Raw genomic sequence first — 49,295 nt, forward strand, 5'->3', positions numbered from 1 at the left:
ACGACCTGAACTATATCGCGCTGGACGGCGAAATCGGCTGCATGGTGAACGGTGCGGGTCTGGCGATGGCCACCATGGACATCATCAAGCTTTACGGCGCCGAGCCTGCCAACTTCCTGGACGTGGGCGGCGGTGCGACCAAGGAAAAGGTGACCGAAGCGTTCAAGATCATCACATCCGACCCGCAGGTCAAAGGCATCCTGGTGAACATCTTCGGCGGCATCATGCGCTGCGATGTGATCGCCGAGGGCGTTGTGGCCGCGGTGAAAGAAGTGGGCCTGAAAGTGCCACTGGTGGTCCGCCTGGAAGGCACGAACGTGCAACAGGGCAAGGACATCATCAACAACTCGGGCCTTGATGTGATCGCTGCCGAAAACCTGAAGGACGGCGCCCAGAAGATCGTAAAAGCGGTCAAGGGTTAAGTGACTGGCGTCCGGGGCGGGACCGTACCGCCCCGGACGCCACACAGGCCCCTGCAACGGAGGTTCGATGACATGCGCAAGCTTTTCGTCAATCCGGCTTGTCCCGGGCCCTCCCCTGTTCCCATGCGCCCTCTGGAGCCTTGATCTGATGCGCCGTCTTTGCCCTGCCACCTTTGCCTTGCCGCTGTCCTTCGGGTCGGCTTGCATGGCTATGGCTGACGGGCCGGTCACACGCGGTGATGTGGGAACACCATTGGACACGTCGTTGGCTGCACCGGTTGTGGGAGACATCTGATGATCGTTTCCGAAAGCCTGAACTGCGTGTTTATTCACATTCCCAAAACCGGCGGCACCAGCATGCACACCATGCTTGCCCCGGCTTTGGACCTGTCGCGAGATCTGGACATCCGTTCGCGCAAGTCCGTTATGGGCAATCGGTCGGCTTGCGGCATGGACCCCACCCTGCCGATGATCAAACACAGCCGTCTGGACCGTTTGGGCAAACTGCTGGGGTCTGCACGCCTGGCGTCCATGTTCAGCTTTGCCGTTGTGCGCAATCCGTTTGCCCGTGCCTGGTCGGCGCTGGCCTTTGTGAAACGGCGGGCGGTTTCGCATCCCGACCCTGACGTGCGGGCAAACTGCGCACCCTATCTGGATATGTCGTTTGACGATATTGCCTCCGACCTGCCCGCACAGGCGCGCCAGATGCGCAGCCTGTTGCCGCAGGTCAAATGGGTGCCATCGCCCCGGTCCGTCAGCCATCTGGCGCGGCTGGAAACGCTGGCTGCGGATTGGGCGGTGATCGTGGACAGGCTTGGCATCGCCGATCGTGTCGCCCCTGCCCCCCAGCGCGAGAACGTCAGCGCAGGGCATGAGGCGTGGCACAGCATGTCGCCCACCGCCGCGGCCCATGTCGCAGACTATTACGCCGACGATTTCGCGGCTTTCGGCTACGACGCCTCGACACGCTTTGCCACGCAAGGGGTGTGCTGATGGTCATGATCTCGCACAGCCACCGGTTCATCTATCTCAAGACCTTCAAAACCGCGAGCACCTCGACCGAGGCGGCGCTGGAACGGTTCTGTGCGCCCACCGAAGCTTTGGCCAAGGGCGTGTCCCGTGCGGCTTACGATGGCCCCGAAGGGATCATCGGCAGCCGTGGCCCGGCGCAGGATGCAGCGCAAGACACATGGCACGGCCATATGCCCGCCGCTGCGGTGCGCGACGCCCTGCCCCGCGCGGTCTGGGACGGCTATTTCAAATTCACCACGCTGCGCAATCCCTTCGAGCGGCTGGTGTCGCATTTCGCCATGCGCAACCGCGCCCACTTTGCAGGCCGGGTGTCGCAGGACGACCGCCGCGCGGCCTTTGTCGACTGGCTGCACAGCAGCCCGCAGGCCACGCAGGATCTGGAGATATACGGCATCGACGGCACTGCGGTGATCGACGGTGCGGTGCGCATCGAACATCTGCCCCAGGACCGCGCCGACCTGTGCGCGCGGCTGGGATTGGGCACGGTCGACTGGCCGCACCTGCGCAACAATCCCGACCGCCGGGCCAAGGTGGGCGACTGGCGCGCGCTTTACACGCCATCGGCACTGGCCCGCGTGGCTGACCTGTATCACTGGGAGCTGGCCGAATACGGCTATCACGCCCCCGCCCTCGAAACATCGCAAACAACAGACTGATCGTAAGCAAGGAAACCAAACATGGCCGTTCTTATCGACGAAAACACCAAAGTCATCTGCCAGGGCCTGACCGGCTCGCAGGGGACATTCCACACCGAACAGGCCATCGCCTACGGGACCAAGATGGTCGGCGGCGTGACACCGGGCAAAGGTGGTCAGAAACATCTGGACCTGCCGGTCTTCAACTCCGTGCACGAGGCGATGCACGTCACCGAAGCCAACGCATCGGTGATATACGTGCCGCCCCCCTTCGCGGCGGATTCGATCCTGGAAGCCATCGACGCGGAAATGCCGCTGATCGTGTGCATCACCGAAGGCATTCCGGTTCTGGACATGATGCGCGTCAAACGCGCGCTGGAAGGGTCCAAGTCGCGCCTGATCGGCCCCAACTGCCCCGGCGTGATCACGCCCGACGCCTGCAAGATCGGCATCATGCCCGGCCACATCCACAAACGCGGCTCGGTGGGTGTTGTTTCGCGCTCGGGCACGCTTACCTATGAGGCTGTGAAACAGACAACTGACATGGGCCTGGGCCAGTCTTCGGCCGTGGGCATCGGCGGCGACCCCATCAAGGGCACCGAACACATCGACGTGCTGGAAATGTTCCTGGCCGACCCTGAAACACAGTCGATCATCATGATCGGTGAAATCGGCGGCTCTGCCGAAGAAGAAGCGGCGCAGTTCCTGGCGGACGAGCGTAAAAAAGGCCGCTGGAAGCCCACAGCCGGTTTCATCGCGGGCCGCACAGCCCCTCCGGGCCGCCGCATGGGCCACGCAGGCGCCATCGTCGCCGGTGGCAAGGGCGACGCCGAAAGCAAGATCAACGCGATGCGCGAAGCCGGGATCGTGGTGGCAGACAGCCCCGCGACACTGGGCGAAGCGGTCAAAGAAGCGATCGACAAAGGCTAAAGATGTTCCATCACCGGACATATGCACGAAGGGCATCCCCCGTCCGCGGGTGGGGGAGTATCCCCCGCCCATGGGGGCGGTCGGGGGATGCCCGGCCTATCGTCCGGGCGGCTTGGGCATTTGCAGTCTTCTTGGGCGCCTCCACAGCCTACGCGGCACCATTCGACGATCTAGAAAAGGCGTGCCTGTCCGAGCACAAAACAGTGACGGATATCGCAGGCAGTCTGACCTCTGACGGTTGGCAACATGTTACGCTCGAAACCCTGCCCGCGTTCAACCAGATGTGGGGAGACTTTGCCGTTATCAACGGTGTGTTTCTGGAGGGCCCTGCACAGATAATCGATCAGGAACAGCGGCATAAATTCTACAATCAGGCAAGATACGACATCATGCAACGCGACTCACAGGCTCTTCTTGCGTTGAGACTCATCGAGCCATCGCAGAGCGAGAAATTCTCGGAATTTCATCTTTACGAGCCGGAGAGCCAGAGCTGGGCCATTGTTTCGAAACCTAGGAAGAACGTTGAATGTGAACTGCTGACCCGGTCCGCTGAAAAGCCACCGCAAAGCTGGGGACTGGACGTCGAAGATCATCCTTTCGGGGATTACGCAAAACTTTCTTCATCCCCTGAAAAGCGCATCGGGCTTTTAACAATCGTCCCAGAGGGCTTCGCATATTTAACCGGAAAGTCTCCGATATTGGCACAGGTCGCACGCATTGAACGGCTGGACGAGGATTGAGAAGCTTCACCATGACCCACCAGACATTCAACGATCGGTCCCACGCCTGATGCAACTGCTATCCTCTCTTCTTTGCGGTCCCAACCTACACGAGGTATCCTCATGACCGACCACCCCGCCAACGACCAGTTCCACGCCTCGTCCTTCATGCAGGGGCATAACGCGGAATACCTTGAACAGATGTATGCCCGCTATGCCAACGACCCCGGCGCGGTGGACGAAGCCTGGCAGGCCTTTTTCAAGGCGATGGGCGACGAAGGCAGCAACGTCACAGCCGAGGCCGCAGGGCCAAGCTGGGCGCGCGCCGACTGGCCGCCGATGCCCGGCGATGACCTGACGCAGGCGCTGACCGGCGAATGGGCGGCCCCGGCCGAGGTCAAGGGCGCGGGCGACAAGATCAAGGCAAAAGCCGAAGCCAAGGGCGTCGAGCTGAGCGACGAGATGGTCAAACGCGCCGTGCTGGACAGCATCCGCGCGCTGATGATCATCCGCGCCTACCGCATCCGTGGCCATCTGGTCGCCGATCTGGACCCGCTGGGTATGCGCGACAATTCCAGGCACCCTGAACTGGACCCGAAATCCTACGGTTTCACCGACGCCGACATGGACCGCCCGATCTTTATCGACAACGTGCTGGGGCTGGAAATCGCCTCGATGCGGCAGATCATGGAAATCGTCACGCGGACCTATTGCGGCACCTTCGCGCTGCAATACATGCACATTTCCGACCCCGAGGAATCCGCCTGGCTGAAAGAGCGGATCGAAGGGCTGGGCAAGGAAATCGCGTTCACCCGCGAAGGCCGCAAGGCGATCCTGAACAAGATGGTCGAGGCCGAAGGCTTCGAGAAGTTCCTGCACGTCAAATACATGGGCACCAAACGCTTTGGTCTGGACGGCGGCGAAAGCCTGATCCCCGCGATGGAGCAGGTCATCAAGCGTGGCGGCGCCCTGGGCGTCAAGGAAATAGTGATCGGGATGCCGCACCGTGGCCGCCTGTCGGTTCTGGCCAACGTGATGCAGAAACCGTACCGCGCGATTTTCAACGAATTTCAGGGCGGCAGCTTCAAACCCGAGGACGTCGACGGCTCGGGCGATGTGAAATACCACCTTGGCGCGTCTTCGGACCGTCAGTTTGACGACAACACCGTGCACCTGTCGCTGACCGCCAACCCCTCGCACCTCGAGGCGGTGAACCCCGTGGTTCTGGGCAAGGCCCGCGCCAAACAGGACCAGTGGGGCAGTGCCGACCGCACCAGCGTCATGCCGATCCTTCTGCACGGCGACGCGGCCTTCGCGGGTCAGGGTGTTGTGGCAGAATGTTTCGCCCTGTCCGGCCTGCGCGGTCACCGCACCGGCGGCACCATGCACATCGTCGTAAACAACCAGATCGGCTTTACCACGGCGCCGCATTTCTCGCGCTCATCGCCCTATCCCACCGACAACGCACTGGTGGTCGAAGCGCCGATTTTCCACGTCAACGGCGACGACCCCGAGGCCGTGGTCCACGCCGCCAAAGTGGCCACCGAATTCCGCCAGAAGTTCCACAAGGACGTGGTGATCGACATCTTCTGCTACCGCCGCTTTGGTCACAACGAGGGCGACGAGCCCATGTTCACCAACCCGGTGATGTACAAGCGCATCAAGAAGCAGAAAACCACGCTGACGCTGTACACGGACCGTCTGGTCAAGGACGGCCTGATCCCCGAGGGCGAGATCGAGGACATGAAGGCGGCGTTTCAGGCCAAGATGAACGAAGAGTTCGAGGCCGGCAAAGAATACCGCCCGAACAAGGCCGACTGGCTGGACGGCAAGTGGTCGCATCTGGATAAGATGAAGCAAAAGAAATACCAGCGCGGCAAAACGGCGATCAAACCCGAGACGCTGGCCGATGTCGGCAAGGGTCTGACAACCGCGCCCGAAGGTGTTCCACTGCACAAAACCGTCGAACGTCTGCTGGACGCCAAGAAAGCGATGTTCGAAAGCGGCACCGGTTTCGACTGGGCCACAGCCGAGGCCATCGCGTTCGGATCGTTGTTGACCGAAGGGTTCCCCGTCCGTCTGTCCGGTCAGGACAGCGCGCGCGGCACCTTCAGCCAGCGCCATTCGGCGCTGATCAATCAGGACACCGAAGAACGGTATTATCCCCTCAACCATATCCGCGAGGGTCAGGCACAATACGAAGTCATCGACTCGATGCTGTCGGAATATGCGGTGTTGGGCTTCGAGTACGGCTATTCGATGGCCGAACCCAACGCCCTGACCCTGTGGGAGGCGCAGTTCGGCGACTTTGCCAACGGCGCGCAGATCATGTTCGACCAGTTCATCAGCTCGGGCGAAAGCAAATGGCTGCGGATGTCGGGGCTGACGGTCCTTCTGCCACATGGTTACGAGGGCCAGGGGCCGGAACACAGCAGCGCCCGTCTGGAACGGTTCCTGCAAATGTGTGGTCAGGACAACTGGATCGTGGCCAACTGCACCACACCGGCGAACTACTTCCACATTCTGCGCCGCCAGATCCACCGCGACTTCCGCAAGCCGCTGATCCTGATGACGCCGAAATCGCTGCTGCGCCACAAGCTGGCCGTCAGCAAGGCCGAGGAATTCACCACCGGTTCGTCCTTCCACCGCGTGCTGTGGGACGATGCGCAGCATGGCAATTCCGAAACCACGCTGGCCGCCGATGACAAGATCAAGCGCGTCGTGATGTGTTCGGGCAAGGTCTATTACGACCTGCTGGAAGAACGCGACGCCCGGGGCATCGACGACATCTATTTGCTGCGCTTTGAACAGTTCTATCCCTTCCCCGCGCAATCCGCGGTGAAAGAGCTTGAGCGTTTCAAGGATGCGGAAATGATCTGGTGTCAGGAAGAGCCGAAAAACCAGGGCGCCTGGACCTTTATCGAACCCAACATCGAATGGGTTCTGGGCCGGATCAAGGCCAAGCACCTGCGCCCCGAATACGTGGGCCGCGCCACTTCGGCGTCGCCTGCCACAGGTCTGGCCAGCCAGCACAAAGCACAACAAGCCGCCCTCGTTGACGAGGCGCTGACCATCAAAGGATCGAAATAATGACTGATGTCCGTGTGCCCACCCTGGGCGAATCCGTGACCGAAGCCACCGTTGCCACATGGTTCAAGAAACCCGGCGACGCCGTGGCCGTTGACGAAATGCTGTGCGAGCTGGAAACCGACAAGGTCACCGTCGAAGTGCCCAGCCCCGTCGCGGGCACCATGGGCGAGATCGTGGCCGCCGAAGGCGAAACCGTCGGTGTGGACGCCCTGTTGGCGACGATCTCGGAAGGTGGCGAAGCTGCGGCAGAGGCCCCCAAGGCCGCCGAAGAGCCGGCCAAGGCCATCGACGCCGGCGCCGAAGACACCAAGCCGCGCGATGCGTCGGCCAACGTGGACGTGATGGTGCCCACACTGGGCGAAAGCGTGACCGAAGCGACCGTCAGCACCTGGTTCAAGAAGGTCGGTGACGAGGTCGCACAGGACGAAATGCTGTGCGAGCTGGAAACCGACAAGGTCAGCGTCGAGGTCCCCAGCCCCGCCGCCGGTGTCCTGACCGAAATCCTGGCCGAAGAAGGCAGCACCGTGGAAGCAAGCGCCAAACTGGCGGTGATTTCCTCGGGTGACGGCGCCAAGGCTGCGGCCCCCGCGTCGGAAGAGGCGCCCAAGCCTGCGGCGCAGCCGTCGAGCGGCGGCAAGGACGTCGAAGACGCGCCATCCGCCAAGAAAGCCATGGCCGAGGCCGGCATCAGCCGCGATCAGGTCACAGGCACGGGCCGTGACGGCCGCATCATGAAGGACGACGTGGCCAAGGCCGTGGCCGCCGCCGGCTCCGCCCCTGCCCCGCAAGCCTCTGCCGCACCGCGCGCGCCGGTCTCGGCCGACGATGAATCACGCGAAGAACGGGTGAAAATGACCCGCCTGCGCCAGACCATCGCGCGCCGCCTGAAAGACAGCCAGAACACCGCCGCGATGCTGACCACCTATAACGAGGTCGACATGACCGAGGTGATGGCGCTGCGCAACGAATACAAAGACCTGTTTTTGAAAAAGCACGGCGTGAAACTGGGCTTTATGTCCTTCTTCACCAAGGCTTGCGTGCACGCCCTGAACGAAGTCCCCGAGGTCAACGCCGAGATCGACGGCACCGACGTCGTCTACAAGAACTTCGTTCACATGGGCATTGCCGCAGGCACGCCCACGGGTCTGGTCGTTCCGGTGATCCGCGACGCCGACGCGATGTCTTTTGCCGAAATCGAAAAGGCGATTGCCGAAAAGGGCGCCAAAGCGCGTGACGGCAAGCTGTCGATGGCGGAAATGCAGGGCGGCACGTTCACCATCTCGAACGGTGGCGTCTACGGCTCGCTGATGTCCTCGCCCATCCTGAACCCGCCGCAGTCGGGCATTCTGGGGATGCACAAGATCCAGGACCGCCCGATGGCGATCAACGGTCAGGTGGTGATCCGCCCGATGATGTACCTGGCGCTGTCCTACGACCACCGCATCGTCGACGGCAAGGGTGCCGTGACCTTCCTGGTGCGCGTCAAGGAAGCGCTGGAAGATCCCCGCCGGTTGTTGATGGATCTGTAAACCTTGAACTGGTCGGTGTCCGCGACAGGGCATCGACCAGCTTCGCCCTATCTCTGCATCTGCCAATCTGGAGCACGATGACATGACCCCCTTCCTCCTCACCATCGCCCTTGCCGGCCTGTTGCACATCGTGCAGTTCGTCACCGCCTCGACCATGGCGAACATGGACGTGGGGCCGGGCTATACCACCAGCCCGCGCGACCGCGATCCCAGCCGACCGATGCGCAACGTCACCGCGCGGATGCTGCGGGCCTATGACAACAACGTGCAGATGTTCCCGTTCTTTGCCGCCGCCGTGCTGTTGATCGACGTCACGGATCAGGTCACCACCCTGACGCTGGGGGCTGCGTGGGTCTATCTGGCCGCCCGTGCGCTCTATATCCCCGCCTACGCTCTGGGATGGCAGCCCTGGCGATCCTATATCTGGTTGGTGGCCATGGCCGCCGTTGCCATCCTGTTCATCGCCTCCCTGATCTAGGGACGCGCCCGCACAACTCGCATGGCCCACGCGCCACACGAAAAGCCGACAGCGGTCCGACGCGGACCCCAGCGGCCCAATCGACCAAGGAGAAGACCTCATGGCATCCTACGACGTTATCATCATCGGCTCCGGCCCCGGCGGCTATGTCTGCGCCATCCGCTGCGCGCAACTGGGCCTGAAAGTGGCCTGCGTCGAAGGACGCGACACGCTGGGCGGCACCTGCCTGAACGTCGGCTGCATCCCTTCTAAGGCGTTGTTGCACGCATCCCACATGCTGCACGAGGCCGAGCACAACTTTGCCGAAATGGGCCTGAAGGGCAAAAGCCCCTCAGTCGACTGGAAGCAGATGCTGACCTACAAACAGTCCACCATCGACACCAACACCAAGGGCATCGAATTCCTGTTCAAGAAGAACAAGGTCGACTGGCTGAAAGGCTGGGGTTCGATCCCCGAAGCGGGCAAGGTCAAGGTCGGTGACGAGGTCCACGAGGCCAAGAACATCATCATCGCCACCGGCTCCGAAGCGGCGTCGCTGCCAGGCGTCGAAGTGGACGAAAAGGTCGTCGTGACATCGACCGGCGCGCTGGAGCTGGGCAAGGTGCCGAAATCCATGGTCGTGATCGGCGCAGGCGTGATCGGGCTGGAACTGGGCAGCGTTTACGCGCGTCTGGGGTCCGAAGTGACCGTCGTCGAATACCTGGACGCGATCACCCCCGGCATGGACCCCGAGGTGCAGAAAACCTTCCAGCGGATGCTGAGCAAACAGGGCCTGAAATTCATCATGGGCGCCGCCGTGCAAAAGACCGAGGCGACCAAGACCAAGGCCAAGGTGCATTACAAACTGCGCAAGGACGACAGCGAGGCGGTGCTGGACGCCGATGTGGTTCTGGTATCGACCGGCCGCAAACCTTACGTCGACGGTCTGGGCCTTGAAGGCCTGGGCGTCGAGATGACCCAGCGCGGCCAGATCAAGGTCGGCAAGGACTGGCAGACCAGCGTTCCGGGCGTCTACGCCATCGGTGACGTGATCGAGGGCCCGATGCTGGCGCACAAGGCCGAGGACGAAGGCATGGCCGCCGCCGAACAGGTCGCGGGCAAGCATGGGCACGTGAACTATGGCGTGATCCCCGGCGTGATCTACACCCACCCCGAGGTCGCCAATGTCGGCGAGACCGAGGCGACACTGAAAGAGGCAGGCCGCGCCTATAAGGTCGGCAAGTTCAGCTTCATGGGCAACGCCCGCGCCAAGGCCGTATTCGCGGGCGACGGGTTTGTGAAAATCCTGGCCGACAAGGAAACCGACCGCATTCTGGGCTGCCACATCATCGGCCCGGGCGCGGGCGATCTGATCCACGAGGTTTGCGTGGCGATGGAATTCGGCGCATCCGCCGAGGATCTGGCCATGACCTGCCACGCGCACCCGACCTATTCCGAAGCGGTGCGCGAGGCGGCATTGGCCTGCGGCGACGGCCCGATCCATATGTGATCGGCACCCGCCAGCCCTGACACAAAAGGCGCGCCATTGGCGCGCCTTTTTTCATGTTGGGTCATGCATCTCTGTCGCAGTCAGAGGCTTATCTCACCACATCGTCTCACTGGCGCGCTTCGGCCATGCCTTATCGTATGCCTCACCGCCCTCTGCCCCGTCCGTCACCTCGGCCAGTATCTCGCCCGGACGGGGCAGATCGGCGCTGTCGTCGCGCGCCCACAGGTCGGCGCGCATCACGGCGCGGGCGCATTGGGTGTAGACCTCGGCGATGCGGATCACGATCACCGTGGCGGGCGTCGCCTTGCCCGCTGCAAACCGCGCGCGCAGGTCAGCGTCATCGGTCAGACGCGCCTGTCCGTTCACCCGCACCACCGTGTTCGATCCCGGCACCATGAACATCAGCGACACGCGCCCGTCCGTCACGATATTGCGCAGCGAATCCAGCCGGTTGTTGCCGCGCCAGTCGGGCATGGCCAGCGTGTGCGGGTCCAGTTCCAGCACCACAGGGCCGTCATCCCCGCGCGGGCTGCCATCGGTGCCCGCGACCCCCACGGTGGTCAGCACGCAGAACCGCGAGGCCATGATCCACTTGCGATACAGCGGCGTCAGGTGGTCCGACACCTTGCGCAGCGCCGGTTGTCCGGGGGTGCCATAAAGCTCTTCAAGCGCGCTTTGCGTGTCAATCCACCGCATCAGCCCAGCCTTTTCACATCAAACCCCGCCTCGGCCAGCAAGGCATCGGACCGCGCCTCGACGGTTTGCTGCAACGTCGCCATGAACTCTTCGCGCGGCAATCCTTCGGGCATGGCCGGCAGGAACTCGACCACCGCCAGCCCCGGTTTGCGCAGGATGCCCTTGCGCGGCCAGAACACGCCCACATTGGTGGCCACAGGCACGCAAGGCTGCCCCAGTTCACCGTACAGCACGGCGGTGCCCACCTTGTAGGGGGCTTTGACGCCGGGTGCGACGCGGGTGCCTTGGGAATAAATGATCAACTGCCCCGCCTCCAGACGGCCCGCATCCACGTCGCGCACCATCTGTTTGATCGCCATACCGCGCTTGCCGCGCGCCACGGGGATACAGCCGATGCCCTTGGCATAAAGGCCAATGATCGGCGTCCACAGGATTTCGCGTTTCATGATGAACTTGCCCTTGGGCACCGCGTGAAAGATCAGCATGATGTCCAGAAACGACTGGTGCTTGGCCGCGATCAACACGTCGCCGGTGGGCACTTCGCCGCGCACTTCGGTGCGGATGCCAACCATCCAGCGGGCGGTCCAGAACACCCATTTGCACCACGTCTTGCAGGCCGCCCGTGCGCCCTTGCGGCTGAACAGCGCATAGGGGGCAAAGACCACGCCCACCACCAGCATCGCCAGATAGATTTGCGCCACAAAGACCAGCGAGCGCAGCCATTGAATTGCGTTCATGACAGGTTCTCCAATGTGCGACGGGCGGCAGCACCGGTGGCGGCAAAGGCCACAACAGCGGTCAGCGGCGGGATCAGGAACGGTACGATCCAGCCCAGCCCCTGAAACCGCAACCCGGTCAAAAAGCCCGACATGTCACTGCCACCCGACGGCACCAGCACCACGGCTATGACACCCACAGCCACCCCCAGCGCCGACCCGGACAACGCCCGCAGCGTAAACCGCCGGATAAAGGCCTGTGCGATATAGCGGTCGGTCGCGCCCACAAGGCGCAATACCGCGATCACCTGCGCATTGGCGGCCAGCGCGGCTTGGGCGGCCAGCGTGACCATCGCGGCCACTGTCGCCACGATCAGCGCCGTGGCGATCCAGCCCATCAGCCGCAGGCGCGACGCGGCCTTGACCAGAGGCGCGCGCCAGCGGCTGTGATCGTCCAGAACGGCACCGGGCACCTCGGCCGACAGCCGCAGCCGCAGGCCTGCGGCGTCGATACCGTCGGCGGTTTCCACGATCTCGATCAGGCGGGGCACCGGCAGACCGTCCAGCGACACCTCGGGACCGAACCACGGGGCCAGCAATGCGGATTGCTCTGCGTCGCTGAGCGCCCGCGCGCTTTCGACGCCGGCGGTGGTTTGCAACACGGCCAGGGCCGCCTCGGTCTGGGTGGCCCGTTGGTCCAGGGGGGCGACGATACGGATGGTGGCGGTGCGCGCCAGCTCGGCGCTCCATTGACCGGCCAGCCGTCCGGTCGCCAGCGACAGCGCCAGCGCGAAGACCGCAAGAAAGGCCATCGCCGCCGCGGCAAACAGGGTCAGCCGCGCGGTAAAGCCCGAGGGTGGCACGACGCGGTCGGCCTGACGGTCGTTGCGGGTCAGCGCTTGCAGTGCATCAAGGTTCAGCTTCACAGGTCCGCCCCCGCCAGTTGGATGCGCCGGTTGGCAATGCGCAGCACGCGCGCCTGCACCTGCGCCTTGGCGGCGCGGATCAGCGACAGGTCGTGGGTGGCGATCAGCACGGTCTTGCCCATGCGGTTCAGCTCGATCAGCAAATGCAGCAGACGTTGGGACATCTCCCAGTCGACGTTGCCGGTGGGTTCGTCCGCCAGCACCACGTCGGGCGACATGATCACCGCCCGCGCCAGTGCGGCCCGCTGCCGTTCACCGCCCGACAGCTCGGGCGGCAGACCCTGCGCGCGGTCGGACAGGCCGACCCATGCCATAAGTTCGTCCAGATCACCGCCCTGCGCCTCGGCCCCGCGCCCCGATACGGTCAGCGGCAGCGCGATGTTTTCGGCCACCGGCAAGTGATCCAGAAACTGCACATCCTGATGCACCACGCCGATCCGGCGGCGCAGCATGGCGATGTCGTCGCGTTGCAGCGTGCGCACATCCGCACCCAGCAGCCGCACGGTGCCCGAGGTGGGCAACAACGCGCCATAGCACAGCTTGAGCAGCGTGGTTTTGCCAGCGCCGGATGGGCCGGTCAAAAAGTGGAAAGATCCGGGCGCAAGTTTGACGGAAATATCCGACAACAATTCGCCCCCGCCGTAGCTGTAGGCCACATTTTCTAGCTCGATCACGTCTTACCCCGCTTGATGCACCTGTTGTGCCTTAGCATCGGTGCGGTTTCAATGCGCGTTGCGACGGGGGGCTGGGGCAGATTGCACTTTTCTGCGCAGTCGCAACACCATATCCTAGGGTTCAGGGTAAGGAACGGGTGAATTTATGCGGTGCGACACGCCATGCGGCTAGTATGTCCAAATTGCGATGCGCAATACGAGGTCCCGGACGAGGTTATTCCGTCCGAGGGTCGTGATGTTCAATGCTCTGACTGCGGTCAGACCTGGTTCCAGCATCACCCCGACCATATGCCGGTCGAGATTGACGAAGATGCCCTGCCGCTGGCCCCCGAACCGGACCTGCCGGCCGAGGGCGAAGAACGTGTTGCCACCCCCGAACCCAAGCGCCGGACGCTGGACCCTGCGGTGTCCGACATCCTGCGGTCCGAGGCCGAGGCAGAGGCGCGGGTGCGGCAAAGCGAAGGCCTGGAAAGCCAGCCTGATCTGGGGTTGGATGACACCCTCGGCGACGATGGCCAAAGCGAGGAATCCGCGCGGCGGGCGCGGGAGGCGCGGGAGCGGATGGCTCGGATGCGGGGGGAGGAGCCTACCTTGTCCGATGCGGCGGCGACGGCGGCGGCTGCGGGGTCGCGGCGGGATTTGTTGCCGGACATCGAAGAGATCAATTCGACCCTGCGGTCCACCGGTGACCGCCAGATTGCCAAGGGCGATCCGGCCCCCGATGCGCCCGTGCGCGAGCGCAAGAAACGCGGGTTCCGGCGCGGTTTTTTCACGTCTTTACTGATAGTTGCACTCCTGGCGCTGATTTATGTCTACAGCCCGCAGATCGTCGCGGCGGTGCCTGCGCTGGAGCCTGTGATGACCGGATATGTCGGCACAATTGATCAGGCGCGGGTCTGGCTGGACAGCCAGGTGACCGGCCTGCTGATGTGGCTGGACACGACGGCGGCGTCGTAATCCGGACAGGGTTAGCGCGGCGCGCGGTGGGTTAACCGGACGGCCGGCGCGGTGCTGTCGGGGTGGACTGCGTACATATTCCAACCGATCCTGTACAAGACGCGCCTGCGCGAAAGGCGGGTTTTGGATCCGTTTTGGCGGTGTTGTACATATTCGGGGCAGATGCGTACGAAATGTCATGGGGCCGTGCGGGTGCGACACTGTGCCCGACGCAATTTATTTGATGTAGTGGGCAATTTTTGAGGGGTGACCGCAAATCCTGTGGGGTCGCTTTGGCGATCCGCAGAGGGTCATTCCCGCCGCCGTGCCCGGGGTGGGCGGACGTCGCAGGCGCTTTCGTGATGGGTGCGAAGTCGTATTCTGACCGGTAGACCAGGGGCGCGCACGGCCCAATGCGGACACTCGTGACTGCGCTGCACGCCGCAGTGCAGCTTCCGCGAACCAGTCATTCGTGGGCAGCGCTGAGTGTCCCTTGCGGAAAGAGACCGGGATGCGAAAAATAGGGGCTTTTTTTACTACGCCAGAGTGGACACACGTCCTGTCGTCGGCTGCAAAAGCGGTCCACGTGAAAGCGCGAGTTGCGGTCGGAGCAACCGGCAGGTACTGCCTTGACACGAGTAGTAAATTGGGTGTGCGGTCAGGCATCTGATTGAGCGGAGCGCAAACCAAGGAGGTGGGGCGACCATGCAGTATCACCAAGGCGAAGAGATAGGCAGAGGCGCGTTCGGTATCGTCTACAGAGCCACGGGTGACGACGGTCATCCCTATGCCCTTAAGCGGCTAAACCCCGCCGCGTTCCAGCAGCAAGAACATGCCATGCTGATCAAGCGCTTCGAACGAGAGGTTAGATATCAGCAGCAGGTTGACCACCCGAATGTCGTGCGCATTCTGGAAGCCAATCTAACCGATAATCCGCCGTGGTTCGTGATGCCGCTCGCCGACGGAAGCCTGAAGGACGACTTGGAGGCCGATAATACGCTTGGCGGCGACCCGAAGCGGTCACTATTCGATATCCTCGCAGGCCTTGAGGCGCTGCATCAAGTTGGCCTTCGCCATCGCGACCTGAAGCCAGCCAACGTCCTCAAGTTTCCGCAATCGGACGGATCAACGCGTTATTCAATTTCCGACTTCGGCCTTACGACGCCTGGCGTGGGGCAGACATCGACTTTGACAGGGTCGAACATGGCTGGCGGCACGCCTCTGTATCGACCGCCGGAGTGCGCGAACAACTTTAGACGGGCGACAGCCCAGGCCGACATTTACTCCTTCGGAGCTATCCTGCATGACATCTTCTCCAGCGGTGGGCGTATTCCGCACGGCGAGTTGACGGTCGCTGGCCCACTTGGTCCGATTGTCGAGAAATGTACGAAGGCGCAGCCTCGCAGGCGCTATGTTTCAATCGCCGCACTGCGCGAAGACCTTTTCGACGTATTGGACAACACCGTCGTTGAGTTTTTCTCGGCCGAAGAGCAGGATGTTGTCGCGATCCTCAATGCGAAAGACCACCTGTCTGACGAGGAGTGGGATCGGGCCTTCAACCTGATCGACGAAAACGCAGACAAGAACGTTTCCAATGACAACATCATGCGTGCGTTGTCGCTCCAGCATATTGACTCGATCTTTCAGAGTTCACCTGACATGTTCCAAGGGCTGGGTGAACTCTATGCTGAGTTCTCAGCCACCGGTGTCTTCAGCTTTGACTATTGCGACGTTATCTCGAACAAGGCGGAGGTGTTTTTCAGGCTCGGCGATTTGAGCCTAAAAGCAAAGATCGCCCTCGCAATGCTTGAACTGGGCACAAGCCACAACCGCTGGATTGTTGAGTGGCAATTTATCCGCATGGCCGGGCACGACTGCGATCCAGCGCTTGCAGAGCGGATCAAGATCGAGGTGCGTGCAAGCGGGATGCCTTTCGCAAAGCGGATGGAGCACGTTCATCGCTCCATCGATGTTCTGCCTGACAGGGTGCATCCGATCTTGCATGAGCTACTGGAACAAGGTGCAGGATGAAATTCAGGAAGCTCAGCATCACGGGACCGAAAGGCGAGAACCAAGACGTGGTTCTTGAACCTTTCCAAGTAGGTGATACCACGTGGTGCGGTATCGCGGACGGCGTAGGGTCTGCTGCGCTCGGCGGCATGGCAGCGCGCGCGGGTCTCGATGAGGTCCGAGGAATGACCGACGCGGAACCAATGGGTGAACTGTTCGCGAGGGTTTCTCGAAAACTGGCAACACTCGCTGAGCAGCACGGCAACCCGAAATCGCTTAGCACAACGCTCTCCTTGCTGTGCATTGAGGGGGACAAAGCGAATGTCGGGCATGTCGGGGACACGCGCATCACCCACTATCGCGGCGGTGGCGTGATGACGCGAACAAAGGACCAGACTGAGGTGCAGAAGTTGCTTGACGATGGAGTGCTGACTAAGAACCAAGCCCGGAGATACCCGAGGCGCAATGTGCTCCTGTCCGCAATGTCTGCAGGGCGCGAATACGATCTCCACGAGGCGACATTCTCGCTTGAAGTTGGCGATCGTGTACTTCTGACCAGCGACGGATTCCATGGCAAGCTGTTGCGCCCGCAGTTAGCCAGCCTATCGGCGGCGACGCCGGATTTCGACGAGTTCTGGCGTGCGCTGGAGGAAAAGCTTTCCGTTGAAAGCATGGAAGATGATGCGTCATGCTTGGCGATAGAAATCGACCCGTAGTTGTGTTTCTTGGATAACCTGTGCGTTTTCCTGCGCGTCCCTGCCCTTGGGGTGCTGTGCAGCATCGACGCAATGACTATGGGGGCGACGAATGGCCGCTTATTCATATCTGACACGAGGGTCTCGCAACTGCAGCGAACTTCAGCAAACCGCCATTCTCTGTCTATAAGCGACGACATGCTGCGCCCGGCACGAATGCCTCAAAGGGACTGTCAGCGGTCGCAACCATGAGCTGGTCGAGCAGCAGAGCTATCCACCAACAGATCCTCTATGCAGAACACCACGAACAGCAGGTACAGCCATCTCCGCATATCCCCAAGCGCGGGACAAGGCCGCAGGCCGCCGCGCATCGCCGGGCCGCCCCACGGCACGGCGATTTGGTTTCTGTTGCGCGGAACAGGTCGGTGGGAGGTGTTTGGCTGCCATTAAGTGGCAGGGACTGAGGTTGGATCGCCGCACCTCGGCCCGTCGATGCGCGGCTTGGTGTTTCGTTGCGGACAGTTGGGATGTCGGCCAGCCGCCCCCCCCCCGTCAGAACCGGTCCAGCAGGCGCTCCAGGTAGTCCAGTTCGACCTGCGGGCGTTCGCCCTGGGCCGAGCGGCGGCGGATTTCGTCGAGCAGTTCGCGGGCGCGGCGGTAGACGTCTTCGCCTTGCAGCAGCCCCTCGTCGGTGCCGGTGCCGCCGTTGGCGCCGGGGGTTCGGCCCAGCGGGTCCTGTGCCTCGGCGCGTTGGTCGCCTTGCGCGGTGCCCTGCCCCGGCTGGCGTTCGCGTTCTTCCTGGGTCATCGCCTCGCCCAAGGCGCGCATGCCTTCGCGCAGGGCCTCCATGGCTTGCGCCTGATTGTCGATGGCGCCGGCGTTGTCGCCGTTGCGCAGCGCCTCTTCGGCGCCGTCCATGGCGCGGCCGGCGCGGTCGAGTGCCTCGCGGGCGGCGTCGCCTTCGGGGGTGCCGGCGCCGGGCATGTTGCCCTGTTGGCGGCTGAGTTCATCGCGCAGGGCCTGTTGGCGGTCGGCCAGTGATCCGCCGCTTTGGCCGTCGCTTTGTTGGTCGCCGTTTTGCGCGCCTTCGCTGCCCTGGCCTTCGCTGCCCTGACCTTCGTTGCCTTCGCCGCCTTCACCCTGGCTGTGTTCCTGGCCCCGGCCCTGACCGCCGCTGCGGCCCTGGTTGCCCTGGCTTTCGCCGGCCTGGGCGTTGGGGTTGAACTGTTCTTGCAGGTCGCGGAATGCCTCGTCGCTGAGGCCCTGTTGATCGCGCAGGGTTTCGGAGAGCCCTTCCATCGCCTGTTCGCCGGGGCTTTGGCCGTTCTGGCCCTGCCCTTGAGTGACGCGCATGTTCTCCATCATTTCCTGAAGCTCTTTGAGCGCCTCTTCGGCCTCGGCCATGCGGCCCTGCTCCATCAGCTCCTGAATGCGGTCCATCATCTTTTGCAGGTCGTCCTGCGTCATCTGCATGCCGTCCTGCTGGTCGGGCTGCTGGCCGCCGTTTTCTTGGGCCTCGCGCTGTGCCTGCTGGCCCAGTTGTTTCAGGTAATCCTCGGTGGCGCGGCGCAGTTCGTTCATCAGCTCGGCAATCTCGGCCTCGGAGGCGCCTTCGCGCATGGCCTGTTCCAGCCGTTCCTGTGCCTGCCGCATCCGGTCCAGTGCGTCGGCCAGATCGCCCTCTTCCAGCTCGACCGCCAGATCCCACAGGTCGTCGGCCAGCGCCTGTTGCTGTTCGTCGTTGATGCCGTAGTGGGCCAGCGTTTCCATCTTGCGGATCGCCTGGCGCAGTTGCAGGTACTGGGTTTCCTTGCGGAACATTTCGTCAGGTTTGTAGCTGACGGCGCGCAGGATTTGGGCGCTGCGGGTGGCGTTGGTGCGGTTCCACAGCAGGTCGCGGCGCATTTCGATGATGGCGGCGGCGAGCGGGTCAAAGAAGCGGCGGCCGGGCAAGGTGATTTCGCGCGGGTCCGATTGGGTTTGCTGTTCGGCGGCGTCCAGCACGCTGAGGGTGATGGTCACCGGCAGGTTGGCCCAGGGGTGTTCCGAGAAATCCTCGACAAAGTTTTCTTCGAAGTTGCTGCGGTCGCCGGCGATGGGCATGGGCAGGGGCACGATGATTTCAGGGCGGTCCTCGGGGTCCGGGGTCAGCCCGTAGGTGCGGTTGGCGCGGGAGAGGTCCAGCGCGATGCGCACCTCGCCTGCCTCGACGCCGTAGTCGTCGCTGGCGGCGAAGGGCAAGGTGGTTTCACCCAGTGCGGCGCTGGTGGGGTCGTCGAGGATTTGCACCTGCGGGGCGGCGTCGGGCACCACGGCGACCTGCCATGTGCGCCCGCCGGGGCCGTTCACCGTGATGCTGCCGTTCTGGGCCACGGTAAAGTCATGGGCCGCCCCCGAGGCGGGTGGGACGTCGCCGACGCGGCCCGAGACGGTCTCGGACAGGGTCAGCGCGCCGACCTCGCCATAGAGACGGAGGGTGATCAGGCTGCCGACGGGCAGTTTCAGCGGCCCCTCGGGGATGTCGTTGAGGTAGATCGTGGGCAATCCGGTGTAACGCGGGCTTTCGGCCCAGCCTTCCCACACGGGGCCGGTGGCCAGCCCGCCGCCGCCCGGTGTCATGTCAGCCACCGAGCCGACGCGCCAGATCGACCCGAAGAGCAGCGCCATGACAAAGGCCAGCAGGGCGACGTAGCGCAGCGCGAAGGGATCGAAGCGGGCCACGCGCAAATCACCCGGAACGGCGCGGGCCTGCGCCGCGCGGGTGGCCATGCGTTTCTGGTGCGCGGCCCAGACCGCCGCCGAGGCCGCATCGCCGTGGCCGATGGCCTGATCGTCCAGCAGCGCCTGAATGGGACGCCCCGGCAGGCTGGCATCCAGCCGCGCCAGTGCCTGTGCCCGCGTCGGCAGGCGGAACTGCCGGAAGGCGTAGACCAGCGCGCCAAGGCCCGCGAGGGTGCTGAGGACGGCCACGCTCCAGACGACTTCGATCATCACGATGTCTTGCAGGCCCAGCATCAGCATCGCCAGCACGACGAAAACAACGGCCAGCAAGGGCCACAGCGCGCGCGACAGGTTTTCGGCCAGCATCCCCGCCCACGTCAGCCGCAAGGGCCAACGCAGGGCGCGCAAGCCCGCAGGCGCGTCAGGTCGGGATGAATTGGCCATGTGTCGACGTTACCTCATACTTGGGTATGACATAGGGCGTCACGCGGTCACGTCACACCCATTCGGGGATCGTATCGCGGTTTATCATTTCGTCAAAGGTCGGACGTCGGCGGATAACCGCGAATTGATCGCCTTTCACCAGAACTTCGGGGATCAGGGGGCGCGAATTGTATTCACTGCTCATAACCGCGCCGTAAGCACCGGCGCTGCGGAAGGCCACAAGGTCATCGGCGGCCAGTGGCGGCATCATCCGCTGCTTGGCAAAGGTGTCGCCGGATTCGCAGACGGGGCCCACGATGTCATAGGGTTGCTGTTCGGTGGCCGGTGCCGGTTCGATCACCGGCACGATGTCGTGGTAGGCGTCGTACATCGCGGGGCGGATCAGGTCGTTCATGGCGCCGTCGAGGATCAGGAAATCGCGGCCTTCGCCGGATTTCACATAGATCACCTTGCTGACCATCAGGCCCGCGTTGCCCGCGATCAGCCGGCCCGGTTCAATCTCGATCTCGCAGTTCAGGTGGCCCAGCGTGCGTTTGACCATGGCGCCGTAGTCTGTGGGCAGGGGCGGTGCGGCATTGGTGCGCTCGTAGGGGATGCCAAGGCCGCCGCCCAGATCCAGACGGCGGATGTTGTGGCCGTCGGCGCGCAACTGTTCGGTCAGGTCCGCGACCTTTTGATAGGCGGCCTCGAAGGGGGCCAGATCGGTGAGCTGGCTGCCGATGTGCACGTCGATGCCGATCACGTCGAGCCCCGCAAGGCTGGCGGCGTGGGCATAGACGGCGCGGGCGCGGGCGATGGGGATGCCGAATTTGTTTTCGGATTTGCCGGTGGCGATCTTGGCGTGGGTTTTCGCGTCGACATCCGGGTTCACGCGGATGGTGATCGGGGCCACTTTGCCCATGCTGGTGGCGATGGCGCTGAGCGCTTCCATTTCCGGTTCGGATTCGACGTTGAACTGGCGAATGCCACCCGCAAGCGCGGTGCGGATTTCGTCGGCGGTCTTGCCGACGCCGCTGAACACGATGCGGTCGCCGGGGATGCCTGCGGCGCGCGCACGGCGGTATTCGCCGCCCGAGACCACGTCCATGCCCGCGCCCGCATCGCCCAGCGTTTTCAGGATCGCCTGATTGCTGGCGGCTTTCATGGCGTAGCAGACCAGGTGGTCCATGCCATCGAGTGCCTCGTCGAACAGGCGGAAGTGGCGCAGCAGGGTGGCGGTGGAATAGACGTAGAACGGCGTGCCCACGGCGGCGGCAATGTCGGCCACGGGGACGTCTTCGGCGTGCAGGACGCCATCGCGGTAAAGAAAATGATCCATGGCTGACGCTTAATCCAGCGCGGGGGCGGGATCAATCGTGGTTTGTGTGTGGTGGGCTAGAGATGTGGGGTTTGGCAGTCGAACCTTTCCACAAAGGGCAGCGCCCGACCGCGGGTGGGCGCCGATACCTTGGTTCATGCCACTTTATTTCACCGCTTTGGCGTGTGGGTGAAGAGGTGCAAGACGGTGAGGAAGCGCCCGCCCATGGGGCGGTCGGGCGCTGCCCGGCGGTGCTTTGCACCTTGATTCCGGGCTTGGGTGGATGGGGTTGGCGTTTGAGGTTTCTGCGACGAAGGGCAATTTCGCCTGTCCTCGTGCGGGACAAGGCCGCAGGCCGCCGCGCATCATGCCCAAGGCATGTCTTCGACATGACGGGCCGCCCCACGGCACGGCGATTTGGTTTCTGTTGCGCGGAACAGATCGGTGGGATGTGTTTGGCTGCTATTAAGTGGCAGGGACCAAGGTTGGATCGCCGCACCTCGGCCCGTCGATGCGCGGCTTGGAGGGTGGTCGCTTCTGCCCCTCAGGTCACCGGTCGCGTGCGCAGGAACAGGTACAGTGGCAGCCCGCAGCTGACCCCGATGCAGAACGTCGCGGGGATGGCCAGCAGGGCGATCCAGTTGCGGCGCACGCGGACCTCGGCGCAGATCCAGAGCGTCAGGGCGATGGCGGCGATCGTCAGATCCCAGACCAGTCCGCTGGAGGCCGCGTTGGCGTGCCATGCGTCGACCATCAGGCCAAGGCTGTAGCCGTTTTCCCGGAACCACGCGAGGAACCAGTACATCGGGTGCATTGCCCCCCAGATGGCCAGCGCCAGATATGCGATACGCAGCGGCGACATCAGAAGGTTTTCACCACGCCGACCGTGGCAAAGCCGGACACATGCAGGCCCGGTTCGGTCACCGAAGGTTGCTGGCGGTCGTTGGGGGCGCGCTGTGCCCCCTCAGACGGTGCGCCGGGGTCGCAGGCGGCCAGCGCGGCAACCACGGTCAGGAATGCCATGATCCGCATCATTTCACCCGATACCCCAGCGACAAGGGCCCCTTGCGCAGGCCCAGCCCCACGTGGGTGCCGACACCGGATGTGCCAAGGCTGACGCCTGCGTTCATCGTCGGTTGCACCGGTTCGCCATCGGCACCGCAGGCCGCAAGGGCCATGAGCGACAAAGCAGCCACAGTTCGGATCATTTCAAAACCTCGCGCCAGCGTTTGGCCTGTGCGCGCACCTGCGCGGGGGCCGTACCGCCGTAAGACATACGCGAATTTACCGAATTTTGCACCCCCAGCACATCGAATACCGCATCCGTGATGTCGCCGTGCACCGACTGCATGTCCGACAGGCTGAGGTCGGGCAGATCGCAGCCCTTGGCCTCGGCCATGGCGACCAGCGAACCGGTGACGTGGTGGGCGTCGCGGAAGGGCATGCCCAGCACCCGCACCAGCCAGTCGGCCAGATCGGTGGCGGTGCTGAACCCCGCCCCTGCGGCAGCGGCGAGGCTGTCGCGGTTGGCGGTCATGTCGCGCACCATGCCTTCCATCGCGGCCAGTGCCAGCATCCAGTTGTCGGCGGCGTCGAAGACCTGTTCCTTGTCTTCCTGCATGTCCTTGGAATAGGCCAGCGGCAGCCCTTTCATCACCATCATCAGGCCGACGTTGGCGCCCATGATCCGGCCCACCTTGGCGCGGATCAGCTCGGCGGCGTCGGGGTTTTTCTTTTGCGGCATGATGGACGAGCCGGTGCTGAACCGGTCGGACAGGGTGACAAAGCGGAACTGGGCCGAGGACCAGATCACCAGCTCTTCGGCAAAGCGGCTGAGGTGCATGGCGCAGATGCTGGCGACGCCAAGGAATTCCAGCGCAAAGTCACGGTCGCTGACCGCATCCAGCGAGTTGGCGGCAGGCCGGTCAAAGCCCAGCGCCTGTGCCGTCATGTCGCGGTCAATCGGAAAGGACGTGCCGGCCAGGGCTGCCGCGCCCAGCGGGCTTTCGTTCATGCGCGCGCGGGCATCGCGCACACGGCTAAGGTCGCGGCCCAGCATTTCGACGTAGGCCATCATGTGGTGGCCCCATGTGACGGGCTGTGCGGTTTGCAGGTGGGTAAAGCCGGGCATGACCCAGTCGGCCCCCGCCTCGGCCTGTGCCAGCAGCGCGTCGATCAGCGCCAGAAGGCCGCTTTCGGCGGCGTCGAACTGGTCGCGGACCCACAGTTTGAAATCGGTCGCCACCTGATCGTTGCGGCTGCGGCCGGTGTGCAGACGGCCCGCCGGTTCGCCGATCACCTCTTTCAGGCGCGCCTCGACGTTCATGTGGATGTCTTCGAGGGCGGTGGAAAACCGGAAAGTGCCGCCTTCGATCTCTGACAAGACCGTGAGCAGCCCTTCCCGAATGGTGTCGGCATCGTTAGGACTGATGATGCCCACCGCACCCAGCATCGCGGCATGGGCGCGCGAGCCTGCAATGTCCTGCGCCGCCATCCGCTGGTCGAACCCGATCGAGGCGTTGATCGCCTCCATGATCGCGTCCGGTCCGGCGGCAAAGCGGCCGCCCCACATGGTGTTTGCAGTCTTGTCTGTCATGGTTTGGACCTTTGGAGGGAATATGAAGAAACTCTGTGCTGCGCTGGTGTATACGGCCCTTGCCTTGGGTGCAAACGCTGCCATGGCCGATGTGCAGGCCGCAGCGGCCTTGCGCGACGGGTCGATGAAAAAGCTGGTGTTTCATGATTCGCCCCAGGCCACGTCCTCGGCGGCCTTCCAGTTGGAAGATGGCGGCGGCACGGCGACGCTGGAGGACCATCGCGGCAAATGGGTTTTGCTGAACTTCTGGGCGACGTGGTGCGCGCCCTGCCGCAAGGAAATGCCGATGCTGTCCGCGCTGCAGACCGAATTCGGCGGCGATGACTTCGAGGTGCTGACGCTGGCTGCGGGGCGCAATTCGCCCGAGGGCATCAAGAAATTCTTTGATGAAATCAACGTCGACAACCTGCCGCGCCATCAGGACCCCAAACAGGCGGTGGCCAGCCAGATGGGCATTTTCGGGCTGCCGATCACGGTGATCATCGACCCCGAGGGCCAAGAGGTCGCCCGTTTGCGCGGTGATGCCGAGTGGGATTCGGACAGCGCCCGCGCGATCATCGCCGAGCTGACCGGACAGGCCCTGCCCGGAAATTAGGCGAAGGCCGCAAGGTAACTTGGAAAGCCCGGTTGACGTCTGTACGGTTTCACAACTTATGGTAAGGTTGGTTTTGTAAAGTCTGTGACGAGTTTCCCCAGTGCCGATCCAATGTCTTATCCTACCTGAACACCGGCTGATCTGGCTGCGCTATTGGGGTCGCCTGACACAATCCGGGGCGGACGGCGCGCGGGACATGGCGCTGAACGCGCCGGGCTACGATCCCACGTTTCGCGTCTTGCAGGACTTTCGCGGCACCGAAACAAACGAATTGTCCCGCTCTGAAATGATCCTGTTGGCGGAAACGCTGAAAGCGCGACGCCAACAGATCGGGATAATGCTGCGGATTGCGCTGCTGGCGCCGGACGATCTGGGGTTCGGGATGGGGCGCATGTTCGTGACGCTGCTGGGCGAAGGACAGTTCATCACGGCATCTGCCTTTCGTGATCTGGATGAGGCCGTGGCGTTCCTGAAGCTTTCGCCGCAAGCGCATGACCTGATCCGCGACACGATCCCGGACCACATCCCCGAGCATACCGTCAGGCGCCAGACGCCTTCAGGGTCCGGTTGACCCGACGCCGGCCTTGACGCACCGCCCCTGCACCCGCTGATATGCCTGCAACCAACGGGCAAGGGAGGGCCGCGGCGGTGCCTTTGTCTGTTTTGCTGATCCTTGTTGCGGGCGGGATTGCCGGCATTGCGCTGGTGCTGCACCTGCTGGGCCTGTCGCGCATTCCGCCGCTGACCGAGGCCCGCGCGCGGGCGGGTTGGTTGCGGGAATATCCCGACGCAGTGCCTGCGCGCATCACCGTGGCCGCCTCGGGGCGTGCCGCGTTGGTCCAGACGGCGCAGGGCGCGGGGCTGGTCTGGGCGGTGGGGGCCGACACCACGGCACGCCGTCTGGTGGCGCCGCGGTTGACCGACACGGCGCAGGGGTTGCGGGTGCGCCTGCGTGACCCTGCGGCCCCGCGCATCACCCTGCGGCTGACAGACACCGAACGCCAGACATGGCGCGCCGCCCTGACAGGAGAGCCCACATGACCTATCCCGATGTCGTCCAGCTGGCGGTGCCCTTCTTTATCGTGGCCATCGCGGTCGAGCTGGCCTGGATCGTGATCAAGGGGCGCGGCGGCCGGTACGAGACGCGCGACGCGCTGACCTCGTTGCTGATGGGGGCGGGGAATGTGGCCTCGGGGATTCTACTGGGGTTTGTGGCTTATGGGTTCTTCATGTGGCTTTGGGCGCTGACGCCGCTGGATCTGGGCAACAGCCTGTGGGTGATCGTCCTGTGCTTTGTGCTGGACGATCTGCGCTATTACTGGGTGCACCGGTTCGGCCACCGCATCCGCTGGGTCTGGGCCAGCCATGTGAACCACCATTCGTCGCAGCACTACAACCTGACCACGGCGCTGCGGCAGACGTGGACGGGCACATTCACCTTCATGATGATCGTGCGTGCGCCGCTGATCCTGTTGGGGTTTCACCCTGCGATGGTGCTGTTCGTGGGCGGTTTGAACCTGATCTACCAGTTCTGGATCCACACCGAAGCGATCACCCGCCTGCCCCGCTGGGTCGAGGCGGTGATGAACACCCCCAGCCACCACCGCGTGCACCACGGGCGCAATGCGCGCTATCTGGATGCGAATTATGCCGGTGTTTTCATCGTCTGGGACAGGATGTTCGGCACCTTCGTGCCCGAGCTGGACAGCGATCGGCCCGACTATGGGCTGGTGCAGAACCTGGGCACGTTCAACCCGCTGCGCGTGGCCTTTCACGAATGGATCGGCATCTGGCGTGATGTGACCCAACCCGGCCTGACCGTTTCGCAGCGCCTGAAATACGCCTTTGCCGCCCCCGGCTACAGCCACGACGGCAGCCGCGACACATCGCAGGCGATCAAGGCCAAGCACCTTGCCCGCAGCCCCGATGACGCAGGCACCCCGGGGTTCAACTGAGCCCTTCTTTTGGCCGGTAAATATCCCGGGGGGACAGGGGGCAGCGCCCCCGGCCTAGGCCGCGTGCCGCAAGATGGCCGCTTCTGAGGCGGACAGGTTGCGCCGTGCAAAGCGGCCATAGATGTGCGGGTCGTAGTCCAGATCGGGGAACCGTTCCAAGAGCCGCTTGCGGTCCTCCGACGCCAGCGTGGTCAGGGCCGTGTTGGCGGGGTGGAAGCTTTCTGTCTCAACCCCATTGGCCCACAGGATTTCGTGGCTGGGCAGCATCAGGTGCACGTAGGTGGTTTTCGGCACCTGCAAATCCACGGTGATGGTGCGCCCGTTGATCAGGTCCTTGGCGGCGACCAGCACTTCGGCGGTGTTGAACAGCGCCTGTGCCACGTCGCCCTGCACCAGCATCCGGTGTTCGGGCGAGACCAGCAGGGAATCGTCCGGGCGGTCGACGCCCAAGGCGCCCGCACGGATGCGGATGGGGCGCATGTGCGGCATTGCAAACAAGCGTGCGCCGGTCATGGGTCGGCTGCCGACCCATTCGATGGGCTGCGCGCCGCTGTCCTTGGTCTGGACCAGATCGCCTTCGCGCAGGTCTTCGATCAGGCGCGCGCCGTCGGGTGTTTTGATGCGGGTGCCGGGGGTAAAGCAGATGACCCCGCCCGCGTCGCGCCCTGTGGGGTTGCCGCGGTTGGCGCCCAGCGTGTGGTGCACCACCCACAGGTCAGAGTTGCGCGGGGGAATGTCGTTGAGGAACATCAGCAGCGGCTGCGCCCCGCGTCCCACTTCGATCAGCGTGACGGTGAACGTGCGGGCGCCGTCCGTGACAACAAAACTGCTGTCCAGAAGCGGCGCGGCATCGTCCCACGCGACCTTGTCTGCTGGTGTGTAATCCAAAGCTGCGCCCACGAGCCGATGCACCATACGTGCCGCCCGCTTGCGCAGATTCTCTGAACCGTCTGCACCGTCCAGTCGCAAAATATCCGACGGCCCATCCACGCGCACGGGATCGCCATACCATGACCACGCCGCCCCTACGTTGAGGGACTGCATCGGAGCGGCCTCAAGACCGTCTATTTCTGTTTGCGACCAGGAGATGACAAACGTGCCACGAAAGCCCGTTCCCATTGCCTGCTTGCCTGCCTCTTCGTTTTTTATTGAGGACAGGTTACCAAAACTGATTCGTTCCGCATAGGGTTTATTTTCGTTGAGTTGCAGACTGTTGCAGGATCAACCTCACTTAGAACCGGAAGTGGGCGCGAAAGCTGCCGACGAACTGGCCTTCGCCCTGCCCTTCGAATTCCTCGCCCAGATAGCTGAGGCCGTAGAACACGCCGCCGCCGGTGTCGTTGCGCCATTCGACGCCCGCGCGGGCCCGCACGCGGGTGTCGCGCAGGTCATAGCCGCGGTCTGAGGGCAGAAACACGCTGTCGGCCACATGGGCCACGTCCGCGCCCAGAACAAAGCCCGTGCCCGCCGCTCCGCCGTCGATGGCGCGGTATTGCTGGCCGCTGACCGGATCGCGCACCAGCAGGCTGCCCTGTTCCAGCCCGCCCCAGCGCATGTCAAAGCCCGCACGCACCATGGTTTCGGCGCCCGCCCGTCCTTCGACAAAGGGGCGCAGCACGCTGTCGCCCAGTGCAAAGCTGCGCCCTGCCTCGACCACCACGGTGGGATAGACGCCATTGCCGATCTGGCCGTCGCGCGCGGCGTCCGAGAGGTCGGGGCCGCCCACGGCGCTGTGCACGGCATCGTGGAACCCGTCGAGGCCCGTGGACGGGCCGACAAAGACCAGATCGCCGCCGACGCTGAGGTCGAGGCCGCGGTTCTGGAAGTGGCTGTGCAGGCCCACCGACAGCGCACCGGCATAGGGGCGGTCTGCGGGATCGGGGGCTTCGAGATTGTCGGGGGCGATGATTTCGGCGCCCAGACGCAGTTCGATCAGGTCGCCAAAACCTGCGGGCCGCGCGCCGGTCCAGTCCCTGCCCCAGACCCGCGACGAGGCAATCGAGCCGGTGCGCCAGCGGTCCTGACCGTCGCCGATAAAGTCATTGGTCAGCAGATAGCCGTAGCCCAGCCGCGTGAGGTCTTGCGCCTGAGCGCCAAGGGGCAACAGCGCGATCAGCGCCGCAGTTGCGAATTTGAACATGGGTCTGTCCCGTCGTTTCTGCCCCCACGGCGTGTCTGATCTGTACGCCAAAGCCGCCGCCGGTGAAAACGCCCGATTGTTCGATTTGGCCAAGACAGATTGTTTCCGTGTCCCTATGGCCGCAGGTCGCCTGCACCAAGGTGCGCCATTATCCCTGTGTCTGTGCGTTATTGCGCAGATCAAACCCGGGCCTGCCCTGCCTATCTGATGTCGGGAAAGGAGACCGCCATGACCGATCTTATCCCGATCCGCACCACAGATATGCCCGCAGACATGGGCGCGCTGCTGCGCGACTATCCCCGCGATGGCTGGGACGCCAACCCGCATTTCGCCAAGTCCACCCGCCAGTGGATGCGTGCGCACGAGAAGTTTCGGGTGCTGTCGGACCACCTGCACGACCAGACCGCGGGCTTTTTGGATCACAGCGTTGATCCCGACGATTTTGCCGACCATCTGGGCCGTTACGGCACGGCGCTGGTGCAGAACCTGCACGGGCACCACCATTTCGAGGACCGCACGTTTTTTCCCGAACTGTCGGCGGCGGACCCGCGTTTTGATGCGGGGTTGGAGATTCTCGAAAAGGACCACGAAGCGCTGGATCAGGTGTTGGACAGTTTCGCCCGCACCGGCAGCCGTGTGATCAAGCTGGTGCAACTGGACGTGCGGGCCGCGCATGAGGAAGCGGGCGTGCTGGAGACGCAAACCAGCGCCATCCGTGCCTTTTTGCAACGCCATCTGGGCGACGAGGAAGATCTGGCGGTGCCGGTGATCCTGCACCACGCATTGCGCGGTTAGTAAGCAGTGGCTGAAAAAACGGCCCGTCGGCAGATCATTTTTGGGCTGTCGGCGGGTCTGGCTATTTACTTATCATTCAAAAAGGTTCAGTTTCTGAAATATATTCCATGACGAGGCGCACCCTCGCCCCGGAGCGTATCAGAGGCCCGATAATGCCGAACGAGATATTCCTGACGATGAGCGTCAGCATGTTGAACGCCGCCCTTGAGGCGCGTGTTCAGGAGTTTGAGGCGCAGGTGAGCCTGTCGCGACACGACATCAAGGTGCTGATGCACCTGACCGAGCCCAAGCGCATGGGGGCCTTGGCCGATGACCTTCAGGTGTTGCCATCCACGCTGACCGCTGTGGCGGACCGGCTGGAAGGGCACGGATTGTTGCAGCGCAAACGCGACCCCCATGACCGCCGTGCCTGGCTGTTGGAGATCACCGAGGCCGGCCATGCCTTGCAGGCTGAGGCGCACGCAATGGCGACCAACGGGTTTCGCACCCTGACCGGGCTGGACGCAGACGAAATCCAGACTTTCGTGAATCTGATGCAAAAGGTGTTGAACACTATGACCGCCGAAAGCTGTATTGGGGAGGTGAACCCGTGAATCTGTCCGCTTTGAAAGGTCGCCCTGTGCGCACTCTGGCGATGTGCGCAGCACTGATGCTGGCCGCGCCTTTTGCACAGGCCGAAGCGCCGCTGCCCGTCGAGCTGTTCACCACCAAAAGCAGCACGCAAACGCTGACCTTTTCGCTGACCGGCGAAGTGGTGGCGCGCGACACATTGCGGGCGTCGTTCCCGTCGGGCGGGCGCATTGCGCAGATGCAGGTGGAAGAAGGCGACGATGTGGAAAAGGGCGCGGTGCTGGCGCAGATGGACAGCGTGCAACAGGCGCAGGCCTTGCGCGCGGCGCAGGCCGGTCTGTCGACGGCGCAGGCCAACCACACGCAGGCCATCGAGGATCTGGACCGTCAGGACACACTGCTGGAGCGCGGGGCCACCACGCGGATCAGCCGCGACAGCGCCGAGGATGCCCTGCGCATTGCCGAGGGTGCGCTGACGCAGGCGAACGCCGATCTGGACCGCGCCCAACGGGCCTTGGACGACACCACGCTGACCGCGCCGTCGAAGGCGACCGTGATCAAGCGTCTGGCCGAGCCGGGTCAGGTGGTGGGTGCAGCACAGCCGGTGCTGGAGCTGGCGTTGGGCCGGCAGATCGACGCGGTGTTCGACATGCCCGAGGTTCTGATGGCCACGCCGCGCAGCATCGACGATATTGATCTGTCTCTGATTGACCGGCCCGACACACATTTCACCGGCACGCTGCGCGAGGTGTCGCCGCTGGTGGATGCGGCGGCGGGCACGGTGGCGGTCAAGATCACGATCAAGGAAACCGATCCGTTCATCACCTATGGCGATGCCATTCGCGGTACGGTCACCGTAACGGACGCGCCGCGCATCACCCTGCCCTATACTGCCATGTCGGCCACGGTGGACGGGCCTGCGGTCTGGGTGGTCGATCCTGACACGATGTCGGTGTCGCTGCGCGCGATCACCGTCGAGCGGTACGAGACCGGCCGCATCATCCTGTCGGACGGGCTGGAGGAAAACGAACAGGTCGTCGCACGGGGGGCACAGTTGCTGTACCCCGGTCGGGTTGTGCGCGCGGCGGGAGAGAGCCAATGAGGATGCCCCTAGTCTTGAGCGTGCTGGCCCTGTTGGCCGCACCCGCCTTTGCCAATGACGAGCTTGCCCTTGTGCAGGACACGCCCCGCCCCGTGGTGTCACAGGTGGTGAATGAACGCGCGGGCTATCAGAACCGTTTTGCCGGGCTGGTCAGCGCGCGCACGGAAACCGACCTTGGGTTTCTGCTGGCGGGCACGATGGCCGAGCGTCCCGTCGAGACCGGCGATCTGGTCACCAAGGGCGCGGTTCTGGCGCGGCTGGACCCCGAAGATCTGGACGCCGACGTGCGCGCCGCCGAGGCCGGTGTTCAGGTGGCCAACGCGCAGTTGCGTGCCGCCCGCGATGCCGAAAGCCGCGCCCGCGAATTGCTGAGCCGCGGCACCGACAGCGCCACGCGGCTGGAGGATGCCGAACGCGGGCTGACGGCGGCCATTGCCACGGTCGAGCAGGCCCGCGCGGCGCTGGCGCAGGCCCGCGACATTCGCGGCTTTGCCACGCTGACGGCACCGCAGGACGGGGTTATCATCGAGACCAACGCCGAGGCCGGTGCGTCGGTCACGGCGGGTCAGGCGGTTGTTGTGCTGGCCGGCACCGAAAGCCGCGAGATCACGCTGGATGTGATCGAACGGGATGCGGCCGCCCTGAGCGAGGGGTTGATGTTCGACGTGGCCCTTGCCGCCAACCCCAATGTGACGGCACAGGCGTCGCTGCGCCGGATTGATCCGGTTGCCGCCGCCTCGACGCGCACCCGGCGCGTGCACCTGACCTTGCAAGACCCGCCAGAAGGCTTCCGGCTGGGTGCGCTGGTGCATATCAGCCCTGCCACGATGGCGCGTCTGGACATTATTCTGGACGGCAGCGCCATTCTGGACGCGCAAGGGTCGCCCGCCGTCTGGACCGTGCGCCGCAGCGCAGATGGTGCCACCGGCACAGTTCACCGCACGCCGGTGCAGTTGGGCGACCGGTTCGGGCCGCGCGTGCGTGTCACGGGCGGAATTTCAGCCGGTGACGAGGTTATCACCAAAGGCATCCACTCTTTGAAGGAGGGCCAGACTGTTGGCCCAAGCGTGTCCCAATGAACCGTTTCAACCTGTCCGACTGGGCGCTGCAACACCGGTCTTTTGTGTGGTTCCTGATGATCGTGTCGATCGTTGCGGGTGCGCTGGCCTATACCACCATCGGCCGCGAGGAAGACCCGAACTTTGCCATCAAGACGATGGTGATTGCCACAGCGCTGCCCGGTGCCGATGTCGAGGAAACCCGCCTGCAAGTCACCGACCGGATCGAGAAAAAGCTGGAAGACCTGCCCGAGCTGGATTTCACGCGGTCGGTCACGCGCCCCGGCGAGGCCATCGTTTACGTCAACCTGCTGGACACGGTGCGCGGCGAGAAGCTGACGCAGACCTGGCAGAAGGTTCGCAACATGATGAACGACATTCGGGGCGATTTCCCGGAAGGGTTCTCGGGGTTCAATTTCAACGATGATTTCGGGGACGTTTTCGGCAACCTCTATGCGTTCACATCGGACGGCTTCAGCCCACGCGAGGTGCGCGATTATGTCGAACGGACGCGGCGCGCCATTCAGCAGCTGGACGATTCCGGCAAGATCGAGATTTTCGGCACCCGCGACGAGGTTGTCTTTCTGGAGTATTCCACCGAACGGCTGGCGGCGCTGGGGCTGAACCAGCAGGCGGTGCAGGCCACGCTGGCGGCACAGAACGCGATCCTGCCCAGCGGGGTGATCAACGCAGGCCCCGAGCGGGTGATGGTGCGGATCGGTGGGCAGTTTACCGATGCCGAGAGCCTGGCCGACATCAACCTGCGGGTCGACGGGCGGTTTTTCCGCCTGACCGATGTGGCGGACATTCACCGTGGTTACGAGGACCCGCCGTCCGAGCTGTTCCATTACAACGGGCAAGAGGCCATCGGCCTGGCCGTGGGGATGCGCGCGGGGGCGAATATCGTCGATTTCGGGGCCGCGCTGGACAAGGTCATCGCTCAGGCGCAGGCCGATCTGCCCGTGGGGATCGAGATCCATCAGGTCGCCGACCAACCGCATGTGGTGGACGAGGCCGTGGGCCATTTCATTCAGGCGCTGATCGAAGCGGTGCTGATCGTTCTGGCCGTCAGCTTTGTCAGCCTGGGGATGCGCGCGGGGTTTGTCGTGGCGCTGACCATTCCGCTGGTTCTGGCGATCACCTTCGTGATCCTGAACTACCTTGGGTTTACCCTGCAACGGATTTCGCTGGGCGCGCTGATCATTGCGCTGGGGCTGTTGGTGGACGATGCGATGATCGCCATCGAGACGATGATCTCGCGGCTGGAGCGGGGCGAGACGCTGGTCAAGTCGGCGTCTTATGCGTGGACGTCGATTGCCTTTCCGATGCTGTCGGGCACGCTGGTCACCGTCGTGGGCTTTATTCCCATCGGGTTGAATTCGTCGTCGGCGGGCGAGTTTACCTTTTCGCTGTTCGTGGTGATTGCCGTGTCGTTGCTGGTCAGTTGGATCGTGGCGGTGCTGTTTGCGCCGCTGCTGGGGGTCACGTTCCTGCCGTCGAAATGGAAGCATCACGACGGCAGCCCGGGCCGCGTGCGGGGCGCGTTTCACAAGGTGCTGCGCGGGGCGATGCGGTTTCGCTGGGTGACGATTGCGGCGACGGTGGTGATCTTTGGCGTGTCGGTTGTGGGCCTGGGGTCGGTGGAGAACCAGTTTTTCCCCAGTTCGGACCGGCCCGAGCTGATCATCGACATGACCCTGCCGCAGAACGCGTCGATTGCCGAAACGCAGGCGCAGGTCGAGAAGATGGAGGCGCATCTGGAGGGCAACGACAACGTGCTGTTCCATTCGTCCTATGTGGGACGTGGCGCGCCGCGGTTTATTCTGGCCTTTGACGTGGTGACACCCGCCCCGAACACCGCGCAGATCGTGATCCAGACGCCGGGGGTCGCGGCGCGGGATGCCCTGCGCAGTGACATCGAGACCTATTCCCTGGACGCCTTTCCCGGCACCGATGTCTTTGTCAAACTGCTGGAGGTTGGCCCGCCGGTCGGTCGCCCCGTGCAGTACCGCCTGAGCGGGCCGGACATTGACCGCGTGCGTGATCTGGGCCGCGAACTGGCGGCGCTGGTGTCGTCCGATCCGCGCACCCAAGGGACGGTCATGGACTGGAACGAACCGGCGCGGGTGGTGCGGGTGAACCTGTTGCAGGACAAGGCGCGCCAGTTGGGCGTGTCGTCGTCCGACATCGCGGCGGCGCTGAACGCGATCTATGTGGGGGCGCGGGTCACGCAGTTGCGCGATCAGGCCTATCTGATCGACATCATCGCCCGGGGTGATGACGATGCGCGCCAGTCGGTCGAGGACCTGCGCGAGTTGCAACTGAACACGGGGAACAACGTGCGCATTCCGCTGCAATCGGTGGCCACGTTCGAATATGACACCGAGCAGCCGGTGCTGTACCAGCGTGGCCGGATGCCGACCGTCACCGTGATGAGCGCCATTGCCACCGACGACCAACCCGCCACCGTGGTCAACGCGCTGGACGCACAGGTTGCGGAATTCCGCGCCAAGCTGCCCTTTGGCTATGCGGTGGTTGTCGGCGGGTCGGTTGAGTCCAGTGCAGAAAGCCAGGGGCCGATTGCGTCGGTCATGCCGCTGATGCTGATGCTGATGCTGGTTCTGGTGATGATCCAGATGCAAAGCTTCCGGTTGAGCTTTGTCGTGCTGTGCGCGGCACCGCTGGGGCTAATCGGTGTGGTGGCGGCGCTGTTGCTGTCGGGCGCGCCGCTGGGGTTCGTGGCGATTCTGGGTGTGCTGGCGCTGGTCGGTATTCTGATCCGCAATTCGATCATTCTGGTGCATGAAATCGAAGTGCTGCGCGAAAAGGGCCGGACCGCGTGGGCTGCGGTGTTCGAGGCCAGCGACAGCCGGGCGCGTCCCATCCTGCTGACGGCGGCGGCGGCGAGCCTTGCGCTGATCCCGATCTCGCGTCAGATTTTCTGGGGGCCGATGGCCTATGCGATGATGGGCGGGATTATCGTGGGCACGATTGTGACGCTGCTGTTCGTGCCGGCGCTGTATCTGGCGGTGTTCAATGTGAAGCCGGATGCGGGGGAGCGTGAGGGGTGATGTTGCGGGGCTTTGGTCTTTGGGGGGTTAGGTGACCCTTGGTGTGGAAGCCGGTGGTTTGCGTGGGGGGTAGCGGAGGGGTGGTTTGAGGCCTAAGCTACTGGCCTGTCGCTGAGTAATTGACTGAATCTGAGTAGATGCCCATCAGGGTCTTGCACTAAAAATTCCGTCACTCCACGTTCAACCCGATCAATCCGATACCATGATGTTTCCAGTTGTTCGAAAAGCTGAAACCCAAAGGCCTCAATTCTTTCCGCTAGACCCGAAGCGTTCTCGACGTTGATCTGAAAGTTGATCCCACGCCCATATGGTTTTTGCATTTCTCCAGTGTTCCAGAAATCATTGGCCTGTTTTACCATGATTTGCGCTTGTCCGAGGGTAATGTAGGCGAACTTGCGTTCAGGGCGTTCGAACGCGATTTCAAAACCCAATACTCGCAAGTAAAAGTCCAAGTTGGCTGAAAAGTCAGAGCAAGACAGTTCTGGAACCAGTGCTGCTTGTTGTTTAAGGTTCACTGGGCGCTCCATTAATCAAGTCTTAGCGTAAGACAGAATTTTCTCAGTCATCTCGTCTTCCTACTAATGAGCAGTCTATTGTTCAACGGCAGCTAAGTCCCGCACACCAGACATCCTGGCAGACCGCTACGAAGGGCAGCTATTGTTCATCTCCGCATGTCCCCGCGCGGGACAAGGCCGCAGGCCGCCGTGCATCGCCGGGCCGCCCCACGGCACGGCGATTTGGCTGCTGTTGCGCGTGACGGTTAGGTCGGATGTGTTTGGCTGCCATAAAGTGGCAGTCACTGCGGTTGGATCGCCGCACCTCAGCCCGTCGGTGCGCGGCTTGGTGCTCCATTTCAAAGGGCAGCTTCGTCCGCTCACCGAACCTTGATGTAGTGCGCGGTGAGCGGCAGGTTTGAGGCCAGAGTGACCTTGCCACTGAGGGCAGCGCCCGACCGCGGGTGGGCAGCGGAAGGTCCGTGGGTGCCACTTTATTTCTGATCTTTGGCGTGGGGATGTTGAGGCGCAAGACGGTGAGGAAGCGCCCGCCCATGGGGCGGTCGGGCGCTGCCCGGCGGCTCTTCGAGCCTTGATTCCGGGCTTTGGTGGGTGGGGTCGGCGTTGAGCTGCCACGTCACGGCACGGCGATGCGCGGCTTTGCGTTGTGGTCCAAACGACACCATTCCCTGAAACGAAAACGGCCCCCGCGCGGTGCGGGGGCCGTTGGATCGGGCTATCAAGAACAGCTTAGCCGATGATGGCGTTCAGCGTTTTGGACGGGCGCATGACGTCGGCGGTTTTCGCCGGATCGGCGTGGTAGTAGCCGCCCAGATCTGCGGGCGCGCCCTGCACCTCTGCCAGTTCGGACAGGATCGCCTCTTCGCCTTCGGCCAGTGCCTTGGCGATCGGGGCGAAGTGGGCGGCGAGGTCCGCGTCGCTGTTCTGGTGCGCCAGGGCTTCGGCCCAGTAGCGGGCGAACCAGTAGTGGCTGGCGCGGTTGTCCGGCTCGCCGACTTTGCGCGAGGGCGAACGGCCGTGATCCAGGATGCCCTGGGTTGCCGCATCGACCGCCTGCCCCAGAACGCGGGCTTTTTCGTTGCCCTTGCTGTCGGCCAGGAACGTCAGGCTTTCACCCAGCGCGCAGAATTCGCCAAGGCTGTCCCAGCGCAGGTGGTTTTCCTCTTGCAACTGCTGGACGTGTTTGGGGGCCGAGCCGCCCGCGCCGGTCTCAAACAGGCCGCCGCCGTTCATCAGTTTGACGATGGACAGCATTTTCGCGGAAGTTGCCAGTTCGAGGATCGGGAACAGGTCGGTCAGGTAGTCGCGCAGCACGTTGCCGGTGATGGCGATGGTGTTCTTGCCTTCGGTGATGATCTCAAGCGAGCGGCGGGTGGCTTCGCGGGGGGCCATGATCTCGAACTTGTCGGCGACGCCTTTGGCTTCGAGGATCGGTTTGACGTAGGCGATCAGTTCCGCGTCGTGGGCGCGGGCTGCGTCCAGCCAGAAGATGGCGCTGCATCCTTCGGCCTTCTGGCGGTCGATGGCCAGGTTCACCCAGTCTTCGATGGGTGCCTTGCGGGCCGAGGCCGAGCGCCAGATGTCGCCTGCTTCGACGGTGTGCTGGTGCAGCACGGTGCCGTCGTCGAGGATCATCTTGACGGTGCCCGCTTCGGCGATTTCGAAGGTGGTGGGGTGGCTGCCGTATTCTTCGGCTTTTTGCGCCATTAGGCCGACGTTTTGCACGGTGCCTGCGGTGGCGGGGTTCAGTTTGCCGTTTTCTTTGAAGAACTTGATCGATTCATCATAGACCGGCGCGTAGGAGTTGTCGGGGATCACGCAGTTGGTGTCGTGTTCCTTGTTATCGGGGCCCCAGCCCTTGCCGCCTGCGCGGATCAGGGCGGGCATCGAGGCGTCGATGATCACGTCGGAGGACACGTGCAGGTTGGTGATGCCCTTGTCGGAGTTCACCATATACATCGGCGGACGTGCGGCCATGGTGGCGTCGATGTCGGCCATGATGTCGGCGTTGTCCTTGACCCGTGCCAGCAGGTCGCCCAGGCCCGAGTTGGGGTTCACGCCCAGATCGCGCATGGCATCGCCGTGCTTTTCGAACACGGGCGCCAGGAACGCCTTGACCGCGTGGCCGAAGATGATCGGGTCCGAGACCTTCATCATCGTGGCTTTCATGTGCAGCGAGAACAGGGTGCCGTCGGCTTTGGTCTGTTCGATCTGCTCTTCAAGGAAGGATTGCAGGGCGTCGGCGCTCATGAAGGTCGCATCGACAACGGTGCCTGCGGGATAGGACAGGCCGTCCTTCAGCACGGTTTCGCCTGCGTCGGTGACCAGCACGATCTTGGCTGTGGTGTCCTTGTCCAGCGTGGCCGAGCGTTCGTTGGAAAAGAAATCACCGCCCGACATGGCCGAAACCTTGGTTTTGCTGTCCGCGGACCAGTCGCCCATGCGGTGCGGGTTGGACTGGGCAAAGCTTTTCACGGCCTTGGCGGCGCGGCGGTCCGAGTTGCCCTCGCGCAGGACGGGGTTCACGGCAGAGCCTTTGATGGTGTCGTATTTGGCACGCACCTCTTTTTCCGCGTCGGTTGCGGGGGCTTCGGGGTAGTCGGGCAGCGCAAAGCCCTGTGCCTGCAATTCCTTGATCGCGGCGACAAGCTGCGGCACCGAGGCCGAGATGTTCGGCAGCTTGATCACGTTGGCGTCGGCGGTTTTGACCAGTTGGCCCAGTTCGGCCAGATCGTCGGACTGGCGCTGGTCCTCTTTCAGGTGCTCGGGGAAGGTTGCCAGAATGCGGCCTGCAAGGCTGATGTCCTTGGTGCCGACGGACACACCTGCGGCGGCGGCGAATTTCTGGATGATGGGCAGGAACGATGCCGAGGCCAGTTCGGGGGCTTCGTCGACTTTGGTATAGATGATGTCGGGCATGGGATTCTCCTTGAGATGGGATTTGCCCCTCTCATAGCCGGCCCGATTGCCAAGGTCGACAGTATACCTTTGCATACAGAACATTCCGGCGGGGGGGTGCGTATTGCCTGTGCGCCCCTGCCCTCGTGGCGGGCACGGCGTGTCTGGTCAGGGTCGGGGTTCAGGACGCCAGCGGCTTGGTCGCGCTGATGGCATAGCGGTGTTCGGACCGGCGCAGCAGCGATTTGCGCCAGCCCAGTTGCGCGGATTGCGCGCGGTGGATCGGGGCAAGGTTGGTGTCGATGTCGATGCGGTCGAACCCGGCGGCGTGCAGCAGGGCGGCCACATGATCGGCCCGCGCGCCGGCGCTGAAGTGGACGCGCGACAGAATGTCCTTGTGCCGTGCGGCACTTGCGGCTGCGGCGGCATTGGGCGACCCGCCGGGCAACAGCCGCTGGACGATCCGGCCCAGCAAATTGCGCGAGACGAAATCGCCGTCCACCACCAGCAGCGTGCCGCCGGGGCGCAGGACGCGGAACCATTCGGCAAAGGCCGATGTGGGTTCGACCAGCGTCCAGACCAGATGACGGGTGACGATCACGTCCATGCTGGCCGAGGGCAGCGTTATGCGTTCGGCATCGGCCTGGATAAAGGTCACATCCGGCAGTTTGGCGCGGGCGCGGTCCAGCATCGGTTCGGACCAGTCCAGCCCCGTGACGGCAAAGCCCAGGCTGTGACACAGGCGCGCGATCTCGCCGGTGCCGGATGCCAGATCCAAGAGCGCGCGGCCCTGCGCATCGCCTAAGTGGCGGCGGAACAGATCCTGCCAGGCGGCCATGTCGGCGCCGATGCGGTGGCCGGGGTCGTCATCGAAGGTGGCGGCGCGGTCGGACCAGTAATCGCGGATCTCGTCTCGCAAATCTCGGTTTGTGGGTGTCATCGGGCCGCTCCGCTTTGGCATAGGCGCTTTTCCTGTAACAGACAAAAACTGTCAACTTTTTAATTGACGGAAACAGTCGGAAATACTAGGCGGAGCCCAGAGACACCTTCTCAGGAGCATCACATGACCCTTCGTCCTCTCTTTGGCGCCGCCGCGCTGAGCCTTTTCGCCGCCAGCCTTGTGCAAGCCGATCCCGTCACCCTGACCGACATCGCGGGCCGCGAGGTCACGGTCGACGCACCGGTCGAACGCGTCATTCTGGGCGAGGGTCGGCAGGTGTTCTTTACCGCCGTTCTGGACAGTGACAACCCGTTCGCGCGGGTGGTCGGCTGGCGTGACGATTTCAAGGAAGCGTCGCCGGAAACCTATGACATCTACGCCGAGAAATTCCCTGAAATGAAGGACATCCCGACATTTGGCGGGTTCAAGGACGGGTCGTTCGACATTGAACAGGCGGTGTCGCTGAACCCTGACGTGATGATCATGAACCTTGAATCCAAGGCCGCCACAGACGAGGCCGGATACGAGGAAAAGCTGGCCAAGGTCGGCATCCCGATCGTCTATGTCGATTTCCGGGAAAAGCCGTTCGAGCACACGGCGCAGTCGATGGAGATCATCGGGCAGCTTTTTGGCAAGGAAGACAAGGCCGCCGCGTTCAGCAGCTTTTACAATGAACAGATCGCCCGCGTCACCGATGTGATCGAGGCGCAAACGGATCTGGTGCGCCCGCTGGTTTTTGTCGAGCGTGCCGGCGGGTATACCGAGGATTGCTGCATGTCCTTTGGTGACGGCAACTTTGGCCGGTTCGTGGAACTGGCGGGCGGCACCAACATGGGGTCCGAGTTCATTCCCGGCACCTTTGGCACTGTCAACGCCGAGCAGGTCATCGCGTCGGACCCCGACCAGATCGTGGTGACGGGCGGCAACTGGGACGCCTATGTGCCCGGTGGTGCGTGGATCGGCATGGGGCCGGGATCGGACATGGACGAGGCCAAGGCCAAGCTGGCGGCGCTGATGGAACGCCCGGCCTATACCGGCGTGAAAGCTGTGGAAAACGGTCAGGTGCACGGCATCTGGCACCAGTTCTACAATTCGCCCTACAGCTTTGTTGCGGTGCAGCGGCTGGCCACGTGGATGCATCCCGACCTGTTCCCCGATCTGGACCCCGAAGCCACGCTGAAAGAGCTGCACGCGCGGTTCCTGCCGGTGGACTACAGCCCGGGCTACTGGGTGTCGCTGGGTGAAACCGCGACCAACTAAGCCCGCTTGCATCTGACCACGGCGGCCCCGCGAGCGGGCCGCCATTTTCCATTGGAGCCGCCATGACCACCGCAGAGCTAGATCTCCCTGAAACCGCCAGCGCCCGCAGCTATCGCGGGTTGGTGGCCCGCCGCATCGCGATCCTGGGCGGGCTGACGCTGGCGTTGGTGTTGTCGGTGGCGGTGGACGTGTCGCTGGGGCCTGCGCGCTATGCGGTGTGGGATGTGTTGCAGACGATCTTTGCGCCGGGGTCTGCGGAGTTGCAGATGCGCGTGGTGGTCTGGGACATCCGTATGCCGATGGCGCTGCTGGCGGTGACCGTGGGGGCCAGCCTGTCGCTGGCGGGGGCGCAGATGCAGACCATTCTGGCGAACCCGCTGGCCAGCCCCTTCACGCTGGGCCTGTCGGCGGCGGCCAGCTTTGGCGCGGCGCTGGCGATGGTGCTGGGCGTGGCGCTGTTTCCGGGTGCGGTGGCGCTGATGGTGCCGATCAACGCCTTTGCCATGGCGATGGCCGCGTCGATGCTGATCTTTGGTCTGTCGACGTTGCGGGGGGTGACCACGGAAACCATCATCCTGCTGGGCATCGCGCTGGTGTTTTCGTTCAACGCGGCGCTGGCGCTGTTGCAGTATTTCGCGTCGGAACAGGCGCTGTCGGCGGTGGTGTTCTGGACCATGGGCAGCCTGACCAAGGCGACATGGGGCAAGGTTGCGATCACCGCGATCATACTGGCGGTTTGCACGCCGCTGTTTGCCCGCCGCGCCTGGGCGCTGACGGCGATCCGGCTGGGCGAAGTGCGCGCGGCGGCCATGGGTGTGCCGGTGAAACGGCTGCGGCTTGAGGCGCTGGTGCTGGTGTCGGTGCTGGCGGCGGTGCCGGTCAGCTTTGTCGGGACCATCGGGTTCATCGGCATTGTCGGCCCGCACGTGGCGCGGTTGTTGCTGGGCGAGGATCAGCGGTTTTTCCTGCCCGGTGCGATGCTGTCGGGGGCGGTGATCCTGTCGGCCACGTCGGTTCTGTCCAAGGCGATCCTGCCGGGGGCGGTGCTGCCCATCGGGATCATCACGGCGCTGGTCGGCGTGCCGTTCTTTGCCGCACTGATCCTGACGAAAGGACGCAAATCATGGTAACTCTGACGCTGGACACCATTGGCGCGCGCTATGGGCGGCGCCAGATCCTGACCGATGCCTCGGCCCGCCTGCAAGGCGGTGCGCTGACGGCATTGGTGGGGGCCAACGCGGCCGGCAAATCCACCCTGTTCCGCCGCATCGCGGGGCATCTGCGCGGCAGCGGGGCGGTGCGGCTGGAGGGTGCGGGTCAGGACGACCTGCGGTATATGCCGCAGGACACCGGCATGAACGCGGCGCTGACGGTTTACGAATCCATCATTCTGGCGCTGAAACAGGGTGGCGGCGGCTGGCGGCTGAGCGGCGATGAGCTGCGCGCCGTGGACGACACCGTGCGCCGGTTCAACATCAGCCATCTGGCGGACCAGCAGTTGGCCGAGCTGTCCGGCGGGCAGCGGCAGGCGGTGTCGATTGCGCAGACGCTGGTGAGCCGCCCCAAGGTGGTTCTGATGGACGAGCCGACCTCGGCGCTGGACCTGAACCGGCAGTACGAGGTGCTGGAGTCGCTGCGGGTGTATGCAGAGGAAACCGGCGCGGTGATGGTGCTGGCGTTGCACGACCTGAACCAGGTGATGCGCTGCTGCACTGCGACGATGGCGCTGGGGGGCGGTCGCACGCTGGCCTTTGGTCCCACGCTTGAAGTGTTGACGCCGGACCTGATCCGCCAGCTTTACGGGATCGACAGCCGCGTCGAGCGGTGTTCGCGCGGGTGTCCGATGATGATCGTGGACGGGCCTGCGGCGTTGAACGCGATCTGAGGGGGTGTGTGGCGTCGGGCGGGGGTGAGCCTTTGTGACCTTGCCACTGAGGGCAGCGCCCGACCGCGGGTGGGCATCGGCACGTCCGTGGCGACCACTTTATGTCTCGTCTTTGGCGTGTGGGTGATGAACCGCAATACGGTGAGGAAGCGCCCGCCCGTCGCACCAAGGGTGCGCCGATAATATTAGGCACGCCTTTGGCGTGACGGGCGGTCGGGCGCTGCCCGGCGGTGCTAAAGCACCTTGATTCCGGGCTTTGGTGGATGTCCGCTTCGTCCCGGACCTTGGCACAGGCCGCTTCAAAGGTCCGGTCTTGGGCAGACATGATTGACATCTGAGCCAAAATTGCGCGGCGTGCGACGGGATGCTGGGCCGGTGCGCCGTGTCGCGCGTGCAGGTGAAACTGGCAGGCACATAAAAATGCCCCCGACCGGGAAGGTCGGGGGCGAAGGCTGTCTAATCCAGATCCAAATCGCTGGGCGATCAGTTCGATTCAGGTTTTTTGGCGCCTTCTTCGTCGGTCATCGTGTCTGTCGACGCGTCGGCATCTGCATCCACATCGGCGGATGCATCTGCATCGGCTGCGGGCGCGGTGTCAGTTGCGGCCTCTGCATCGGCTGCGGGTGCCGTGTCGGTTGCCGCATCAGCGTCAGCCGCCGGGGCGCTGTCGGTGGCGCTGTCGTCCGTCATGGTGCCGGTCGACGTATCGCCTGTGGCGCCCATGCTGCTGCCGGAATCAGCGGGTGCGGTTGCTGCGGGTGCCGCCGTGTCGTCAGCCACCATCAGGGTGCTCAACTGGGTTTCGTCCGGCAGGCTTTCAACGTCGCTTTCGTCAAACTCGGGCAGCTCTTTCAACGCTTCCTTGGTGGTGTCGAGTTGCACGGTCTGTTCGTCCGCGTTGAACGTCAGATCATCAAGCGGCACGGCCACGGTGTATTCACCAAGGCCCAGGAAGCCGCCGATGCCGATCACGACATTCGCGCTGCCGTTGTTGCCCAGCACATAGTCGATGTCACCGATCGAGTCGCCATTGGGCTCGTACACGCTTTTGCCCAGCAGGTCGCCGACGGTCATTTCGTCGATCGACGCGAAATTCTGTGCCATGGGCGCTTCGGTTGTCGTTGTGGTGCCCGTATCGGGTACGGTTGCGGTTTGCGCGAATGCGCCGGTTGCAACGAATGCGGATACGGCTGTGGTCAGCATGAGTTTCTTAAGTGTCATTTGTTCGTCCTCCATTGAGTAGATGATGTGAAGCCAACCAGCAGGACATCCGGTGGTTCCGGCGGCATCGAACGGGGACGGGACGGATCGGCAACCTGTCGCCAATGGGTAGGGTGAATTGACGGTTTTTCGCCTAAAACGGGTGGTTCGGGCACCGATTTGCAAAAAACGGGAACCAGACCCTTTGCTGCGCGCGGGCCAAATGCCCTTGTCAGGCGCGCTCCGGCATCAGGTTTCTGGTTTCTGTCAGGTTCTATCAGCCGCGCGCGAGGGTGCGGGTCAGCAGCGCGGTCCATGCGGCGTTGAATATGGCCTCGGGCTGGCTGCTGGCTGCGGCGACGGGGCGGTCGGTGGCGGCGGGCGCGGTTGTCAGAGTTTCGATGGCTTGCTGCCAGGTGCGAATATCGACCTGCGACACCTTATGTGCGCCGCAGGCGATGTGGTCGGACAGCCCGTCAATGTCGTTGACCAGCAGGGGGCGCCGTGCTGCGAGTGCTTCGATTGCGACCAGACCGTAGGCTTCCCACCGCGAGGGCATGGCGACGGCGTCGACGGCGGCCATGGCTGCGACCGGATCGGGCGCGAAGCCTTTGAACACGATGCGCGGATCGCCCTCGGCCAGCGCGCGCAAGGCGTTTTCTTGCGCCCCTTCCCCATAGATGTGCAGCGCGATGTCGGGCGTCGCGGTCCGGCGGAACGCGCGCACCAGCAGGTCAAAGCCCTTTTGATCGTCCAGCCGGCCGATGGCGCCGATCACGCGCACCGGACCCGCAGGTGCGGGCAGCGCGCGAAAGGCGGACAGGTCGACGCAGGACTGGATGACCGACAGTGCGGCGGGTTTGACCGCGCCGCTTTGCACCAGCCATGCGCTTTGGGCGTGGCTGACTGCGATGATCCGGTTGAACAGGGCATAGGCGATGCGCAACAGCGTGGCAAAGCGGCGTTTGCGGGTCACGTTGTGGTGCGTGAAATGTTCGGTATAGCTGTGTTCGACATGGATCAGCGGCGTGCGCGGGTGCATCAGGCGCAGGGCCACCAGCATCGGCAGCGCGCGCCAACTGATGGCCAGGTGCGACACGATTACATCGGGCACATCGGGCACATCGGCATCCAGACGGGCAACAGGCAGGCCGCCGCGTTTGATGCAGCGCAGGCTGTGGGTGGCCTGTTGCGCCAGTTCGGGCGCGGTCAGCAGGTGGTCCAGCACGCGCATCACCCCGCCCGCCGTGGTGTCATCCACCAGATGCAATACGCGCAGGCCGGTCATTGGACCGCCCCTGCGGGCCGCAGCCGGCGCGCCAGTGTCATGGCGCGGCACAGCCTGGCGCTGCCAAAGGTGGCCAATGCCGCGCTGGCCGCAAGGGTGACGACGGATTTCATCGGCTCTTCGATCAGCGGCAGGCGCGATTGCGCGGTCCATGCGCGGCTGAGCGCCTGCGCGCGCGGCGCGTCCAGATCGCTGATGGCGCGGCGGCACAGGTAGCGCAGTTGATAGGCGCGCGCGACGGGGGTGTTGACGGTGAAGAACGCGGGGTTCAGCGGCGTCAGCTTTTCGACCATGCGTTCCCACGCGGCAAGCTGTCGGTCGGTGGCCGCGGACAGGCCGCCTGCGTTGATGCGGTAGCGGGTCAGCAGGCCCGGCACGCCCTCGAACGCCCAGTCGGTGGTCAGCGCGATGCGCAGCCAGCATTCGATGTCCTCGGACTGGCGAAAGGTTTCGTCAAAGTACCAGTCGCGCAGGGTCTCGTGGCGGGGGCGATAGGCGATTTGGTCCAGCACCGCGCGGCGGATCACCGGGGCCGAGCCGTTGCCGATGGGGTTGCGTTTGAACACATGGCTGGCGGTGATGCCGTGCAGGCGCGGGCGCTGTGCCTGTCCGGTCAGCGTGCCGTTGTCGTCCATCAGGGCGGAGCCGGAGTAGCTGATGCCGACGTGCGGGTTCGCGTTCAGATGCGCCACGTGGCGGGCCAACTTGTGCGGTTCCCACAGATCGTCGGCATCGCAAAACCCGATCACGTCGCCGCGTGCGGCGGCAATGCCGCTGTTGCGGGCACCGGCCAGGCCGCGGTTGGCCTGCCGGATCACCCGCACACGGGCGTCGGCGGCGAATTCAGCGGCGATCCCCGGCGTGCAGTCGGTCGAGCCGTCATCGACGATGATGATTTCAAAGTCGGGATAAGTTTGGGCCAGCAGCGCCGCCAGCGTGTCACGCATGGTGGCCTGCACGTTGAATGCGGGCATGATGAGGGATGCAAAGGTCATGGCAGGGCTTTCGTTGGCGTTACGAGAACAGATAAAGGCGCAGCTTGCGGGGCAGCACGGTGGCCGCCACGGCGGCCCCCAGCGTCATCACTCCGCGACTTGCGGGCGACATGAAGCCTGTGGGGGAATGGGCAAAGCCGGTCAGGGCGTGACGCAGCGCCTGCCCCCGCCCCTTGTCGACGCGCAGGGCACGGCGGGCAAGGTAGCGGTGGTGGATGGCATGGTTTGCCGCACTGGGCCGCACGCCGAACCTGGCGGCGGTGGCGATGGCCTGTCTGCGCCCCTTCAGCATCGCGTCCAGATCCGTGGACAGGCCGCCGATGCTGGTGCGATACCACGTCTGCAAGGACGGCGTCGGCACCACCCGCGCCCCGCAGCCCACCAGACGGATCAGGAATTCGAGGTCTTCGTTGTGGACGATGCGCGGGTCAAACCCGCCGCAGCGGACAAAGGCCGACTTGCGCACGGTCAGGTTGGACATGGTGCAGACCGGGTTTTCGCCCAGCAGGGTCGCGATGGTCAGGTCGTGTTTGGGCACGGTGGACAGCGCCTGTGCATCTACCGGCTGGTTCCGGAAGAACCCGACCTGACCGTAGACACCGTCGATGGCCGGATCGTGGAAGATCAGCGCCAGTTCGGTCAGCTTGTGCGGCTGCCACAGGTCGTCTGCATCGCAAAAAGCGATCAGCCGGGCGTTCGCGTGGTCCTTCACCCCGAAATTGCGCGCAGCACTGGGGCCTTTGCCGGTGTTGCGCACCAGACGAATGCGGGCGTCCTGCCGGGCGGCGGCCTCGATCAGGGCGACGGTGGCATCGGTCGAGCCGTCGTCGACGCAGATCGCCTCCCAGCCCGGAAAGCTTTGCGTGACCACGCTGGCCAGCGTCTGGGCGATGGTGGCTTCGGCGTTGAAGCAGGGGATGATGACGGAGAAGGTGGGCATGGTTCAAGCCTTTGCAAGTTGGGGGCCGAAGGCCTGTGAGAGGGCGGGAAGCGAGGCGCCGACCATCAGAACGGTCGCGGTGATGGCATAGCCGGTGGCCACGGCGACAAGGCCGAAGGGCGCAAGGGCTGCGGTGTTCAGCATCAGGGCGGCGGTCATGGCGGCGGTGACCCAGAATTCGCGGTTGGCACGGCCCGTGGCGCGCAGCCAGCCTGCGGTGGCGGACCACAGGGTTGTGGGGATCGCCACCAGACACAGGATCGACACGATGTCGTCGATGCCCGACCAGCCCGCGCCGAACAGGACCGGCACGTAATAGGGGGCCAGCAAGGCCTGTGCCACGACGGCGGGGGTGATCAGCCCCATCGCCAGCAGGATGCTTTGGCGCAGCGCTGCGGCTTTGTCATGGCTGGCGCACAGGTGCGGGAACAGCACGGTGGAAAAGGCGACCGAGAACGAATTGGCCAGGCTGAGGCCCGCGTTGAAGGCCATGAAATACAGGCCCAGTGCCTCGGCCCCCATCAGCGTGCCGACGATCAGCTTGTCGGCTTGCAGGCGCAGCGCCTTGACCAGCTCGACCCCCAGCACGGCCCAGCCGAAGCTGAGGAACGGACGCAGCGGCGCGCGGCCCTGCGACAGGTCCAGCGTCCAGGGGTGCAGGCGGCGCATGGCGATCAGCCAGAACGGTGCGGTCAGCAGACGCGGCAGGATCAGCGCCAGCGCCGAAGGCCAGACCAGCGCCAGCAGCGCCGACAGGATGTTCGCCCCCACGATCTGCGCGCCCGAGATCGCCGCCGTCTGGCGCAGTTTGCCCGCGCGCATGGCCAGCGCGGTTTGCACCAGCCCTGCGGGCATGAACAGGTATTCGCCCGCCAGCAGCAGGATCAGCGCCAGCAGAACCGCGTTGCCGTTGGCCGCGTAGAGCGCAAAGCCGATGGCGGATTGGGCCACGAACAGGCCGACGCACCAGACCCAGAAAATGCGGTGCGCGGTGGCGCAGGTTTGCGGCAGCTCGGCTTCGGGGGCCGCGATGATCTTTTGCCCCACACCGTTTTCGGTCAGCGCCTTGAGGATGTCGGCGGCAGCCAGTGCCGCGGCGGCCAGACCGATTTGCGCCAGGTCCAGCGAGCGGGCAACCGCCACGACGACCAGCAACCGCGACGCCTTGGCCGCCACTTCGGACGCGCCATAGGCAAACAGGTTCTGTGCCATGCGGGAAGTCTTGGGTGTTGCGGTGGGCATTTCGGGGTCCAATCAAATCTGTTGGTCCCTTTGTATCTTTGAGGATGGGCCAACGTCTCGGACGCCACAGGAGAGGAAAAGGGCGCAACAGAATGGCATCATATCCGAAAGGATAGGTGCGTGAACGCCAACGCACCCTCGACCCGTTGACGTGAAGTGCATAACAATGATTCAACCTAAGGATCGTGGCCCGGGACAGCGGCCAAGGATCGTGGCCAAGTATGGTGATTGAGCGTGATGATGAAAAAGACCTTGAGATTTGGATCGGTGCTGCTGGCTGCGATGGCACTGGGCAATTGTGCGGGGCTGGACACGCCTGACAACCTTGAGCCGGTTGCCGCAGGGGACGGGTATCAGGCCCAGTACCGTGCGCCCGATGTCAGCCGCGGCAATGCGCAGTTTCTGCGCTCTGCGGCCATCAACGCCCAGAAATGCCGCGCGCCGCGTGGGGGCACCGGCGGCAAGGGCGCGGGGCTGGCGGCCAGTGCGCTGCGTGGCGAGCGGGTGACGCGCAACGATCTGGTGGACGTGCGCATTGGCGACGATGACACGTTCAACGGCGATTACGTGGTGTCGCGTGACGGCACGATCAAGCTGCCGTTCCTGCCGCCGATCCGTGCGCAGGGGCGTTTGACCAGCGAGATTGAAAGCGACATTGCACGCCAGTTGATCGCCGGTGATTTCTTTGTGGACCGTCCGCGCATCTCGGTGCGGGTGGCTGATTTTGCCTCGGTCACCGTGGGCGTGTCCGGCGCCGTGTTCGAGCCGCGCAGCGTCGAGATCGGCGGCGTGCCCGGCGATCAGGTGGACA

General features: G+C 63.9%; 44 protein-coding genes and 1 pseudogene. 25 read left to right on the forward strand and 20 right to left on the reverse strand.

Features of this window, described 5'->3' with window-relative positions; all coding sequences use genetic code 11:
• From sucC to lpdA, 9 genes and pseudogenes are all read left to right on the forward strand, one after another.
• Positions 1–422, forward strand: a pseudogene (gene sucC / locus AAC077_RS18275) (succinate--CoA ligase subunit beta); the annotation flags it as partial.
• A 294-nt stretch (positions 423–716) separates the two neighbouring features.
• Positions 717–1,415 carry a sulfotransferase family 2 domain-containing protein gene (locus AAC077_RS18280; RefSeq protein WP_339772739.1) on the forward strand — a complete coding sequence of 233 codons (699 nt, stop codon included), beginning with the start codon at positions 717–719 and terminating at the stop codon, positions 1,413–1,415.
• The gene (locus AAC077_RS18285; protein WP_339772741.1) at positions 1,415–2,110 is read left to right on the forward strand and encodes a sulfotransferase family 2 domain-containing protein; all 696 of its coding nucleotides are present in this window, start codon (positions 1,415–1,417) and stop codon (positions 2,108–2,110) included. Before AAC077_RS18280 ends, AAC077_RS18285 begins: the two co-directional genes overlap by 1 nt.
• 21 nt (positions 2,111–2,131) lie before the next feature.
• Positions 2,132–3,019: a succinate--CoA ligase subunit alpha gene (gene sucD, locus AAC077_RS18290; protein ID WP_339772744.1), complete on the forward strand. Its 888-nt coding sequence runs from the start codon at positions 2,132–2,134 to the stop codon at positions 3,017–3,019.
• A gap of 131 nt (positions 3,020–3,150) precedes the next feature.
• Positions 3,151–3,759, forward strand: coding sequence for a hypothetical protein (locus tag AAC077_RS18295; protein ID WP_339772746.1), 609 nt, complete (start codon positions 3,151–3,153; stop codon positions 3,757–3,759).
• Between the two features lie 102 nt (positions 3,760–3,861).
• Positions 3,862–6,828 (forward strand): 2-oxoglutarate dehydrogenase E1 component, encoded by a 2,967-nt coding sequence (locus tag AAC077_RS18300; RefSeq protein WP_339772748.1) that lies wholly within the window; start codon positions 3,862–3,864, stop codon positions 6,826–6,828.
• Positions 6,825–8,357, forward strand: coding sequence for a 2-oxoglutarate dehydrogenase complex dihydrolipoyllysine-residue succinyltransferase (gene odhB, locus AAC077_RS18305; RefSeq protein WP_339772855.1), 1,533 nt, complete (start codon positions 6,825–6,827; stop codon positions 8,355–8,357). Before AAC077_RS18300 ends, odhB begins: the two co-directional genes overlap by 4 nt.
• An 82-nt stretch (positions 8,358–8,439) precedes the next feature.
• Positions 8,440–8,835, forward strand: coding sequence for an MAPEG family protein (locus tag AAC077_RS18310; protein ID WP_339772751.1), 396 nt, complete (start codon positions 8,440–8,442; stop codon positions 8,833–8,835).
• Between the two features lie 100 nt (positions 8,836–8,935).
• Positions 8,936–10,324 carry a dihydrolipoyl dehydrogenase gene (gene lpdA / locus AAC077_RS18315; RefSeq protein ID WP_339772753.1) on the forward strand — a complete coding sequence of 463 codons (1,389 nt, stop codon included), beginning with the start codon at positions 8,936–8,938 and terminating at the stop codon, positions 10,322–10,324.
• Between the two features lie 93 nt (positions 10,325–10,417).
• Here the strand turns inward: lpdA and AAC077_RS18320 are convergent, their stop codons facing one another.
• Genes AAC077_RS18320 through AAC077_RS18335 form a run of 4 tightly spaced genes read right to left on the reverse strand, consistent with a single transcriptional unit; the run spans position 10,418 to position 13,336 of the window.
• Positions 10,418–11,020, reverse strand: a complete 603-nt coding sequence (locus tag AAC077_RS18320) for a pyridoxamine 5'-phosphate oxidase family protein (RefSeq protein ID WP_339772755.1) — start codon at positions 11,018–11,020, stop codon at positions 10,418–10,420.
• Entirely contained in the window at positions 11,020–11,757 is a 738-nt protein-coding gene (locus tag AAC077_RS18325; RefSeq protein ID WP_339772758.1) for a lysophospholipid acyltransferase family protein, read from the reverse strand. The genes AAC077_RS18320 and AAC077_RS18325 overlap by 1 nt, the downstream gene beginning before the upstream one ends.
• Positions 11,754–12,662 (reverse strand): FtsX-like permease family protein, encoded by a 909-nt coding sequence (locus tag AAC077_RS18330; RefSeq protein ID WP_339772760.1) that lies wholly within the window; start codon positions 12,660–12,662, stop codon positions 11,754–11,756. Before AAC077_RS18330 ends, AAC077_RS18325 begins: the two co-directional genes overlap by 4 nt.
• On the reverse strand, positions 12,659–13,336 hold the full coding sequence (locus tag AAC077_RS18335) for an ATP-binding cassette domain-containing protein (RefSeq protein WP_339772761.1): 678 nt from the start codon (positions 13,334–13,336) through the stop codon (positions 12,659–12,661). Before AAC077_RS18335 ends, AAC077_RS18330 begins: the two co-directional genes overlap by 4 nt.
• A gap of 162 nt (positions 13,337–13,498) precedes the next feature.
• On the opposite strand from AAC077_RS18335, the gene AAC077_RS18340 reads away from it, so the two are divergent.
• The 3 genes from AAC077_RS18340 (at position 13,499) to AAC077_RS18350 (ending at position 16,998) form a co-directional block, all read left to right on the forward strand.
• Entirely contained in the window at positions 13,499–14,293 is a 795-nt protein-coding gene (locus AAC077_RS18340; RefSeq protein ID WP_339772763.1) for a zinc-ribbon domain-containing protein, read from the forward strand.
• Between the two features lie 684 nt (positions 14,294–14,977).
• Positions 14,978–16,303, forward strand: coding sequence for a serine/threonine-protein kinase (locus AAC077_RS18345; RefSeq protein WP_339772765.1), 1,326 nt, complete (start codon positions 14,978–14,980; stop codon positions 16,301–16,303).
• A complete protein-coding gene (locus tag AAC077_RS18350) occupies positions 16,300–16,998 on the forward strand; it encodes a protein phosphatase 2C domain-containing protein (protein ID WP_339772768.1) in 699 nt (232 codons plus the stop codon). The genes AAC077_RS18345 and AAC077_RS18350 overlap by 4 nt, the downstream gene beginning before the upstream one ends.
• Before the next feature lie 531 nt (positions 16,999–17,529).
• On the opposite strand, the gene AAC077_RS18355 is transcribed toward AAC077_RS18350, so the two are convergent.
• The 6 genes from AAC077_RS18355 to argH all read right to left on the reverse strand — a co-directional run bounded on the left by AAC077_RS18355 (position 17,530) and on the right by argH (position 24,035).
• Positions 17,530–20,142, reverse strand: coding sequence for a TIGR02302 family protein (locus tag AAC077_RS18355; RefSeq protein ID WP_339772771.1), 2,613 nt, complete (start codon positions 20,140–20,142; stop codon positions 17,530–17,532).
• Positions 20,143–20,194: 52 nt separating this feature from the next.
• On the reverse strand, positions 20,195–21,460 hold the full coding sequence (gene lysA, locus AAC077_RS18360) for a diaminopimelate decarboxylase (protein ID WP_339772774.1): 1,266 nt from the start codon (positions 21,458–21,460) through the stop codon (positions 20,195–20,197).
• A gap of 523 nt (positions 21,461–21,983) precedes the next feature.
• Entirely contained in the window at positions 21,984–22,301 is a 318-nt protein-coding gene (locus AAC077_RS18365) for a DUF2834 domain-containing protein (protein WP_339772777.1), read from the reverse strand.
• Complete coding sequence (locus tag AAC077_RS18370) at positions 22,301–22,462, reverse strand: hypothetical protein (RefSeq protein ID WP_339772780.1); 162 nt, start codon at positions 22,460–22,462, stop codon at positions 22,301–22,303. The genes AAC077_RS18365 and AAC077_RS18370 overlap by 1 nt, the downstream gene beginning before the upstream one ends.
• 8 nt (positions 22,463–22,470) lie before the next feature.
• Positions 22,471–22,617, reverse strand: a complete 147-nt coding sequence (locus tag AAC077_RS18375; RefSeq protein ID WP_339772783.1) for an argininosuccinate lyase — start codon at positions 22,615–22,617, stop codon at positions 22,471–22,473.
• A gap of 26 nt (positions 22,618–22,643) precedes the next feature.
• Positions 22,644–24,035 carry an argininosuccinate lyase gene (gene argH, locus AAC077_RS18380; protein ID WP_339772785.1) on the reverse strand — a complete coding sequence of 464 codons (1,392 nt, stop codon included), beginning with the start codon at positions 24,033–24,035 and terminating at the stop codon, positions 22,644–22,646.
• 22 nt (positions 24,036–24,057) lie between these two features.
• On the opposite strand from argH, the gene AAC077_RS18385 reads away from it, so the two are divergent.
• The 4 genes from AAC077_RS18385 to AAC077_RS18400 all read left to right on the forward strand — a co-directional run bounded on the left by AAC077_RS18385 (position 24,058) and on the right by AAC077_RS18400 (position 26,585).
• Positions 24,058–24,630 carry a TlpA disulfide reductase family protein gene (locus AAC077_RS18385; RefSeq protein ID WP_339772787.1) on the forward strand — a complete coding sequence of 191 codons (573 nt, stop codon included), beginning with the start codon at positions 24,058–24,060 and terminating at the stop codon, positions 24,628–24,630.
• A 100-nt stretch (positions 24,631–24,730) separates the two neighbouring features.
• Positions 24,731–25,201: a hypothetical protein gene (locus tag AAC077_RS18390; protein ID WP_339772790.1), complete on the forward strand. Its 471-nt coding sequence runs from the start codon at positions 24,731–24,733 to the stop codon at positions 25,199–25,201.
• Between the two features lie 77 nt (positions 25,202–25,278).
• Entirely contained in the window at positions 25,279–25,671 is a 393-nt protein-coding gene (locus AAC077_RS18395) for a hypothetical protein (RefSeq protein WP_339772793.1), read from the forward strand.
• On the forward strand, positions 25,668–26,585 hold the full coding sequence (locus AAC077_RS18400) for a sterol desaturase family protein (protein ID WP_339772797.1): 918 nt from the start codon (positions 25,668–25,670) through the stop codon (positions 26,583–26,585). Before AAC077_RS18395 ends, AAC077_RS18400 begins: the two co-directional genes overlap by 4 nt.
• A 54-nt stretch (positions 26,586–26,639) precedes the next feature.
• Here the strand turns inward: AAC077_RS18400 and AAC077_RS18405 are convergent, their stop codons facing one another.
• Positions 26,640–27,704 carry a Hint domain-containing protein gene (locus tag AAC077_RS18405; RefSeq protein ID WP_339772800.1) on the reverse strand — a complete coding sequence of 355 codons (1,065 nt, stop codon included), beginning with the start codon at positions 27,702–27,704 and terminating at the stop codon, positions 26,640–26,642.
• 112 nt (positions 27,705–27,816) lie between these two features.
• Positions 27,817–28,725 (reverse strand): lipid A-modifier LpxR family protein, encoded by a 909-nt coding sequence (locus tag AAC077_RS18410; RefSeq protein WP_339772803.1) that lies wholly within the window; start codon positions 28,723–28,725, stop codon positions 27,817–27,819.
• A gap of 228 nt (positions 28,726–28,953) precedes the next feature.
• Between AAC077_RS18410 and AAC077_RS18415 the strand changes: the two genes are divergently transcribed.
• The 5 genes from AAC077_RS18415 (at position 28,954) to AAC077_RS18435 (ending at position 35,321) form a co-directional block, all read left to right on the forward strand.
• Positions 28,954–29,520 carry a hemerythrin domain-containing protein gene (locus AAC077_RS18415; RefSeq protein WP_339772805.1) on the forward strand — a complete coding sequence of 189 codons (567 nt, stop codon included), beginning with the start codon at positions 28,954–28,956 and terminating at the stop codon, positions 29,518–29,520.
• A 152-nt stretch (positions 29,521–29,672) separates the two neighbouring features.
• Positions 29,673–30,113, forward strand: coding sequence for a MarR family transcriptional regulator (locus tag AAC077_RS18420; protein ID WP_339772808.1), 441 nt, complete (start codon positions 29,673–29,675; stop codon positions 30,111–30,113).
• A gap of 41 nt (positions 30,114–30,154) precedes the next feature.
• On the forward strand, positions 30,155–31,192 hold the full coding sequence (locus AAC077_RS18425; protein ID WP_339772811.1) for an efflux RND transporter periplasmic adaptor subunit: 1,038 nt from the start codon (positions 30,155–30,157) through the stop codon (positions 31,190–31,192).
• Positions 31,189–32,271, forward strand: a complete 1,083-nt coding sequence (locus AAC077_RS18430; protein WP_339772814.1) for an efflux RND transporter periplasmic adaptor subunit — start codon at positions 31,189–31,191, stop codon at positions 32,269–32,271. The genes AAC077_RS18425 and AAC077_RS18430 overlap by 4 nt, the downstream gene beginning before the upstream one ends.
• Positions 32,268–35,321 (forward strand): efflux RND transporter permease subunit, encoded by a 3,054-nt coding sequence (locus AAC077_RS18435; protein WP_339772817.1) that lies wholly within the window; start codon positions 32,268–32,270, stop codon positions 35,319–35,321. Before AAC077_RS18430 ends, AAC077_RS18435 begins: the two co-directional genes overlap by 4 nt.
• A 92-nt stretch (positions 35,322–35,413) precedes the next feature.
• Here the strand turns inward: AAC077_RS18435 and AAC077_RS18440 are convergent, their stop codons facing one another.
• The 3 genes from AAC077_RS18440 to AAC077_RS18450 all read right to left on the reverse strand — a co-directional run bounded on the left by AAC077_RS18440 (position 35,414) and on the right by AAC077_RS18450 (position 39,674).
• Complete coding sequence (locus AAC077_RS18440) at positions 35,414–35,836, reverse strand: VOC family protein (RefSeq protein WP_339772820.1); 423 nt, start codon at positions 35,834–35,836, stop codon at positions 35,414–35,416.
• A 729-nt stretch (positions 35,837–36,565) separates the two neighbouring features.
• Positions 36,566–38,755, reverse strand: coding sequence for an NADP-dependent isocitrate dehydrogenase (locus tag AAC077_RS18445; RefSeq protein WP_339772824.1), 2,190 nt, complete (start codon positions 38,753–38,755; stop codon positions 36,566–36,568).
• Positions 38,756–38,915: 160 nt separating this feature from the next.
• Positions 38,916–39,674: a methyltransferase domain-containing protein gene (locus tag AAC077_RS18450; RefSeq protein ID WP_339772826.1), complete on the reverse strand. Its 759-nt coding sequence runs from the start codon at positions 39,672–39,674 to the stop codon at positions 38,916–38,918.
• A 123-nt stretch (positions 39,675–39,797) separates the two neighbouring features.
• Between AAC077_RS18450 and AAC077_RS18455 the strand changes: the two genes are divergently transcribed.
• From AAC077_RS18455 to AAC077_RS18465, 3 genes are all read left to right on the forward strand, one after another.
• Positions 39,798–40,934, forward strand: a complete 1,137-nt coding sequence (locus AAC077_RS18455) for an ABC transporter substrate-binding protein (RefSeq protein WP_339772829.1) — start codon at positions 39,798–39,800, stop codon at positions 40,932–40,934.
• 62 nt (positions 40,935–40,996) lie between these two features.
• On the forward strand, positions 40,997–42,064 hold the full coding sequence (locus tag AAC077_RS18460; RefSeq protein ID WP_339772832.1) for an iron ABC transporter permease: 1,068 nt from the start codon (positions 40,997–40,999) through the stop codon (positions 42,062–42,064).
• Positions 42,058–42,819, forward strand: a complete 762-nt coding sequence (locus tag AAC077_RS18465; protein ID WP_339772835.1) for an ABC transporter ATP-binding protein — start codon at positions 42,058–42,060, stop codon at positions 42,817–42,819. The genes AAC077_RS18460 and AAC077_RS18465 overlap by 7 nt, the downstream gene beginning before the upstream one ends.
• 483 nt (positions 42,820–43,302) lie before the next feature.
• Here the strand turns inward: AAC077_RS18465 and AAC077_RS18470 are convergent, their stop codons facing one another.
• From AAC077_RS18470 to AAC077_RS18490, 5 genes are all read right to left on the reverse strand, one after another.
• Entirely contained in the window at positions 43,303–44,040 is a 738-nt protein-coding gene (locus AAC077_RS18470) for a PRC-barrel domain-containing protein (RefSeq protein ID WP_339772837.1), read from the reverse strand.
• A gap of 256 nt (positions 44,041–44,296) precedes the next feature.
• Entirely contained in the window at positions 44,297–45,307 is a 1,011-nt protein-coding gene (locus AAC077_RS18475; protein ID WP_339772840.1) for a glycosyltransferase, read from the reverse strand.
• The gene (locus AAC077_RS18480; RefSeq protein ID WP_339772843.1) at positions 45,304–46,302 is read right to left on the reverse strand and encodes a glycosyltransferase family 2 protein; all 999 of its coding nucleotides are present in this window, start codon (positions 46,300–46,302) and stop codon (positions 45,304–45,306) included. Before AAC077_RS18480 ends, AAC077_RS18475 begins: the two co-directional genes overlap by 4 nt.
• A 19-nt stretch (positions 46,303–46,321) precedes the next feature.
• Positions 46,322–47,242, reverse strand: coding sequence for a glycosyltransferase family 2 protein (locus AAC077_RS18485; RefSeq protein WP_339772846.1), 921 nt, complete (start codon positions 47,240–47,242; stop codon positions 46,322–46,324).
• 3 nt (positions 47,243–47,245) lie between these two features.
• The gene (locus AAC077_RS18490) at positions 47,246–48,454 is read right to left on the reverse strand and encodes an oligosaccharide flippase family protein (protein ID WP_339772849.1); all 1,209 of its coding nucleotides are present in this window, start codon (positions 48,452–48,454) and stop codon (positions 47,246–47,248) included.
• Positions 48,455–48,736: 282 nt separating this feature from the next.
• Here AAC077_RS18490 and AAC077_RS18495 point away from each other — a divergent pair.
• A partial coding sequence (locus AAC077_RS18495) for a polysaccharide biosynthesis/export family protein (protein ID WP_339772852.1) occupies positions 48,737–49,295 on the forward strand: 559 nt, incomplete at its 3' end.

Origin of the sequence: uncultured Pseudosulfitobacter sp., assembly GCF_963976325.1 — a bacterium.
Classification (GTDB): Bacteria; Pseudomonadota; Alphaproteobacteria; order Rhodobacterales; family Rhodobacteraceae; genus Pseudosulfitobacter.

What these genes read in the sequence shown, in the direction of transcription:
- AAC077_RS18280 (WP_339772739.1), top strand. Translation starts at nt 717, where the DNA reads ATGATCGTTTCCGAAAGCCTGAACTGCGTGTTTATTCACATTCCCAAA.
- AAC077_RS18285 (WP_339772741.1), top strand. Translation starts at nt 1,415, where the DNA reads ATGGTCATGATCTCGCACAGCCACCGGTTCATCTATCTCAAGACCTTC.
- sucD (WP_339772744.1), top strand. Translation starts at nt 2,132, where the DNA reads ATGGCCGTTCTTATCGACGAAAACACCAAAGTCATCTGCCAGGGCCTG.
- AAC077_RS18300 (WP_339772748.1), top strand. Translation starts at nt 3,862, where the DNA reads ATGACCGACCACCCCGCCAACGACCAGTTCCACGCCTCGTCCTTCATG.
- AAC077_RS18310 (WP_339772751.1), top strand. Translation starts at nt 8,440, where the DNA reads ATGACCCCCTTCCTCCTCACCATCGCCCTTGCCGGCCTGTTGCACATC.
- lpdA (WP_339772753.1), top strand. Translation starts at nt 8,936, where the DNA reads ATGGCATCCTACGACGTTATCATCATCGGCTCCGGCCCCGGCGGCTAT.
- AAC077_RS18320 (WP_339772755.1), bottom strand. Translation starts at nt 11,020, where the DNA reads ATGCGGTGGATTGACACGCAAAGCGCGCTTGAAGAGCTTTATGGCACC.
- AAC077_RS18325 (WP_339772758.1), bottom strand. Translation starts at nt 11,757, where the DNA reads ATGAACGCAATTCAATGGCTGCGCTCGCTGGTCTTTGTGGCGCAAATC.
- AAC077_RS18340 (WP_339772763.1), top strand. Translation starts at nt 13,499, where the DNA reads ATGCGGCTAGTATGTCCAAATTGCGATGCGCAATACGAGGTCCCGGAC.
- AAC077_RS18345 (WP_339772765.1), top strand. Translation starts at nt 14,978, where the DNA reads ATGCAGTATCACCAAGGCGAAGAGATAGGCAGAGGCGCGTTCGGTATC.
- AAC077_RS18350 (WP_339772768.1), top strand. Translation starts at nt 16,300, where the DNA reads ATGAAATTCAGGAAGCTCAGCATCACGGGACCGAAAGGCGAGAACCAA.
- AAC077_RS18355 (WP_339772771.1), bottom strand. Translation starts at nt 20,142, where the DNA reads ATGGCCAATTCATCCCGACCTGACGCGCCTGCGGGCTTGCGCGCCCTG.
- lysA (WP_339772774.1), bottom strand. Translation starts at nt 21,460, where the DNA reads ATGGATCATTTTCTTTACCGCGATGGCGTCCTGCACGCCGAAGACGTC.
- AAC077_RS18365 (WP_339772777.1), bottom strand. Translation starts at nt 22,301, where the DNA reads ATGTCGCCGCTGCGTATCGCATATCTGGCGCTGGCCATCTGGGGGGCA.
- AAC077_RS18370 (WP_339772780.1), bottom strand. Translation starts at nt 22,462, where the DNA reads ATGGCATTCCTGACCGTGGTTGCCGCGCTGGCCGCCTGCGACCCCGGC.
- AAC077_RS18375 (WP_339772783.1), bottom strand. Translation starts at nt 22,617, where the DNA reads ATGGCCCTTGCGGCCTGCGGTGCCGATGGCGAACCGGTGCAACCGACG.
- argH (WP_339772785.1), bottom strand. Translation starts at nt 24,035, where the DNA reads ATGACAGACAAGACTGCAAACACCATGTGGGGCGGCCGCTTTGCCGCC.
- AAC077_RS18385 (WP_339772787.1), top strand. Translation starts at nt 24,058, where the DNA reads ATGAAGAAACTCTGTGCTGCGCTGGTGTATACGGCCCTTGCCTTGGGT.
- AAC077_RS18400 (WP_339772797.1), top strand. Translation starts at nt 25,668, where the DNA reads ATGACCTATCCCGATGTCGTCCAGCTGGCGGTGCCCTTCTTTATCGTG.
- AAC077_RS18405 (WP_339772800.1), bottom strand. Translation starts at nt 27,704, where the DNA reads ATGGGAACGGGCTTTCGTGGCACGTTTGTCATCTCCTGGTCGCAAACA.
- AAC077_RS18410 (WP_339772803.1), bottom strand. Translation starts at nt 28,725, where the DNA reads ATGTTCAAATTCGCAACTGCGGCGCTGATCGCGCTGTTGCCCCTTGGC.
- AAC077_RS18415 (WP_339772805.1), top strand. Translation starts at nt 28,954, where the DNA reads ATGACCGATCTTATCCCGATCCGCACCACAGATATGCCCGCAGACATG.
- AAC077_RS18420 (WP_339772808.1), top strand. Translation starts at nt 29,673, where the DNA reads ATGCCGAACGAGATATTCCTGACGATGAGCGTCAGCATGTTGAACGCC.
- AAC077_RS18425 (WP_339772811.1), top strand. Translation starts at nt 30,155, where the DNA reads ATGTGCGCAGCACTGATGCTGGCCGCGCCTTTTGCACAGGCCGAAGCG.
- AAC077_RS18430 (WP_339772814.1), top strand. Translation starts at nt 31,189, where the DNA reads ATGAGGATGCCCCTAGTCTTGAGCGTGCTGGCCCTGTTGGCCGCACCC.
- AAC077_RS18435 (WP_339772817.1), top strand. Translation starts at nt 32,268, where the DNA reads ATGAACCGTTTCAACCTGTCCGACTGGGCGCTGCAACACCGGTCTTTT.
- AAC077_RS18445 (WP_339772824.1), bottom strand. Translation starts at nt 38,755, where the DNA reads ATGCCCGACATCATCTATACCAAAGTCGACGAAGCCCCCGAACTGGCC.
- AAC077_RS18450 (WP_339772826.1), bottom strand. Translation starts at nt 39,674, where the DNA reads ATGACACCCACAAACCGAGATTTGCGAGACGAGATCCGCGATTACTGG.
- AAC077_RS18455 (WP_339772829.1), top strand. Translation starts at nt 39,798, where the DNA reads ATGACCCTTCGTCCTCTCTTTGGCGCCGCCGCGCTGAGCCTTTTCGCC.
- AAC077_RS18460 (WP_339772832.1), top strand. Translation starts at nt 40,997, where the DNA reads ATGACCACCGCAGAGCTAGATCTCCCTGAAACCGCCAGCGCCCGCAGC.
- AAC077_RS18465 (WP_339772835.1), top strand. Translation starts at nt 42,058, where the DNA reads ATGGTAACTCTGACGCTGGACACCATTGGCGCGCGCTATGGGCGGCGC.
- AAC077_RS18470 (WP_339772837.1), bottom strand. Translation starts at nt 44,040, where the DNA reads ATGACACTTAAGAAACTCATGCTGACCACAGCCGTATCCGCATTCGTT.
- AAC077_RS18475 (WP_339772840.1), bottom strand. Translation starts at nt 45,307, where the DNA reads ATGACCGGCCTGCGCGTATTGCATCTGGTGGATGACACCACGGCGGGC.
- AAC077_RS18480 (WP_339772843.1), bottom strand. Translation starts at nt 46,302, where the DNA reads ATGACCTTTGCATCCCTCATCATGCCCGCATTCAACGTGCAGGCCACC.
- AAC077_RS18485 (WP_339772846.1), bottom strand. Translation starts at nt 47,242, where the DNA reads ATGCCCACCTTCTCCGTCATCATCCCCTGCTTCAACGCCGAAGCCACC.
- AAC077_RS18490 (WP_339772849.1), bottom strand. Translation starts at nt 48,454, where the DNA reads ATGGCACAGAACCTGTTTGCCTATGGCGCGTCCGAAGTGGCGGCCAAG.